Source organism: Mycobacterium sp. 852002-50816_SCH5313054-b (assembly GCF_001667185.1).
Taxonomy (GTDB): Bacteria; Actinomycetota; Actinomycetes; order Mycobacteriales; family Mycobacteriaceae; genus Mycobacterium.
The window spans coordinates 1-57,671 of record NZ_LZIC01000063.1 but is presented as its reverse complement, the minus strand read 5'-3'; the positions used below and the strand labels follow the sequence as shown (position 1 = coordinate 57,671).

The window sequence follows — 57,671 nt, the reverse complement described above, 5'->3', positions numbered from 1 at the left end:
GTGGGCGTGTTGCTGGGCCAGAAGATGCGCGCCCAGGGCTTCGGCCAGATCATCGCAATGAGCAGCGCGGCCGGCGAGCGGGTGCGGCGGTCCAACTTCGTGTACGGCTCCACCAAGGCCGGCCTGGACGGCTTCTACCTCGGATTGGCCGAGGCGTTGCGCGAGTATGGAGTTCGCGTCCTGGTGATCAGGCCCGGCCAGGTTCGCACGTCAACGACGATCGCGCACTGGCAGGCGACCGGCGCCAAGGAGGCGCCGCTCACCGTCGACAAGGAGTACGTCGCCAACCTCGCGGTGACCGCGGCGGCACAAGGTAAGGAATTGGTTTGGGCGCCAGCAGCATTCCGTTACGTGATGATGGTGTTGCGACACATCCCGCGGCCCATTTTCCGCAAGCTACCAATCTGAGCATGCGCAGCGCACTGGCCACGCTGGGCCAGATGGCCGCGGGGGTGGCGGTCGCCCTGGTCGTGGCGGTGCCGTCGCTGATCGCGATCGCCGGCGTGCAGTGGCCGGCGTTTCCGTCGTCGAACCAGCTGCACGCGCTGACCACCGTCGGGCAGGTCGGCTGCCTGGCCGGCCTCGTCGCGGTCGGCTGGCTGTGGCGCCGGGGACGTCGCGTCCTGGCCCGCCTGGGCGGGCTGGTGTTCCTGTCCGCGTTCACCGTCGTGACGCTGGGCATGCCGCTGGGCGCCACGAAGCTATATCTGTTCGGCATCTCCGTCGACCAGCAGTTCCGCACCGAATACCTGACCCGTCTCGCCGACAGCCCCGCCCTGCACGACATGACCTACCTCGGGCTGCCGACCTTCTACCCGCCGGGCTGGTTCTGGATCGGCGGTCGCGTCGCGGCGCTGACCGGCGTCCCGGCGTGGGAGATGTACAAGCCGTGGGCGATCACGTCGATCACCATCGCGGTCGCCGTCGCGCTGGTGCTGTGGTGGCGGATGATCCGCTTCGAATACGCGCTGATCGTCACCACCGCGACCGCCGCGGTGACGCTGGCCTACGGCTCGCCGGAGCCCTACGCCGCGATGATCACGGTGTTGTTGCCGCCGGCGCTGGTGCTGACGTGGTCGGGCCTACGCGCCGGCGCCCGCGGCGGTTGGGCCGCGGTGATCGGCGCCGGTCTTTTCCTCGGCTGGGCGGCCACCTGGTACTCACTGCTGCTGGCCTTCAGCGCGTTCGCGGTGACGCTGATGGCGCTGCTGCTGGCCGGTACGCGCTGGCGGCGGGGCGGCTTCAGGGCCGCGCTCGACCCCCTGCGCCGGTTGGCCCTCATCGCCGCCATCGCCGCGGCCATCGCGAGCACCACCTGGCTGCCGTTCGTGTTGCGCGCGGCCCGCAGCCCGGTCAGCAACAGCGGCAGCGCCTTTCACTACCTGCCGGCCGACGGCGCCGAACTGACCTTCCCGATGCTGCAGTTCTCGCTGCTGGGGGCGATCTGCATGCTGGGCACGCTGTGGCTGGTGGTGCGGGCGGGCACCTCAGCGCGCGCGGGCGCCCTGGCCATCGGCGTGCTCGCCGTGTACCTGTGGTCGCTGTTGTCGATGCTGACCACGCTGGCGCGCACCACGCTGCTGTCGTTCCGGCTGCAGCCGACGTTGAGCGTGCTGCTGGTCGCCGCCGGGGTGTTCGGCTTCGTGGAGCTCACCCAGGCACTGGCCGCGCGGAGCCGCGCGGTGCTGCCGGTTGCCGCCGCGATCGGGCTGGCCGGGGCGATCGCGTTCAGCCAGGACATCCCCGACGTGCTGCGCCCCGATCTGGCCATCGCCTACACGGACACCGACGGCCACGGCCAACGCGGCGACCGGCGACCCCCGAGTTCCGAGAAGTTCTACCCGGTCATCGACGCCGCGATCCTCAAGGTGACCGGCAAGCCGCGCGACCAGATCGTCGTGATGACGGCCGATTACAGCTTCCTGTCTTACTACCCCTACTGGGGGTTCCAGGGGCTGACGTCGCACTACGCCAACCCGCTGGCACAGTTCGACCTGCGCGCCGCCCAGATCGAGAAGTGGTCCAAGCTCAAGACCGCCGACGAGTTCATCCACGCGCTGGACACCTCGCCGTGGCCCCCGCCGACGGTTTTCCTCATGCGCCGCGGGGCGAACAGCAACTACACATTGCGGCTGGCGCAGGACGTGTACCCCAACCAGCCCAACGTTCGGCGGTACACCGTCGATCTGCCGACGGCGCTGTTCGCCGATCCCCGCTTCGCCGTCGACAGCGTCGGCCCGTTCGTGCTGGCCATCCGCAAGCCGACGGCGTAGCGGCTGGAACTACCATCTACCCCCGTGGACGACGCGGAAGGTAACCACCGGATCGCTCGGGTGGTTGCTACCGTCGCCGGCCTGCTCGGCGCCCTGCTGGCGATCCTCACGCCGCTGCTGCCGGTCAACCAGACCACCGCCCAACTCAACTGGCCGCAGAACGGCACGTTCAACAGCGTCGACGCCCCGCTGATCGGCTACGTCGCCACCGATCTGAACGTCACCGTGCCGTGTCAGGCCGCCGCCGGGCTGGCGGGACCGCAGAACACCGGCAAGACGGTGCTGCTGTCCACGGTGCCCAAGCAGGCCCCCAAGGCCGTCGACCGCGGCCTGCTCATCCAGCGCGCCAACGACTACCTGGTGCTCGTGGTGCGCAACGTCGCGGTGGTCACCGCCCCGTTGAGCGAGGTGCTCAGCCCGGCCTGCCAGCGGCTGACCTTCACCGCCCACGCCGAGAAGATCACCGCCGAATTCGTCGGCCTGACGCAGGGGCCCAACGCCGAACATCCCGGCGCGCCGCTGCGCGGGGAGAAGAGCGGCTACGACTTCCGGCCGCAGATCGTCGGCGTCTTCACCGACCTGAGCGGGCCGGCGCCGCCGGGCCTGAGCTTTTCGGCGACCGTCGACACCCGCTACAGCAGTAGCCCCACCACGCTGAAGATGGCGGCAATGATCCTCGGGGTGGTGCTGACCGCCCTCGCCCTGGTCGCCCTGCACGTGCTCGACACCGCAGACGGGACCCGGCACCGCCGTTTCCTGCCCGCCCGCTGGTGGTCCGTCGGCGGTCTGGACGCCCTCGTCATCGCCGTGCTGACATGGTGGCATTTCGTCGGTGCCAACACCTCCGACGACGGCTACATCCTGACCATGGCCCGGGTCTCCGAGCACGCCGGCTACATGGCCAACTACTACCGCTGGTTCGGCACCCCCGAGGCCCCGTTCGGGTGGTACTACGACCTGCTGGCGGTGTGGGCCCACGTCAGCACCACCAGCATCTGGATGCGCCTGCCCACCCTGGCGATGGCCCTGACGTGCTGGTGGGTGATCAGCCGCGAAGTGATGCCCCGGCTGGGCGACGCCGTCAAGCGAAACCGGGCCGCGGCGTGGACGGCGGCGGGCATGTTCCTCGCGGTCTGGCTGCCGCTCGACAACGGCCTGCGCCCCGAGCCGATCATCGCCCTGGGCATCCTGCTGACCTGGTGCTCGGTCGAACGCGCGGTGGCCACCAGCCGGCTGCTGCCCGTGGCCATCGCCTGCATCATCGGCGCGCTGACCCTGTTCTCCGGGCCGACGGGCATCGCCTCGATCGGCGCTCTGCTGGTCGCGATCGGCCCGCTGCGGACGATCCTGCACCGCAGATCCAAACTGTTCGGCGCGCTACCACTGGTGGCGCCCCTGCTGGCCGCCGTCACGGTCACCGCGATCCTGATCTTCCGCGACCAGACGCTGGCCGGCGAGATCCAGGCCACCGCTCTCAAGCGCGCCGTCGGGCCCAGCCTGAGCTGGTTCGACGAGCACCTCCGCTACGAGCGCCTGTTCATGGCCAGCCCCGACGGGTCAGTCGCCCGCCGCTTCGCGGTGCTGGCGCTGGTGCTCGCGCTCGGGATAACCGTCGCAATGTCGTTGCGCAAGGGCAAGATTCCGGGCACCGCCGCCGGGCCGAGCCGGCGCATCGTCGGCATCACCATCATCTCGTTCGTCGCGATGATGTTCACGCCGACCAAATGGACCCACCACTTCGGGGTGTTCGCCGGCCTCGCGGGGCCACTGGGCGCGCTCGCCGCGGTCGCGGTGACGGCCTTGGCGATGCGGTCCCGGCGCAACCGCACCGTGTTCGCCGCCGTGGTGCTGTTCTTGGTGGCGTTGTCGTTCGCCAGCGTCAACGGCTGGTGGTACGTCTCCAATTTCGGTGTGCCCTGGTCGAATTCGTTCCCGGCCTGGCATTACGCCTTCGCCACCGTGCTGCTCGGGCTGACCCTGCTGGTGCTGCTGCTGGCGGCGTGGTTCCACTTCGTGGATCCCGACAACGGCGCGCCCAAAACCCGGCTGGGCGCGCGAGTCGCCGGAATTGTCCAGTCCCCGTTGGCAATTGCGACGTGGATACTGGTGGTTTTCGAGGTGGCGTCGCTGACCCTGGCGATGGCCGACCAGTACCCCGCGTGGACGGTGGGCCGCTCCAACCTCGAGGCGCTGACCGGAAAGTCCTGCGGTCTGGCCGAAGACGTGCTGGTGGAGCAGGACCCCAACGCCGGGATGCTGGCACCCGTGAGCGCCACGGTCGCCGACGCCCTGGGCGCGGGCCTGTCGGAAGCGTTCACCCCCAACGGCATTCCCGCCGATGTCCGCGCCGACCCGGTGATGGAACGTCCCGGTGACCGCAGCTTCGTCGGCGACGACAAGCTGATCACCGGCGCCGAGGCCGGCACCGAGGGCGGCACCACCCCGGCGCCGGGAATCAACGGCTCGGCGGCCCAGCTGCCCTACAGCCTCGACCCGGCGCGCACGCCGGTGCTCGGCAGCTGGCGCTCGGGCATCCAGTTGCCCGCCCACCTGCGGTCGGGCTGGTACCGACTGCCGGCCCGCGACAAGGCGGGACCGCTGCTGGTGGTCAGCGCGGCCGGCCGCTTCGACCCCCGCGAGGTCCAGGTGCAGTGGGCCACCGACGACCAGGCGGCCACCGGACACCCCGGCGGGTCGTTCCAACTGGCCGACGTCGGGGCGTCCCCCGCCTGGCGCAACCTGCGACTGGCGCTGTCCGCCATCCCCGGCAACGCCACCCAAATCCGCTTGGTCGCCGACGACGAAGACCTGGCGCCGCAACACTGGATCGCGCTGACGCCCCCGCGGATTCCGCAGCTGCGCACGCTGCAGGACGTGGTGGGGTCCCGGGACCCGGTGTTCCTGGACTGGCTCGTCGGCCTGGCCTTCCCCTGCCAGCGACCGTTCGGCCATCAAAACGGGGTCGACGAGACACCGAAGTGGCGCATCCTGCCGGACCGATTCGGCGCCGAGGCGAACTCGCCGGTGATGGACAACAACGGTGGCGGCCCGTTGGGGGTCACCGAGTTACTGGCGAAGGCGACCACGATCGCCACGTACCTGAAGGACGACTGGTCCCGCGATTGGGGCTCGCTGCAACGGTTGACGCCGTACTACCCCAACGCCCAGCCCGCCGAGCTGCAGCTGGGGATCGCGACCCGCAGCGGCCTGTGGAACCCGGGCCCGCTGCGCCGCACCTAGCGTCAAAGGCCGGGTAAACACAGCCCGGGGATGCAGCCCAGGTCCGGCGGCGGGGTATCGCCCTCGTACACAAAGTGACCGCGATTGGCCTGGAATCCGTAGTCGACCCAGTACCAGGTGTGGCAGACGGTCATATCCCACACCACGTCGGTCTCCGGGAGGTGTTGCCCCGGGCACCATTGATACGGGCCCCGGGGCTTGGCCTGGGCGGTGCCCGCCGCCAACCCCAAGGCGGCAACCGCGAAACTGACCGATATGAGGGCCCCGGCGGCGATTCGCCTCAGGCTGCGAGGGACGGTCATCCTCTTCCTCCTCTGCCTCGGCGGCTGAAGACAGCGAAAGTGTCGCGCGGGCCGGTTGCGAAATTCTTGCGGCGCCTCGCCCCTTGATCCGACCCATTCGTAAGCCTAGACTTACGGTTCGTGGCCACTTACCAAATGGTCGGTGACGCATGGCAGGCGCTGGCCGACGGGACGCGGCGCTCGATCGTGGAGCGTCTGGCGCAGGGCCCGGCGGCGGTCGGTGAGCTGGCCCGCGACCTGCCCGTCAGCAGGCCAGCGGTCTCGCAGCACCTCAAGGTCCTCAAGTCCGCCCGCCTGGTCAGCGACCGCGCCGCCGGCACGCGGCGCGTCTATCAGCTCGACCCGACCGGCCTCGAGGCGTTGCGTGCCGAGCTCGACCGCTTCTGGGCCCAGGCGCTGGCCGCCTATGCGAAAACCGTCGAGGAGATGGAGGGAGAACCGTCATGACGCGAACACCGAACGTCACCCACCACGTCGTCGTCAACGCCCCGATCGAGCGCGCGTTCGCCGTCTTCACCGAGCGCTTCGGCGACTTCAAGCCGCGCGAGCACAACCTGCTCGCCGTCCCCATCGCCGAGACCGTGTTCGAGCCGCGGGTGGGCGGGCACATCTACGACCGAGGCGTCGACGGCAGCGAATGCCGGTGGGCGCGCGTGTTGGTCTATGAGCCGCCCCACCGCGTGATGTTCACGTGGGACATCGGCCCGACCTGGCAGGTGGAAGCGGATCCGGCCAAGGCAAGCGAGGTCGACGTGCGCTTCACCGCCGAGTCCGCCGACCGCACCCGCGTCGAGCTCGAACACCGCCATCTGGACCGGCACGGCCCGGGCTGGGAGTCGGTCGCCGACGGCGTCGACGGGGACGCCGGCTGGCCGCTGTATCTCGACCGCTACGCGCGCCTGCTCAGCGCCGAGGCGCGCCCATGACCGCGACCCTGATGACGATGGCGCGCGCCGAGCGGACTGACCTCGCCGACTTCCTGGCCACGCTGAGCCCGCAGGACTGGGCGACACCCACCCTGTGCGAGAAGTGGACCATCAAAGACGTTGTGGCGCATGTGATCAGCTACGAGGAACTGGGCGCCGCGGGGCTGCTGAGGCGGTTCGCAAAGGGCTGGGTGGTGCGGGCCAACCAGGTGGGAGTCGACGAGTTCGCCGCGCTGAGCCCGCAACAGCTGCTGGATTTTCTGCGGGACCACCTCACGCCGAAGGGGCTGACCGCGGGCTTCGGCGGCATGATCGCGCTCGTCGACGGCACCATCCACCACCAGGACATCCGGCGTTCGCTCGGCCGGCCGCGCGCCGTCCCCGAGGACCGGCTGCTGCGGGTGCTGGGCCTGGTGCCGGGCAACCCGAGGCTCGGCGCCGGGCGCCGGATCAGGGGACTTCGCCTGCGCGCCAACGACATCGACTGGACGCACGGCCGGGGGCCCGAGGTCACCGGCCCGGGCGAGGCGCTGCTGATGGCGATGTCGGGCCGGCCGGTGGCGCTGGCGGACCTCGACGGGCCGGGGCTGCCCACGCTGGCCCAGCGGATTTCGAAATAGCCTCAGCCCGGGCGGATTTCGAAGGTGAACTCGTGGCCGCCGATGCGGATGCGGTCGCCGTCGGCCAGGGCGGCGCTGCCGCGAATGCGCTGGCCTCCCACCTCCACCCCGTTGGTGGACCGCAGGTCGGTCATCATGAACCCGGTTCCGGTGTCGGTGATGACGGCGTGGTGGCGGCTGACGTCGGTGTCGTCCAGAACGACGTCGTTGTCGGTGAAGCGCCCGATCCGGGTGATCGCCCCCGTGAGCGGGTGGAGCCGCCCGGTCTGGTCGCGCAGCCCGGCGAGCACCGACTCGGCCAGCCGGATCCCAGCGGTGGACGGCTCCTGCCGATAGACGTCGCGCTTGTGCGTGGTCAGGTCGGCCCGTTTCAGACCCAACGGTTCCTGGCGCAGGATTCGCTCGTGCAGGGCGCTGACGGTGCGGCCCGGGTCGATGCCGAGCCCCTCGGCCAGGGCCGTCTTGAGCCGCCGATAGGCGCCGAGCGCGTCGGACTGACGCTCGGTGACGTAATAGGCGGTGATGAGTTGCGCCCACAGCGGTTCGCGGTACGGATGCTCGGCGGTGAGCGCCTCGAGCTCGCCGATCACCTCGCCGGCGCGCCCGCACGCGATCTCGGCCTCGGCACGCGCGGTGTGGGCGGCCACCTTTTCTTCCATGAGCGCGGTGGCGAAGGCGTCGACGAAGGCGAAGTCGCGCAGGTCGTCGAGCACCGGCCCGCGCCATTCGCCCAGCGCTGCCGAGAACTGCCGGCTGGCCTCGTCGAAGCGTCCCGCGGCGGCGGCCTGGTTTCCCGCGACCTTCGCGGCGGTGAAGCGACCCAGGTCGCAGTCGGCGTCGGCCACGCTGAGTTGGTATCCGGGCGGCGCGCTCGCCAGCACCTCGTAGGGGTCGACGCCGGCGCTGCGCAGCAGCCGACGCAGGTTGGAGACGTGGGCCTGGATGCTGGTGCGCGCGGCGGGCACCGGGTCCTCGTCCCACACCGCATTGATCAACGAGTCGACGGATACCGGCCGGTTGCGGTTGATCAGGAGCATGGCGAGCACCGCCCGCTGCTTCGGCGCGCCGACCGGGACCCGGACCCCATGGCTGGTCATCAGCAACGGCCCCAAGGCACCGAACCCGAGACCTGCACTCGTCATCGCGCCGCCAGCCTCCTGGGTGATCGGGGCCGTTCTTGACACGAGAGTTTATTTCGTGGAAGGGGCGCGGCAAATCACCGGGCCGTGACGGCGGCCCCGCGTCCTCCAGAGACAAAGCCGCGTCCCTTACCATCGAGCCTCGTGCCCCACGACCGTAATGAGCGATCGCCGCGCATCCCACGGTCGATCGCCGTCGTCGCGGGACTCATCGGCTTGCTGTTGTGCGTCATCGTTCCCGTGCTCCCGGTGAAGCAGACGACCGCGACCGTCCTGTGGCCCCAGGGCAGCACGGACGGGCACGTCACCCAGGTCACCGCCCCGCTGGTGTCCGGGGCGCCGCGCGCGTTGGACATCTCGATTCCGTGCCCGGCGATGGCCACCTTGCCCCCGGCCGGCGGCCTCGTGGTGTCGACCCTGCCGACAGGCGGGGTGGACACCGGCAAGAACGGGCTGTTCGTGCGGGCCGACAAGGACGTGATCGTCGTCGCGTTCCGCGACACCGTGGCCGCGGTGGCGCAGCGCTCGGCGGTCGCGGCCGGCGCCTGCAGCGTCCTGCACCTCTGGGCCGACGCCGGTGCGGCGGGCGCGGACTTCGTCGGCATCCCCGGAGCCTCCGGCACCTTGCCGTCGGAGAAGAAGCCACAGGTCGGCGGGATCTTCACCGACCTGAAAGTGCCCGCGCAGTCGGGACTCTCGGCCCGCGTGGACGTCGACACCCGGTTCATCACGGCGCCCACCGCGCTGAAGACGCTCGTGATGGCCGTGGGCACCCTGGCGGTCCTCGTCGCCATCGCCGCGATGGCGGCGCTGGATCGGCGCAGCCGCGGCGGCAACCTCCTGCTCGACTGGCGTTCCCTGCTCACGCGGCTGCGGCGCGTCGGCGCCGCGACGTGGCTCGCCGACGGCGGCGTGATCGGAACGCTGCTGCTCTGGCACGTCATCGGCGCCACCTCATCGGACGACGGCTACAACCTGACCATCGCCCGGGTCGCCCCCAAAGCCGGCTACGTGGCCGACTACTACCGCTACTTCGGGACAACCGACGCGCCGTTCGACTGGTACCTCGCGGTCCTGGCCAAGCTGGCGTCGGTCAGCACCGCCGGCGTGTGGATGCGGCTGCCGGCGACGCTCGCCGGGATCGCCTGCTGGCTGATCATCGGCCATTGGGTGCTGCGGCGGTTGGGACCCGGCAGGGGCGGCCTGGCGGCCAACCGGGTGGCGGTGTTGACCGCGGGCGCGGTGTTCCTGGCCGCGTGGCTGCCGTTCAACAACGGGCTGCGGCCCGAGCCGCTGATCGCGCTGGGCGTGATGCTGACCTGGATGCTGGTGGAACGCGCGATCGCGCTGGGGCGGCTGGCCCCGGCGGCCGTCGCGATCATCGTCGCGATGCTGACCGCGACGCTGGCGCCGCAGGGCCTGATCGCCGTCGCCGCGCTGCTGACGGGGTCGCGGGCCATCGCACGGGCGATCCGGCGGCGCCGGGACACCGACGGGCTGCTCGCCCCGCTGCTCGTGCTGGCCGCCGCCCTGTCGCTGATCACTGTCGTGGTGTTCCGCAGCGAGACGCTGGCCACCGTCGCCGAGTCGGCGCGCATCAAGTACAAGGTCGGCCCGACGATCGCCTGGTATCAGGATTGGCTGCGCTACTACTTCCTCACGGTGGAGTCCAACCCGGACGGATCCATGTCGCGGCGGTTCGCGGTGCTGGTGCTGTTCCTGTGCATGTTCGGCATGCTGGTGGTGCTGCTGCGGCGCGGCGGGGTCCCCGGGCTGGCCAGCGGGCCGGCGTGGCGGTTGATCGGCACCACCGCGGTCGGCCTGCTGCTGCTGACGTTCACCCCGACGAAGTGGGCCGTGCAGTTCGGCGCATTCGCCGGGCTGGCCGGTGCCCTCGGCGCGGTCACCGCGTTCGCCTTCGCCCGGATCGGCCTGCACAGCCGCCGCAACCTCACGCTGTACGTGACCGCGCTGCTGTTCGTGCTGGCGTGGGCGACTTCCGGGGTCAACGGCTGGTTCTACGTCGGCAACTACGGGGTGCCCTGGTACGACATCCAGCCGGTCATCGCCAGCCACCCGGTGACGTCGATGTTCCTGACGTTGTCGATCCTGACCGGGCTGCTGGCCGCCTGGCAGCACTTCCGGATGGACTACGCCGGGCACACCGAGGTCAAGGACAACCGGCGCAACCGCGTGCTGGCGTCCACCCCGTTGCTGGTGGTCGCCTCGATCATGGTCCTCGGCGAGGTGGGCTCGCTGGCCAAGGGCGCGGTCGTCCGCTATCCGCTGTACACGACGGCCAAGGCCAACGTCGCGGCGCTCGCATCGGGACTGTCGCCCGCCAGCTGCGCCATGGCGGACGACGTGCTGGCCGAGCCCGACCCCAATGCCGGTCTGCTGCAACCGGTTCCGGGGCAGCCGTTCGGGCCCGCCGGCCCGCTGGGGGGAACCAACCCCGTCGGCTTCAAACCCGAGGGGGTGGGCGACGACCTCAGGTCCAACCCGGTGGTCACCAAACCGGGGGTGGTGAATTCCGACGCGTCACCCAACAAGCCCAATGCCGCCATGAGTGACTCCGCGGGCACGGCGGGCGGGAAGGGCCCCGTCGGCGTGAACGGCTCGCACGCGGCGCTGCCGTTCGGCCTGGATCCCGCGCGCACGCCGGTGATGGGCAGCTACGGCGAGAACTCCCTGGCCGCCACCGCCACCTCGGCCTGGTACCAATTGCCGCCCCGTACCGGCGACCGGCCGCTGGTCGTGGTGTCCGCCGCCGGTGCGATCTGGTCGTACAAAGAGGACGGCACCTTCACCTACGGGCAGTCGCTGAAACTGCAGTGGGGGGTCGCGCGCCCCGACGGCACCACCCAGCCGCTCGCGGAGGTGCAGCCGATCGACATCGGGCCGGAGCCGGCGTGGCGCAACCTGCGGTTCCCGCTGGCCTGGGCGCCGCCGGAGGCTAACGTGGCACGCATCGTCGCCTACGACCCGAATCTGAGTTCCGAGCAGTGGTTCGCGTTCACCCCGCCGCGCGTCCCCGTGCTGCAGACCCTGCAGCGGCTGATCGGGCCGCAGACCCCGGTGCTGATGGACATCGCGACCGCCGCGAACTTCCCCTGCCAGCGGCCCTTCTCCGAACACCTTGGCGTCGCCGAACTTCCGCAATACCGCCTCCTGCCCGATCACAAGCAGACGGCGTCGTCGTCGAACGGGTGGGAGGCCAGCGAGACCGGCGGCCCGTTCCTGATCACCCAGGCGATGCTGCGCACCTCGACGGTCGCGACCTATCTGAGCGGGGACTGGTATCGGGACTGGGGATCGGTCGAGCGGTACTACCCGCTGGTGCCGCCCGATCAGGCGCCGGATGCCGCCGTCGAGCAGGGTGTGACCACGGTGCGCGGCTGGGCCCGGCCGGGACCGATCAGGGCGCTGCCATGAGCGTCATCGACGAACCCCGCGCGGCCACCGCGCAGCCGAACGCCCGTCGCGATGTGCGGGTGACGCGCTGGGTCGCGACGATCGCCGGGCTGATCGGTTTCGTCCTGTCGGTCGCCACGCCGCTGCTGCCGGTCGTGCAGACCACCGCGACGCTGAACTGGCCGCAGAACGGTCAGTTGAACAGCGTTACGGCGCCGTTGATTTCGCTGACGCCGGTCGACGTGACGGCGACGGTGCCGTGCTCGGTGGTGCGCGGCCTGCCGCCCAACGGCGGGGTGGTGCTGAGCACGGCACCCAAGAAGGGCAAGGACGCCGCGCTCAACGCGTTGTTCGTCGTGGCCAGCAGCCAGCGCGTCGACGTCACCGACCGCAACGTGGTCATCGCCAGCGTCCCCCGGGAGCAGGCGGCCTCGCCGCAATGCCAGCGCATCGAGATCACCTCCACGAGCGCCGGGACCTTCGCGACCTTCGTCGGATTGACCGATCCCGCGGGCAAACCCCAGCGCGGCGGTTTCCCCGATCCCAACCTGCGCCCGCAGATCGTCGGGGTGTTCACGGACCTGACGGGTCCGGCGCCGGACGGCCTACGGCTTTCGGCGACCATCGACACCCGGTTCTCCACCACCCCGACGACGCTGAAGCTGGCGGCGATGGTGCTGGCGATCGTGTCGACCATCGTCGCGCTGGTCGCCCTGTGGCGCCTCGACCAGCTCGACGGCCGCCGGATGCACCGGTTGATTCCGACGCGCTGGCGCAAGTTCACCCTCGTCGACGCCACGGTGATATTCGGCTTCCTGCTGTGGCACCTGATCGGCGCGAACTCCTCCGACGACGGCTACATCCTCGGCATGGCCCGGGTCGCAGACCACGCCGGCTACATGTCCAACTACTTCCGCTGGTTCGGCAGCCCCGAGGACCCGTTCGGCTGGTACTACAACCTGCTGGCGCTGATGACCCACGTCAGCGACGGCAGCCTGTGGATGCGGCTGCCCGACCTGGTCGCCGGGCTGGTCTGCTGGCTGCTGCTGTCGCGTGAGGTGTTGCCGCGGCTGGGGCCCGCGGTCACCGGCAGCACCGCCGCCAACTGGGCGGCCGGCATGGTCCTGCTCACCGCGTGGATGCCGTTCAACAACGGCCTGCGTCCCGAGCCGATCATCGCGGTGGGCGCGCTGATCACCTACGTGCTGATCGAGCGTTCCATGTGCGCCTCCCGCCTGACGCCCGCGGCGCTGGCGGTGATCACGGCGGCATTCACCCTGGGGGTGCAGCCCACCGGCCTGATCGCGGTGGCCGCCCTGATCGCCGGTGGCCGCCCCATCCTGCGGATCCTGGTGCGCAGGCATCGCCTGGTCGGCACCTGGCCGCTGGTGGCCCCCATGCTGGCGGCCGGGACCGTCATCCTCACCGTGGTGTTCGCCGACCAGACGCTGTCAACGGTGTTGGAGGCCACCAGGATTCGCACCGCGATCGGCCCCAGCCAGGCCTGGTACACCGAGAACCTGCGTTACTACTACCTCATCTTGCCCACCGTCGACGGTTCGCTGTCGCGCCGCTTCGGCTTCCTGATCACCGCGCTGTGCCTGTTCACCGCGGTGTTCATCATGTTGCGGCGCAAGCGAATCCCCGGCGTGGCACGCGGCCCGGCGTGGCGGCTGATGGGCGTCATCTTCGGCACCATGTTCTTCCTGATGTTCACCCCCACCAAGTGGGTGCACCACTTCGGGCTGTTCGCCGCGGTGGGCGCGGCGATGGCCGCGCTGACCACCGTGCTGGTGTCGCATGAGGTGCTGCGCTGGTCGCGAAACCGGATGGCGTTCGCGGCGGCGGTGCTGTTCGTGCTGGCGCTGTGCTTCGCCACCACCAACGGCTGGTGGTATGTCTCCAGTTACGGCATCCCGTTCAACAACGTCATGCCTCGGTTTGCCGGAATCAGCGTCAGCACAGTGTTTTTCGTGCTCTTCGCGATCGCGGCGGTCTGGGCGTTCTGGTTGCATTTCGCATCGCGCGGGCACGGCGAGGGCCGGCTGGCGCGCGCCGTCACCGCCGCGCCGGTACCCATCGCGGCCGGATTCATGGCGGTCGTGTTCGTCGCGTCGATGGTCGCCGGAGTCGTGCGTCAGTACCCGACCTACTCCAACGGCTGGGACAACTTGCGTGAATTCACCGGGGGCTGCGCACTGGCCGACGACGTGCTCGTCGAACCCGACAGCAACGCCGGCTTCATGGCGCCCCTGCCCGGCAATTACGGTCCGTTGGGTCCGTTGGGGGGAGACAACCCGGTCGGGTTCACCCCCAACGGCGTACCGGACCACACCGTTGCGGAGGCGGTTCAGGAGACGTCGGTGCCACAGCCCGGCACCGACTACGACTGGTACGCCTACGACTGGCGCGCACCGACCAAGCTCAAGGCGCCGGGCATCAACGGATCCCTCGTGCCGCTGCCCTACGGCCTCAACCCGGACCAGGTTCCGCTGGCCGGCAGCTACACCACCGGAGCCCAACAGCAGAGCCGGCTCACCTCGGCCTGGTATCAGCTGCCGAAGCCCGACGACGGGCATCCCCTGCTGGTGGTGACCGCCGCGGGCACGATCGCCGGCAACAGCGTGCTGCACGGGCACACCAGCGGACAGACCGTCGTGCTCGAGTACGCCCGGCCCGGCCCCGGCGGCGACGTGCAGCCCGCCGGGCGGCTGGTGCCCTACGACCTGAACGGGGAACAGCCGAAGGCGTGGCGCAACCTGCGCTTCGCCCGCGACAAGATGCCCGCGGACGCGGTCGCGGTCCGGGTGGTGGCCGAGGACCTGTCCCTGACGCCGGACGACTGGATCGCGGTGACCCCGCCGCGGGTGCCGGAGCTGCGCTCGCTGCAGGAGTACGTCGGCTCGTCACAGCCGGTGTTGCTGGACTGGGCGGTCGGGCTGGCGTTCCCGTGCCAGAAGCCGATGCTGCACGCCAACGGCGTCACCGAGATCCCGAAGTTCCGCATCACGCCGGATTACAACGCCAAGAAGCAGGACACCGACACCTGGGAGGACGGCGTCAACGGCGGCCTGCTGGGCATCACCGACCTGCTGCTGCGCGCGCACGTGATGTCCACCTACCTGTCCCGCGACTGGGGCCGCGACTGGGGCTCACTGCGCAAGTTCGAGACGATCGCCGATGCCCATCCCGCCCAGCTCGATCTGGGCACCGCCACCCGCAGCGGGTTGTGGTCACCCGGCGAGATTCGAATCAAGCCCTAGCTAACGCGGAAACACTTGTATTGCAACGGGTTTTAAATCCGTACGCCATTAATTTTTCATTCGTCGAATAACTCCTGAAATTAACGCTCGAGTAATTGCGCGCCGAATGTTTAATTTCTCCGATTGCGGGTCACTACCTATTTCCCTCGTGGGGTAACTAACACACGCGTTAAAAGGTGGCCCGATGCACATGCTGACCCGTTTAGGTACCTCCGCCGCGGCCATCGCCGTGGTGATCTCCCCGGCGGCAACCTTGGAAATCGCCGTCGCGGCCGCCCAAGGAGGCACCACCGTCGTGATGGACAGTGACGAGCGGCGCTGCGATTTCAGCAAGGTCACCGAGGCGGCGTGGATCCCCCGGCCGCCCGAGGGCACCGGTTCGGCGCTCATCAGCACCTCCGGATCGAGAGCGGTCGCGCAGGTGCACGTGGCGATCCCCAACGAGCCGGGCACCCATTACGACGTCGGTCTTATCCAGGAACCCCGTCCGTCGTCGGCGACATGTGGCCCCGGGGCGCCCGGCACCGCCTTTACCGGAATGGACACCGACGGGGCCGGCAATGCAACGGTGACCGTCCAAGACAGCATTCGCCAAGGTACGACGGGCGTCTGGGTGATTATCGAGCGCGCAAACCCAAGCTCACAAAACCCCGCCGAGTTCTACACGTCCGAATTCTTGGTGCCGGTATAACCCGTTCGGGCAAGGTCACTGCGCGGCCGCGGGGACGACGAGCGCGTCCGATCCCGGAAACACCGTGGCGACATGGCCGCTGGCGAGCCAGCGCACCACATATGGCGGCGCGCCGTCGGCGCCGCGAACCTCGGTGATCAACCCGCGCTGATCGGCTAACTCGGTCGTGGTCCCCTTGATCACGAGCCAGTCACCTACGTCGGCCTTCATCATCGACTCCCTCGTTGACTGATAAGCCGATCATGCGCCGTGGCGGACCGGATGAGCGAGGGCCATAGGTCACCGTTGGCCTGCGAGGACGAACGCCCCCGGACGTACGGGACTTCGGTCCCTATCTCGACCGTTCGGTCAAATGGTCCGATACAGGTGTCGGGTAACGACGGGCGTCGGATGAAAGGCACGCCGATGAACGCTTCAGCAGAGTCTTTGGCAAGAACGCGCTTTTTCGCGCGCGTCCTCGGTCCTTTCCTCGTCATTGTCGACGTCACGGCGGTGGCCCGCGCTTCGGACATGCAGGCACTGCTGTCGCAGTTCGAAGCGAATTCGATGTCGGCGTTTGTCAGCGGCGCCTTCATCCTGTTGTTCGGGCTGATCATGATCGCCGCGCATCAGTACTGGAACGGCGCCGCGGCGATTGTGGTGTCTTCGCTGGGCTGGCTCATCGTGCTGCGCGGGCTGCTCCTGGTGGCCTTTCCCAAGGCCTTCGTCGCCGTGGCCAACAGCATGATCGGCGCGCAGGGCTGGTGGATTTCGCTCTGCATCGTCTTCGCCCTCGTCGGGCTGTATCTGACCTACATCGGCTGGGCCCCGGCGCCCGGCCGGCCGGCATCGCACGCGGCGACCGCAGCGCCGGATCTTCCCCGGGCGGCGTGACCACGACGGTGTCCACGCCAGCGCCCGACCAAAGCACCGCCGACATCGGCCCCGCCCTGCGCGTGAACCTGCGCGACGAGTTCGACACGGCAACTGCCGTCGCCGACGCAGCGGTCGAGGATATGGCAACGATGGGAAAGGGCTCGGGCATGCTCATCGTGAAACAGGGCCCCAATGCCGGGTCGCAGTTTCTCTTGCTGCAGCCCATCATGTCGGCCGGACGGCATCCGGCCAGCGACATCTTCCTCGACGACATCACAGTCAGCCGCAGGCACGCCGAGTTCCGCAGGGAGAACGGCCAATTCCGCCTCGTTGACCTCGGCAGCCTGAACAGCACCTATCTCAACCGCGAAGCCGTCGATTCGGCGGTGCTGGCCAACGGCGACGAGATCCAGATCGGCAATTTCCGCCTGGTTTTCCTCACCGGGCCGGCGACCGGTGGACACCGACGAGGAGGGCTTGCGTGAGCGATGTGGACCGGATCCTGACGCAGCTTCTCAGCGAGGCCGGAATATTACGCCACGTCGAACCCGAGACCGCGTCGGCGATGATCAAGCAACTGCATACCATCGAATTCCCGGCGGGACAGGTGATTTTCTCGCAGGGGGACCCGGGTGATCGGGTGTACATCGTCGTCACTGGCAAGGTCAAAATCGGCCTGAGGGGCCCCGGCGGCCGCGAGAATCTCCGAGCGATCATGGGTCCGACCGACGTCTTCGGCGAGCTGGCGGTGTTCGATCCCGGTCCGCGATCCTGCACCGCGACGGCGATCACCGACGTTCGCGCGGTGTGGGTGGATCGTGCCACGTTGCGCGCCTGGATAGCCCACCGGCCGGTGATCGCCGAGCAACTGCTGCAGGCACTGAACCAGCGGCTGCAACACACCGAGGACCAACTCGTCGAACTGATCTCCAGCGATGTAGCCACCCGCGTGGCGCGCCAACTGTTGCTCTTGGCCGGGCGCTTCGGAACCCGCGAGCGCGATGGGCTGCGGGTCGCGCACGAGCTGAGCCAGGACGAGATGGCTCAACTTGTCGGCGCCGACCGCGTGTCGGTCAACAAGGCAATGCGCGATTTCGCTTCCAGTGGCTGGATCACGTTGCAGGGCAAGGGTGTTCTGCTCACCGACGCCGATGCGCTCGCCCGCCGTGCGGCGGCCGGTGCGGCCTTGGGCGTCTATCGAAGGCGGCCGCTGCGCGCCACCGCGTGAGAATTGGCCCAGCTTCCTTCACTGGGCGTCGCGCCTGTAATACCGTCGCGACATGAGCGACTACACCTCAGAAGCGGTGGACAGGCTGCCGTTCTCCACGGAAGAAAAGTCGCAGCGATACCAGACCGACAACTACCGCGGTGCGGTGGGTCTCAACTGGTACCTGACCGATCCCACCCTGCAGTTCACCATGGCCTACTACCTGCAGCCCGACGAATTGGCCGTGCTGGGGCCCCAGCTGGCCCGCATCGGTGACCTGATGGGCGGCCCGGTGGCGCGCTGGGCCGAGGAGACCGACCGCAACCCGCCCCGGCTGGAACGCTACGACCGGTGGGGACACGACGTCGGCCGCGTCGTCATGCCGGCGTCGTTCACGCAGTCCAAGCGCGCGGTGCTCGACGCGCAGCAGGCCCTGCGCGACGCGGCGCGGGAGGCCAAGGTGAGCTCGGGCCTGGCGCTGTTCGCGTCGAACTATCTGCTCAACCAGGCCGACATCGGAATGGGCTGCGCGCTGGGCACGGGCGGCGGGATGGTGCAGTCGCTGGTGTCCGCCTACGCGCCGCCCGACGTGGCCGAGTACGTGCTGGCGAAGTTCGCCTCCGGCGAATGGGCGGGCGAGACGGCGCAGTTGCTCACCGAGCGCACCGGGGGCTCGGATTTGGGCGCGCTCGAGACGACGGCGACCCGCTCCGGGGACGCTTGGCTGCTCAACGGGTTCAAGTGGTTCGCCTCCAACTGCGCGGGTGAGGCGTTCGTGGTGCTGGCCAAGCCGGAAGGGGCGCCGGACTCGTCCCGCGGCGTCGCGAACTTCCTCGTGCTGCGCAACCGGCGCGACGGTTCGCGCAACGGGGTGCGGGTGCGCCGGCTCAAGGACAAGCTCGGCACCCGCTCGGTGGCCTCCGGCGAGATCGAGTTCGTCGACGCCGAGGCGTTCCTGCTGTCCGGCGAACCCGGCGCGGACACCGGCCCGTCCGACGGCAAGGGGCTCGGCCGCATGATGGAGCTGACCAACGCCGCGCGGCTGGGCATCGCCCAGTTCGGCCTCGCCAACGCCCGCCGCGCGCTGGTCGAGTCGCTGTGCTACGCCCGGCAGCGCCACGCGTTCGGCGGGGCACTCATCGACAAGCCGCTGATGCGGCGCAAGCTCGCCGAGATGATCGTCGACGTCGAGGCGGCCCTCGCGCTGGTCTTCGACGGCACCGGCGCCGCCAACCACCGCCAGCCCCGCGTCGTCCGGCAGCGCATCGCGGTCCCCGTGACCAAGCTGAAGGTGTGCCGGCTCGGGATCACGGCCGCCTCCGATGCGATCGAAATCCACGGCGGCAACGGCTATATCGAGACATGGCCGGTGGCCCGGCTGCTGCGCGACGCGCAGGTCAACACCATCTGGGAGGGACCGGACAACATCCTGTGCCTGGATGTGCGGCGCGGCATCGAGCGGGCCGGCGCGCACGAGGCGCTGCTGGCGCGGCTGCGCGACGCGGTATCGGTCTCCGACGACGACGCGACCACCCGGCTGGTCGCGAGCCGCGTCGAGGACCTCGAGGCGGCGATCACCGCGTGGGGCAAGCTCGATGGCGGCGTGGCCGAGGCGCGGCTGTTCCCGCTGGCGCAGTTCATGGGCGACGTCTACGCGGGCGCACTGCTCACCGAGCAGGCCGCGTGGGAGCGGGAAACCCGCGGCGGGGAGCGCAAGGCGCTCGTCGCGCGGCTGCACGCGCAGCGCTATCTCGCCGATCCGGGCCCGCTGCGCGGGATCGACGCCGACACCGACGAGGCGCTGGAGCGGTTCGAGGAGTTGGCGGGCGGCGCGCTGGCGGTCTGATCCCTGGCGGATTTCAGGAGTTCGGCCGTGGCATCCCACAGCCGCCCTTCCCGCAGCGGGTCCTGCGCGAACGGCTTCACCTCGCGCTCTTGGTCTTTGACGACGAACGCGCCGGATCGCAGGTGGGCCCAGCGGCCGTCGAGCACGATGGAGGCCAGCGCGGGCCCGGATCGGCTTGGCGACGAGACGCCGGGGATTCGCTCGATGATGCGCCCGATTCGTTGCACCGCGGCGCCGTGCGCCCTACTCAGCCCGGTGCCGGGCATGAACCCCGGCTCGAAGACGGTCACGTTGACCCCGGCGGGTGCTCGGCGCTGCAGTTCGTGCGCGTAGTACAGGATGGCGAGTTTGGAATTGGAGTAGGCGATCCCGCACCGCTCGAAGGTCGACGGCACGTCGGGTGCGGGTGGCCGGGCAAGGTCGATCGGATCGGCCCAGCGCGCCGACGGAACGCGCATGATTCGCCGAAATATGTTTTGCCAGTACGTATTTGATCCGATTAACACGACGCGCGCCGGAGGGACGAACGCGTCGAGGAGGTCGCCGATGAGCTGCGCGTGCGCGAGGTAGTTGACGGCGAAGGTCAGTTCGTATCCGTCCGCGGAGGCGCTGTGGGTATCGGCTACGCCCAGGCCGGCGTTGGCCACCAAGGCGCGCAGCGGTCGGACCGTACCCGCGTCCAGCAGATCCCTGACCGTGCGCGCCGCGGCGCGCACGTCGGACAGCCGGGCGAGGTCGCAGCGGATCTCGTGCACGGTCGCTCCCGCGCGGCGGGCGTTTTTGGCCACCTCGGTCAGCGCGCGGCCGGGCCTGCCGACCAGCAGCAAGTCTGGGCGTTCGGACGCCGGGCGACCGGCGATCGCCAGCGTCGCGGCCCTTCCGAGTCCGCCGGTCGGGCCGGTGATGAGCACGGTGCCGGATGCGATCGAGTTCATGGTTGCCAGTCTCGGCTCGAATCGGAGCGTCGGGGAGTCGTCGGGTTTTCGTAGGACTGGCAGTGCCAGGACAATGCCTTTCCCGGGCGACCCGCGTCGCGCAAAGTAAGGGGATGGCCTCGTGGGATTTCGGGCGGACGGTGCGTAGCTGGCGCGACCGCGTCGCCCCCACGGCGGTCGGAGTTTCCGTCGGCGGACGCCGCCGCGCGGCGGGGCTGCGCCGCGAAGAGCTCGCAGCGCTGGCCGGCATCTCCGTGGATTACCTGACCAGGCTTGAGCAGGGCCGAGCCACCTCGCCGTCGATCCAGGTGGTGGAGGCGCTTGCCCGGGCGTTGCGGGTCTCCGACGCCGAGCGCAACCTGCTCTTCCGATTGGCCGGACATGCCGCGCCCGGGTCCGAGGTGGTGTCGTCGCGCGTTACCCCGAGCGTGCAGCGCATCCTCGATCGCCTGGCCCACACGCCCGTCGCCGTGTACGACGCCACCTGGACCCTGCTCATCGCCAACGCCCCGTACGACGCGCTGATGGGCCCGACGACGACCTGGCGCGGAAACGAACGAAACAGCTTGTGGCGCAATCTTGTTGGTCCCGGCACTCGCGCCGTCCACACGCGCGAGGAGAAGGCCCAATTCGAGGCGGGTTTGGTTGCCGACCTGCGGCTCACCGCCGCCCGGTATCCCGCCGATGAGCGGTTGAAGCAGCTGATCCACGGACTGTCCGCGCACAGCCCGCGCTTCGTCGAGCTGTGGGAATCCGGCGCCCCGGTGCCGCACCAAGACTTCGGCCGGCACAAGGTCATCGCGCACCCCAACGTCGGCCACATCGCGCTGGACTGCGACACACTCGTCGTGGCCGCCGATGACATTCGCATCATGATCTACACCGCCGAACCCGAGACCGAGGACGCCGAGCGCCTTGCCCTCGCGGTAGTCCTCGGCACGCAGTCGCTGATCGACTAGCGGGCGCCCGCGGCTAGACCGGGATCAAACCGTGCTTGCGGGCGACGCGGAACCACAGTTGCTTGTCGCGCAACAGGCGCATCGACTTGCGTAGCAGCAGCCGGGTCTCGTGCGGATCGATGACCGCGTCGATGAAGCCGCGCTCGGCGGCGGTCCACGGAATCGCCATATTGAGGTTGTAGCCCTCGATGAAGTCCTTCTTGATCTGCTGCGCCTCGGGCGTGGTCGGGTCGGGGAACCGCTTCATCAGCAGCTGGGCGGCGCCCTCGGCGCCGATCACGGCGATCCGCGCGGTAGGCCAGGCGAAGTTGAAGTCGGCGGTCAACTGCCGGGACCCCATCACGGCGTAGGCGCCGCCGTAGGACTTGCGCACCGTGATCGTCACCTTCGGCACGTCGGCCTCCACGACGGAGTAGAGGAAGCGGCCGCCGCGCTTGATGATGCCCCTCTTCTCCTCCTCGGCACCCGGCAGGAAGCCGGGCGTGTCCACGACGAAGACCAGCGGGATGTTGAACGCGTCGCAGAACCGGATGAACCGCGCAGCCTTGTCGGATGCCTCGTTGTCGATCGCCCCCGACATGTGCATGGGCTGGTTGGCGATCACCCCCACCGGCTGGCCGTCGATGCGCGCGTATCCGGTGATGATGGCGGGCCCGTGCTGCGCGGCGACGTCGAGGAAGTCTCCGTCGTCGAAGATCCGCAACAGGATTTCGTGCATGTCGTAGGCCGCGTTGTCCGAGTCCGGCACGATCGCGTCGAGCTCCAGGTCACTCGGGGTGATCTCCGGCTCCAACCCGGGGTTGACGATCGGCGGCTTGTCGAAGCAGTTCGACGGGAGGAACGACAGGTAGTCGCGGACGTACTGAAACGCCTCCGCCTCGGAGTCGACCACCTGATGGATGTTGCCGTAGCGGGCCTGGGCGTCGGAGCCACCGAGTTCGTCGAGGGTGACCTCCTCGCCCGTGACTTCCCGGATCACGTCGGGCCCGGTGACAAAGAAGTAGCCCTGGTCGCGCACCGAGACGAGGAGATCGTCCTGGATCGGCGAATACACCGCTCCCCCGGCGCATTTCCCGAAGATGAGCGAGATCTGGGGCACCAGCCCGGACAGCGCCTCGTGACGGCGGCCCAATTCGGCGTACCACGCCAGCGAGGTCACCGCGTCCTGGATCCGGGCACCACCCGAGTCCTGGATGCCGATGATCGGGCACCCGGCCATCGCGCACCACTCCATCAACCGCGCGACCTTGCGGCCGAACATCTCACCGACGGTGCCCTGGAACACCGTCTGGTCGTGGGAGAACACCCCGACCGGCCGGCCGTCGATCATGGCGTGACCCGTGACGCAGCCGTCGCCGTAGAGGGCGTTCGGGTCGTTCGGCGTCTTGGCCAGCGCCCCGATCTCGAAGAAGGTGCCCGGATCGACCAGCGCGTGCACGCGGGCGCGGGCGCTCGGGATGCCCTTCTTGTCCCGCTTGGCCGCGGCCTTCTCGCCGCCGGGCTCCTTAGCCTGCTCGAGACGAGCGTGCAGCTCGGCCAGCTTTTCCGCGGTGGTGTGCTGAACGGGAGCTTGCCCTGAAGCGGGGAGAGTCTCCGTCACTACTTGCCTACCTCACTTTTTCGGACGAGTCCGCCTGGTGCCTTGCCGCGATCCCGTTCAGCGCCTGGGTCATGTGCGCGCCCACCTTCGCGATGATCGGCTCGTCGATGACCTGGATGTGCTCGCCACCGACCGGCACGACCTCGAGGTCGGTCACGTGCTCGCCCCACCCGCCGTCCGGCTTGCGGGTGGCGTAGCGCGGTTCGAACATGATCGCGTCGTCATGGTAGCGATCAGCCATGTAGAGCGTGACGTGCCCGTCGTACGGCTGGATCTCGGCGGTGTCGATGGCCCGCTGGTCCAGGTACGACGTGCGCTGGTGTTCGATGATCCCGCCCGGGATCTGCACACCGCTCGCCTTGACCGCCTCGAGCACAAGCTGGACCTGGCCCGCGTCGTCGAGCTCCTCGAGCTGCTCGTAAGGGATCTCGTCGATGGTGACGTTGAAGGTCTTCTCCGCGAACCGCGCGTAGCGATCCCAGCGCTTGCGGATCTCCTCCTTGGTCTGCGGGATCTCCTCGCCCGGCCGCACCGCGTCGATGAGGCCGACGAACTCGACGTCCTTGCCCATCTGCTGGAGGCCGATCGCGCAGGCATAGGCCAGCGCGCCGCCCAGCGACCAGCCGGCGAGAATGTACGGCCCGTCACCCTGCATTTCGATCAGCTTCGGAACGTATTGCGCCGCACGCTCTTCGATCGACCCCTCGACCCGCTCGAGGCCGTACATCGGGGTGTCGGACGGCAACCGGTTGAGCAGCGGCTCGTAGACCACCGTGGAGCCGCCGGCCGGGTGGAACACGAAAACCGGTGGCTTCGTGCTGCCCTCCGGCCGCGCCCGCAGCGTGCGCACGAACCCGTCTACCACCCCGGCCTCCAGGTACTCGCGCACCTTCTCGGCCAGCGCCTCGATGGTCTCCGACGTCAGCACGTCCTCGGCGGAGATCGGACCCCCGGCGCGCTCCGACAGCCGCTCCGCCATCTTGGCGGCGGCGTCGGCGTCCAGCTTGGGCAGCGGGTTGAAGATGCCGCCCGGCGACTTGCCGGTCACGATCGCCCACGTGGCGAAGGTGACCCGCTCGGCGGCGTCGCGCGGCGGCACGTCGGAGTTGAGCGCCTTGGCGACCGCCTCCTGGTTGAGCGCTTCGGCCACCCCGGACACCTTCGGCTGTCCCCCGTTGACACCCGGCCCCGACGGGTTCGTCGGCGGCGGCGGGATCGGAATGTCGGAGGCCGGCGGCGGCTGCGTCTCCGGCTCGGCTTGCGGGTCGGGAGCCGGCGCCACCACCGAGGCGGGCGTCGCGCCGCTGATCAACTCGGCCTGCGCCCGGGCGATTTCCTCGGCCGTCTGCGTCTTCTGGTGCTCGTGCAGCTGCTCGACCTCGTCGCGGTGCTCGACCGCATACTCGATCAGTTTCTCGACGGCGAAGAGGTTGGCGTCGCGCACGGCCGTCAGCTGGATGGGCGGCAGGTCGAAGTCGTACTCGACACGGTTCTTGATCCGCACCGCCATCAGCGAGTCCAGGCCCAGCTCGATCAGCGGCACCTCCCACGGCAGGTCCTCGGGCTCGTAGCCCATGGCCGCGCCGACGATGGCGCCGAGCCGCTCGGCGATGGTCTCACCCGAGTCCGGTGTCCACTTGGTGAAACCGGCCGGCATGTACCGGTTGGTCAGGCTGTCGCCGAGCGCCTCCTCCTCCGAACGCGCGGCGGGAGCCTCCGGCGCCGCCACCGCCCCGTTGGCCGGAGCCGCGATCGCCGTCCCCGCGCCAACCGCCGCCGGCAGCACCGATTCCGAGCCGCCCCGGGTCACCAGCGCGTCGTACACCAGCGTGAAGGACTCGTCGATGCGCGCATGCACCTGGACCGATGCGCCACCCGGGTGCCGGGTCAGCGTCGTCACCAGCCGGGCACCCTCGCTCGGCTTCGCGCGCTCCTCGGCCGCCGCCAGCTGCGCGTCCGGAAGCACCTCGGCCGCAGCGATTTTCACCAGCGCCGCCAGGTCCGTCAGGCCGCGGGGTGCGTATTCCCAGACGTGGCGGCCGTCCGGCAGCGCGACGTGGCTGCCCGGCATGAGCACCGAGCCGGTGCCGTGCGAGAAGTGCACATCCAGCCAGTGCTCTTTGCGCTTGAAGCGGGTCGGCGGGATGTTCGCAAAATCTTCGGGGCCTGCCAGCCCCGAGCCGGCGCGGGTGAACAGCGTCCGCATGTCCAGGTCGTGGCCGTAGACGTACAGCTGCGCCATGGTCGAGACCATCGACTCGACCTCGTCCTGCTTGCGGGCCAGCGTCGGGATCAGTTGGGCGTCATGCAAACCCGCCGAGGCCGTGGTCAGACCCACCTGCATCAGCGCGACGGGGTTGGGCGCCAGCTCCAGGAACGTGGTGTGCCCGCTGTCGACGGCGTTGCGGATCCCGTGGGTGAAGTAGACGCTGTGCCGCAGGCCCTTCTTCCAGTAGTCCACGTCGTGGATCGGCTCGCCGCCGGGCTTGATGTAGCTGCCCTCATGCACGGTCGAGTAGATCCCGCAGGTGGGGCTCATCGGCTTGATGCCCTGCAGCTCCGCCGCGAGCTCGCCGAGCAGCGGGTCCATCTGCGAGGTGTGGCTGGCGCCCTTGGTCTGGAACTTGCGGGCGAACTTGCCCTCGGATTCCGCGCGGGCGATGATCGCGTCCACCTGCTCGGGCGGGCCGCCGATGACCGTCTGAGTGGGCGCGGCGTAGACGCACACCTCCAGGTCGGGGAAGTCGGAGAACACCGTCTTGATCTCCTCGGCGGAGTACTCCACCAAAGCCATCAGTCGGATGTACTCGCCGAACAGCATCGCCTCGCCCTCGCCCATCAGATGCGAGCGCGAGCAGATGGCCCGGGTGGCGTCGCGCAGCGACAGGCCGCCGGCGAAGTAGGCCGACGCGGCCTCGCCCAGCGACTGGCCGACCACCGCGGCGGGCTTGGCGCCGTGATGCTTGAGCAGCTCGCCCAGCGCGATCTGGATGGCGAAGATGGTGACCTGGGTGGTCTCGATGCCGTAGTCCTGCGAATCGTCGAGGATCAGTTCGAGCACCGAATAGCCCAGCTCGTCCTGGACCAGCGCGTCGACCTTCTCGATCCACTGGGCGAAGACCGCGTCACGCAGGTACAGGCTCTTGCCCATCTTGCGGTGCTGCGCGCCGAATCCGGCCAGCACCCACACCGGGCCGCTGCTCACCGGCCCGTCGGCGCTGAACACGTTCGGCCGCTGCTTGCCCTCGGCGACGGCCCGCAGCCCCTTGATCGCCTCGTCGTGGTCGTGCGCCAGCACCACCGCGCGGGAGCGCCCGTGGTTGCGGCGCGACAGCGACCGGCCGATCGATTCCAGCGACGACGCCTGCCCCTCGGGGCTTTCCATCCAGTCCGCGAGCTCGGCGGCCGCGGCCTTCTTGCGGGACGTCAGGAACGCCGACACCGCCAACGGGATCAGTGGCTTAGCGGGACCTTCGGCTTCCTCTTGCGCCGCAAGCTCTGCCAGCGCGGCCTCTTTGAGGCTCAGCGCCTCTTCCGTCACCTCCGGCAGGTCGGGCTCGTCCTCTTCGGCCTCGGGCGTGTCGCTGAGGATGTTGCCGAAGTCGTCGAACCGCAGCGAGTGGCCCTCGAAGGTGGGCGCCTCGGCCGCCTCGGCCGCTTCGGCGGCGACCTTCACCTCGGGTTTGGGCTCGGGCTCCTTTTCGACGACGTCGCGCGGCAGGACCTCGCGCACCACCACGTGTGCGTTGGCGCCGCCGAAGCCGAAGCTCGACACCCCGGCCAGGGCGTAGCCGCCGTAGCGCGGCCAGTCGGAGGCCTGGTCGACGACCTTCAACCGCATCCCGTCGAAGTCGATGTACGGGCTCGGTCCGGCGTAGTTGATCGACGGCGGCAGCTTGTCGTGCTGCAACGCCAGCACCACCTTGGCCAGGCTGGCCGCGCCGGCCGCCGACTCCATGTGGCCCACATTGGTTTTCACCGCGCCCAGCAGCGCCGGCCGATCGGCGGGACGTCCCCGGCCGATCACGCGGCCCAGCGCCTCGGCCTCGATCGGGTCGCCCAGGACCGTCCCGGTGCCGTGCGCCTCGATGTAGTCGACGGTGCGCGGATCGATCCCGGCGTCCTTGTACGCCCGGCGCAGCACGTCGGCCTGCGCGTCCTGGTTGGGCGCGATCAGGCCGTTGGACCGGCCGTCGTGATTGACCGCGCTACCGGCGATCACGGCGAGGATCTGGTCCCCGTCGCGGCGGGCGTCGTCGACCCGCTTGAGCACCACCATGCCGCCGCCCTCGGAGCGGGTGTAGCCGTCGGCGTCCGAGGAGAACGACTTGATCCGGCCGTCGGGGGCCAGCACCGCGCCGATCTCGTCGAAACCGAGCGTCACCGCGGGCGTGAGCAACGCGTTGACACCGCCGGCAACGGCGACGTCGGCTTCCCGGTTGCGCAGCGCCTGCACGGCCTGGTGGACCGCCACCAGCGAACTCGAGCACGCGGTGTCGACCGCGACCGAGGGTCCGCGGAAGTCGTAGAAGTACGACACCCGGTTGGCGATGACCGACATCGCGTTGCCGGTGATCGCGTAGGGGTGCGCGACGGTCGGGTCCGAGATCGCCAGGAATCCGTAGTCGTGGTTGGAGACGCCGACGTACACGCCGACGGACCCGCCGCGCAGGCTGGACGCCGGGATGCGGGCGTGCTCCAGCGCCTCCCAGGTCAACTCCAGCGCCATCCGCTGCTGCGGGTCGATGTTGTCGGCCTCGGTCTTCGCGACGGCGAAGAACTCGGAGTCGAAGCCCTTGATGTCCTTCAGATACCCGCCGCGGGTGCGGGCCTTCGCGACCCGCTCGGCCAGCCGCGGCTCCTCGAGGAATTCCGACCAGCGGCCCTCGGGCAGGTCGGTGATGGCGTCGCGGCCCGCGATCAGGGCCTGCCAGGTTTCGTCGGGGGTGTTCATGTCGCCGGGCAGCCGGGTGGACAGGCCCACGATCGCGATGTCGACGCGCTCCGCGGGCCCGTTGCGCGACCAGTCGACGATGTCGACGTCGTCGTCGGGCCTTTCGGGTTCGCCCTCGATGATCCGGGTCGCCAGCGATTCGATGGTCGGATGCTGGAAAGCCACCGCGACCGACAGGGTGACACCGGTCAAGTCCTCGATGTCGGCGGCCATCGCCACGGCGTCGCGCGAAGACAGCCCCAGCTCGACCATCGGCACCGACTCGTCGATCGAATCCGGCGATTGCCCGGTCGCCTTGGCCACGTAGTTGCGCAGCCACTGGCGCATCTCGGGGACCGTCACGTCGGTCTTCTTGGCGGGCAGGTTCTCCTGCTGGTCCTGGGGGTCTTCTATATCAGCCATGGTTCCTGGTTCAGTCGTTAGCGCCGGCGAAGGCGGTCGGGGAACCGATGCCGCTGCGCAGGCTTCCATCGAGGTAGGCGGCGCGGCAGGCGCGCCGCCCGATCTTGCCGCTGGACGTACGCGGGATGGTGCCGGCCTGCACCAGCAGAACGTCGCGCACCGTCACCCCGTGCCCCACGGCGATGGCCGCCCGGATGTCGTCGGTGATGGGCTGGTGGTCGAGCTTGTGCGTACCGGCCGCGCGTTCCCCGACGATCACCAATTGCTCGGAGGTGTCCTCCAGATCGAACTTGAGCCCCACGTGCGGGTTGTCGAACACCACCTGCGGCAGCTGGTTGGCCGGAACGGAGAAGGCCGCCACGTAGCCGACCCGCAACGCCTTGGTGGATTCCTGCGCCGTGTACTCCAGGTCTTGGGGGTAGTGGTTACGGCCGTCGATGATGACCAGGTCCTTGATCCGGCCCGCTATATAGAGGTGGCCATTGTGGTAGGTGCCGTAGTCGCCGGTGCGCACCCACAACCCGTCATCGGGGGCCCCCTCGGCGTGCGACTCCGGGACCCTGGACTTGAGGATGTTTTTGAAGACTTCGGAGGTCTCTTCCTCCTTGCCCCAGTAGCCGACCCCGAGGTTGTTGCCATGCAACCAGATCTCGCCGATCTGCCCGTCCGGCAGCTCGCTGGCCGAGTCGGCATCGACGATCACCGCCCATTCGTCGACCCCGATCTTGCCGGCGGAAACCTGCGCGACGGCGTTCGGCGCGTCGGGGGCCACCTCGACGAAGCGTTGGTTGTTCAGCTCGTCCCGGTCGACGTGGATGACCGTCGGCGGCTCGTCGCCCGGGGTGGTCGAGACGAACAGCGTGGCCTCGGCCAGACCGTAGGACGGCTTGATCGCGGTGTCCTTCAAACCGTAGGGCTTGAAGGCTTCGTAGAACTTGCGCATCGACGCCGGTGAGACCGGCTCGCTGCCGTTGAGGATGCCCTTGACGTTGCTCAGGTCCAGCGGTGGCTCGTCGTCGCGGGGCACGCCGCGCACCGCGGCGTGCTCGAACGCAAAGTTCGGGGCCGCGGAGAAGACGCCGCCCGTTTCACCGGGCTTCCGCGCGAGTTCGCGGATCCAGCGACCGGGCCGGCGCACGAACGCGGCGGGCGTCATGAAGGTGAAGCTCTGGCCGAGCACCGGGGCGCACAGCGCGGTGATCAGGCCCATGTCATGGAAGAACGGAAGCCAGGACAGGCCGCGGTCGCCTTCGGCGCCCTCCAGGGCGACCAGCGTCTGCAGCACGTTGGTGGGCAGGTTCAGGTGAGTGATCTGCACGCCCGTCGGTGTTCGGGTGGAGCCGGAGGTGTACTGCAGGTAGGCGATGGTGCTCTCATCGGCCTCGGGCTCCTGCCAGGTGGAGGCGACCTCGGTGGGCACCGCGTCGACGGCGATGACGCGGGGCCGCTCCTTGGCCGTCCGTGACCGGATGAACTTGCGGACGCCTTCGGCGGCGTCGGTCGTGGTCAGGATGGTCGAGGGCGTGCAGTCGTCGAGCACGGCGTGCAAACGGCCGACGTGACCCGGCTCGGCCGGGTCGAACAGCGGCACCGCGATGCGGCCGGAGTAGAGCGTGCCGAAGAAGGCGACGAGGTAGTCCAGGTTCTGCGGGCACAGGATGGCGATGCGGTCGCCGGGCTGGGTGACCTGCTGCAGGCGGGCCCCTATGGCGCGGTTGCGGGCGCTGAAGTCGGACCACGAGATGTCGCGCTCGACACCGTCTCGCTCGGTGGAGTAGTCCAGGAATCGATAGGCCAGCTTGTCACCGCGAACCTTCGCCCACTTCTCAACGTGACGAACCAGGTTCGTGTTCTCCGGGAACTTGATTCTTCCGTTGACGATAAACGGGTTGTGGTACGCCATGCCGCCCTCTCCTGTCACAACCTGTGTCGGTCGGCGTGGCCGACCGCTCTGCTGCCGGCTGCGCCGACGGGTCCTCTATACACGAGCCGGCTTTGAACGGCCCGCGCTCGGGAGCGCCGGTCCTTGCGGCCGCAACGAAGTTCTAATTGCTCTTAATTTTCTCTTAATGTTAAGTGCCGCCTCCCGGCAGACCAAATCACAAGGTACCGCCGATCGCGTCACGGATTCGCCTAGGTCGCGGGGGTGTCACCCATGTTTGGGGTGCGGCGCGTTCTCGATCACGCCGCGGGCCCAATTCAGCGTCCAGTCGGTCGCGGCCGCCCCGTCCAGGTTCCAGAACTCGGTCGTGGCGTACAGCGCGTGGACGGGTTGGCCCGCGCCGCCGGCCAGGGTGTTCAAGGTCTCCGGCAGCTTGGCCACGCTAAACGCCTCATTCGGCGCGGCGCAGATGAGGTCACCGGGCGCACAGATCTCGTTCGTTTTGCTGTTCAGCGCGCCGAAACCGCCCGGCCGGGCACCGGTCATGGTCAGGCCGAGGCCGGATAACACCGGCACCTCGTGCAGGGTGATCTCGGCGCCCTCGCCGGGCGGGTTGGGCCCGATGTCGTTGCCGACCCCGTCCTGGCGGCGGCCGTCGGCGATCAACGTCACACCGAGCACCAGGTCGTCGTCGACGGGCCCCCGGCCGTTGCCGATGTCGCTGGCGATGTCACCGATGATCACCGCGCCCTGCGAGAACCCCATCAGCACGTAGCTGGTCAGCGGGCACTTGTTGTTCATGTCCGTCATCGCCTGCACGGTCGCGCGGGTGCCTTCGGCCCGGCTGTCGTTGTAGGGCATCTGCGTGTCGCCGCTCAACGGATTGTGGAACTGCGCCGTATAGGGGGTGGTGAACGTCTGCACGCGGGAGGAGGGGAATTGCTGGGAGATTTCCGCGGTCACCTTGTGCAGCAACGCATTCGGGAACTGCGCCGGGTTGAGTGGATCGTCCTGCGGGGCGGACTCCCACGTGCCCGGCACGTTGATCAGTTGCACATCGGGGCACGACGCGTCCTGGGAAGCGGGCCGCGGCTTGTGCGGGTGCGTCGTCGTGGAGGTCGGCGGCAGGATGCCGGGCGGCACCGCGCTGGGCGGTGACTTGGGGCCGCGCAGCAGCATCACCACGGCCACGATGACCAACAACACGACGCCGGCCACCGCAAGGGCGGCGATCCAGGCGAGGGTCCGGTGGCGGTTACGCCGCGCGCTCGTGGTCATGTTCTCCTGCTGGCAGAGTCGGTCGATCGCAGCTCGATACCAGGAAGCGACCGTCCCGCCCTCTGCTGCGCTCCCTACACGGTACCGGCGTTTGGACTAGCGGATCGCCCCGACGATGTCGCCCGACATGGCTCCGAGCTGCCCCGACCACGTGCCCCAGCCGTTGTCACCGCCGCCCGGGAAGTCGAAGTGGCCGTTGTGGCCGCCGTTGCTGCGGTACTGCTGGTAGAACATCCGGCTGTTGCCCATCGCCTCGCCGGCCTGGCCGATCATGGCGGCGGGATCGCTGGCGGCGTCGGTGGTCGGGCTGAAGACCCATACGCGGGTGTTGTTCTGCGCCAGCAGCGCGGCGTGCACCCAGGGGTCGTGCCACTTCCACCGGCCCAGCTGGGGTGCTCCCCACATGCCGTTGCCGTCGACGCCACCGAATTGCTGCAGGCCGGCCAGGATCGCACCGTTCGTCGTGGTGTTCGACGGGTACAGGAACCCGGACAGCGAGCCGGCGAAGCCGTAGCGGTCGGGGTGGAAGGCGGCCAGCGCCATCGCCCCGTAGCCGCCCTGGGAGGCGCCGACGGCGGCGTGGCCGCCGGGCGCCAGGCCCTTGTTGGCGGCCAGCCAGTTGGGCAGCTCGCTGGACAGGAAGGTGTCCCACTGCTTGCTGCCGTCGTTCTCCCAGTTGGTGTACATGCTGTACGCGCCGCCCGCGGGCGCCGCGACCGAAATGCCCTTGCCGGCCAGCGTGTTCATCGCGTTGCCGGCGGTGACCCAGTTGCTGACGTCCGGTGCGGCGTCGAACGCATCCAGCAGCACCACCATGTGCGGACCGCCCGCCAGGAAGGCCACCGGGATGTCACGGCCCATCGCCGCGGACGGAACCATCAGGCTCTCGAACCCCGCCGCGCGGGCCTTCCCGAGGGGACCCCCCATCCCCAGGGCCAGAACCAGGCCCAACAGCAACGTTGACAGACCCCGCACGACCCTCATGTCCACCCTCCATCGTCTAGTCGCTGTCTGCACATTAGCCAGCGACGCAAGCGTCCCGTCCCGCGGGTAGTGAAACAGATCACACAGGCTGCAAACAACTAGCGGCGGGAACCCCGAAAGGCGCCCGCCGCTAATCGCATTGCTGGTGTGTTTAGGTGCCGGTGCCGGTGCCCTGGTTGCCCGCGGCCGCGGCGGTAGCCGGGCCGGCGCCGGGCGTGGCGCCCAACGTGGACTGCAGGTCAGGCAGCATCGCGTGCAGCTGCGCGCCCCAGTACGGCCAGTCGTGGGTGCCGTTGGCGTCGAAGTTGAACACCGCGTTGTGGCCACCGGCCTGGTTGTAGGCGTCCTGGAACTTCAGGTTGCTGGTCCGCACGAAGCCCTCGAGGAACTTGGCGGGCAGGTTGTCGCCACCGAGGTCGGACGGCTTGCCGTTACCGCAGTAGATCCAGATGCGGGTGTTGTTGGCGACGAGCTTGCCAACCTGCAGCGACGGGTCGTTGCGCTGCCAAGCCGGGTCGCTCGACGGGCCCCACATGTCGTCCTTCTTGTAGCCGCCGGCGTCGCCCATGGCCAGGCCGATCAGCGACGGCCCCATGCCCTGCGAGGGGTCCAGCAGCGCCGACAGCGAGCCGGCGTAGACGAACTGGTTGGGGTGGTAGGCGGCCAGGATCAGCGCCGACGAACCGGCCATCGACAGACCGACGGCGGCGCTGCCGGTCGGCTTGACCTGCTTGTTGGCCTGCAGGTAAGCGGGCAGCTCGCTGGTCAGGAAGGTCTCCCACTTGTAGGTGGTGCAACCGGCCTTACCGCAGGCGGGCTTGTACCAGTCGGAGTAGAAGCTGGACTGCCCACCGACCGGCATGACCACGGCGATGCCCGACTGGTTGTACCACTCGAACGCCGGGGTGTTGATGTCCCAGCCGTTGTAGTCGTCCTGCGCGCGCATGCCGTCGAGCAGGTAGAGCGCGGGCGCGTTGGCGCCGCCGCTCTGGAACTGAATCTTGATGTCGCGGCCCATTGCGGCCGAGGGAACCTGCAGGTACTCCACCGGCAGACCCGGGCGCGAGAACGCCCCGGCGGTCGCCGAGCCCCCCACGGCGCCAATCAGACCCGAGAGCAGTGCCGCGCCAACGGCCCCCACCACGAGCCGTCGTGGCGTGCGAGCCACGGCGCCGCGAAACCTGTCGACAAGCGTCATCCTTGCTTCCTCATCCTTCTTTCGGCCTTTCGGCACATTTCTCCGATTGGACGCATCCCCGAATTGGGTCCGACTGCATACGCGTCGGGCGCAGCAGTGCTCGTGTAGTCAACCACACCTCGGGGCGTCCCCTCTCATCGAGCGGCTCGGGCAAACCGCGATTTGGCGCTCCTACCCAACGATTTTGGGGCCAAACGCCGCCGCGGAGAATCGCGTTTCCGCATGTGCTTGGCCCTGGGTGCGCACTGGTGAGGGCGCAAATGTGAGATTGCTGGCAATATCCGGGGACGCACCGGCGGAGCCGAATTCGACACCCGCCGAAAAAAATTTCGGTCCGCCGCCTCTACTCGCGCGGAGGCGGGGGGATCGCCTCCGGCACCGGCAACCCGCACCGCGCGAGCTCGTAGCGCGGAACGCGATCGATTCGGTACTTGGTGAACTCGAAGGAGTGCACGACGTTGGAGACGAAGCGGTGCAAGGTCATTGGGGCACGCACCGAGCTGAGCACCGCCTGGGTCTCGGGACATTTCAGGGCCGCCACGGCCTGGGCAATCCAATTCACGTCCAAGTAGCCCGGAACGCCCGGATAGAGCTTGACCCAGGGACCGTCGGCGATCACCCAGTCCGGGAAGAGGTTCTTGTCGTGCCCGATCCGGCCATGCTTCAACCGCTCGGTGTGCTGGGCCAATGGGTTTGCCAGACCGATCTGGTCGATCACCCTGACGTCGAGGCCGACGTTCATGCCGAGCATGCCCAGGTTGGTGAAAAACACCGTGTGCTGGGGCTTTTGCGGCGCCTTGGCGTCCCCGGGCGGGGGCTGCAGCATGGGCACCAGGTCCCACTGGATGTAGTTGCCGGAAGGCAGCAGCAACGCCCCGTCCGGGGTGTTGTCGAGGGCCGTCAGAACGGCGGCCATCCTCGGGTAGCCCAGGTAGTCCGCGGCGGTCAGCGGATGCGCGCGCCCGGTGGCCTGCGCGTAGAAGCGGCGCTCGTCGACGATTCCCGAGTAGGTGACGTGGGTGGCGTCGTCGCCCATCCCGGGGGAGTTTGCTGCCCACAGCGACCAGCCGGCGATTCCGAGCCACAGCGCGGCGGCGGCCCCGGCCACCCAATTGCCGGTCTCCCGCGAATAGTCCGCGCCGTCGGGAATGGCCACCGGAATGACTGCCACCGGTGCCAGCAAACAAAATAGCGGCGCCAGCAACACTCTCGCGTGCATGAAATCGCCGCCCTGCCGGATCCAGTAGAAGCCCTGCAACAGGCCGCTGACGACCACGAAGGCAACGACCGCCGGCGGGCTCTGCACCGCCCGGGCGACGCGGCCGTAATCGGGCGCGAGCACGGGGCGAAGGAACGACCGGCGGCGCCGCGCGGCCACCAACAGCGCCCCGAGCGCCAACAGCAGCACCACCGGCACCCACACCGCATACGGCGAGTTGAAGTTCGACAGGTAGATCATCCCCTGCGACCACTTGTCGCCGGCCGCGTCCTTGGCCAGGGCCGTCCCGGGGACCAGCAGCCCGTAGTAGCCCATCCGGAAGATCTCGTAGGCCACCGGGAGGAATCCGCCGGCCACTACGACCAGCGCGCGGCGCCGCCAGTTGCGCGCGGCGATGAGCATCATGATCAGCGCCAGCCCGCCCATCAACGCCAGGTCGGGCCGGATGAGAACGCTGAACCCCGCGACGAAGGCCAGCGCGCCGATGAACACCGGCCGTTCCGGACGCCCCCGCACCGGCTGCGCCCAGCACACCATCATCCACCACAGCAGCCCGAGATAGGCCAGCGTCAGGCCGCTCTCCAGGCCGGAGGTGGCAAAGTCACGCGCCGGCGGCAGCGCGATGTAGACCAGGGCCCCGGCGGGCAGCAGGATCGCCTTGCGGCCCCGCAGGCTCGGGGCGTAGAGGCGGCCGGCGCCCAGCATCAACAAGGCCACGCCCAGCACCGAAAGGGTCAGGGCCAGCGCCAGCGCCACGTACTCCATCCGCATCGGCCCGCCGACCCAGCTGCCCGCATACATCAGGTAGGTCCACGCGGTGGAGGTGTTCGCCTCGACCCGCTCGCCGGCGTTGAAGACCGGCCCGTTGCCGGCCAGCAAATTGCGCACGGTGCGCAGCACGATCAGCCCGTCGTCGGCGATCCAGCGTCGCTGCCAGGCGCCCCACGCGAACAGGACGGCAACCACCACCACGCTGAGCCACAGGCTGACCCGCACCATGGTGACGTAGGGGAACAGCGGCCGGCCGGCCCGCCTGATCACCGGGCGGCGGCGCAGCACCCCCGCGCCCAGCGCCTTCAGTTGGGGGCTAGCCGAAGGCAACGGCGGCCCCAACCGTCGCGATCCAGGCCAGCGCCAACAGCTGCAGCACCCGGTCACGCAAGGCGATGTCCTCGGGCTCCCCGGCCAGGCCGCCGTCGACGTCGACCGCGTAGCGCAGGATCGCGATGGTGAACGGGACCATCGACACCACGAACCAGCCCGCCTCGCCGTGTTCGCGCTCGAACGCCCACAGCCCGTAGCAGAGCACCACCGCGGTGGCCGACATCGTCCAGACGAACCGCAGATAGGTGCTGGTGTAGCTCTCCAGCGCCTTGCGGATCGCCGCGCCGGTGCGCTCGGCCAGCTGCAGCTCGGCGTAGCGCTTGCCGGCCACCATGAACAGCGACGCGAACGCCGCCATCAACAGAAACCACTGCGACAGCCGGGTATCGGTGGCCGCACCGCCGGCGATGGCCCGCAGCAGATACGCCGACGACACGATGCAGATGTCCATCACCGCCTGGTGCTTGAGGCCGAAGCAGTACGCCAGCTGCATCGCGATGTAGACCGCCATCACCAGCGCCAGGTTCGGTGTCAGCCACCAGGCCAGGCTCAGCGACACCACCGCGAGCACGACGGCCAGGCTGTAGGCCAGCCACTCGGGCACCACGCCGGCGGCGATCGGGCGGAACCGCTTGGTGGGATGCTCGCGGTCGGCCTCGACGTCGCGCACGTCGTTGACCAGGTACACCGCGGAGGCCGCCAGGCTGAAGACCACGAAGGCCACCGCCACCTGAATTCCGAGTTGGCCGTAGTCGTAGCGGTGCCCGCGGCCGGCCGCACTCAGCGGCGCGGCCAGGACCAGCACGTTCTTCATCCATTGTCGCGGGCGGATCGCCTTGATCACCCCGACGATCAGGTTCGACGGCGGTCCGATCACCACGTCTTCGCTCATTCGGCACACACCTCTCGCGCTCGGCCCGCGATCCCCGCGACGACGGCACCCAGGGCGACGCCGAACGCGACGTCGCTGGGATAGTGCACGCCCAGCAGTATCCGCGACAGCGCCATCGGCGGTACCAGGACTACCGGTAGCGGCAGCCCCGTGACCCGCCCCAGCAGGATGGCCGCGGCGGTGGTGGAGGTGGCGTGCGCGGAGGGGAAGCTCAGCTGGCTCGGTGTGCCGACGTTGACCGTGACGGCCGGATCATGCGGCCGTTGGCGCCGCACCAACCGCTTGACCACCACGGCGGCGGCGTGCGCGGCGAACGCGCCGGCCCCCACCACCAGCCAATCCCGGCGACGACTCGGCATCAGCACCGCGCCGAGCACCGCGACGGCCAGCCAGCCTATGCTGTGCTCCCCGAAATGCGACAGTCCCCGCGCCACGGTCAGCACGCCGGGGCGATCGGCCAGTGCCGACTGGACGGCCACCAGCGCGGCCACTTCGCCGCGCGGAGCGGCCGTTTCAGCCATGTTTGGGCTCGTTATGCGGCGGCAACAACGCCGCTTCCCACTTCTGCTTGCTCGACAGCACGGGCAGCGCCTCCCGGTACACCCGGCGCATCTCGTCGAACCGGCTCAGCAGCAGGCGCTGCCGCCGCAGCGACTTGAGCAGCAGCGAGACCATCTTGCCGCGGTCGCGCTGCCGGTAGACCACGCCGCACCCGTCGGCGGTCGTCACGGTCACGCCGTCGACGGTGCACAGCCGGAACCAGCGCGCGTCCTGCGTGGGCACGTTGTACTCCGGGCGCTGGTGGGCCGCCGGGTCGGCCTTCGTCATGTTGTGAAAAATCCCGCGGGACAACCGATAACCGATGGAGACGGGGTTCACCGGCGGCTTCATCGCCTTGCTTCGGTGCGTCGGCTGCGGCAGTTCGCTCGCCGCCGGCAAAACCACCGCGTCCGGGTACTCCTTGCGGAGCCGGTGCACTTCCGGCAGGGCGCTTTCCAGGATGGAGAAGATGTGCTCGGGGCCGGCCAGGAAGTCGTCGATCGCCTTGTTCTGGATCGCGACGGTCGAATACTCAAGGCAGGCAAGGTGTTTCAGCGTCGCCTTGAGGTGGCTGCGGACCAACCCGGTCACGTCGCCGTCCCAGTGCATCGCCGCGACGACCAGCCGGTTGCGCAGATGGAAGTAGGCCTGCCAGTCGATCGCGTCGTCCTTGTCGCTCCAGGCCATGTGCCAGATCGCCGCTCCGGGCAGCGTGACGGTCGGATAGCCGCGTTCGGCGGCCCGCAGGCCGTAGTCGGCGTCGTCCCATTTGATGAACAGCGGCAGCGGCTGCCCGAGTTCCTCGGCGACCTGCCGCGGGATCATGCACGTCCACCAGCCGTTGTAGTCGACGTCGATGCGGCGGTGCAGCAGCTTGCTTCGATCGTTGTTGTCGTTCAACGGATATTCGGCGAAGTCGTGGTCGTACTCGGCGTGCGGAGCGGAGGTCCACATGAAGTTCGACCGGTCCACGATCTCGCCCATGATGTGCAGGTGCGACGGCTCCTGCAGGTTGAGCATCTGACCGCCCACCAGCATCGGGCTCTTGGCGAAGCGGTGCATCGCCAACACCCGCAGGACCGAGTCCGGCTCGATGCGGATGTCGTCGTCCATGAACAGGATCTGTTGGCAATCGGTATTTTTCAGCGCCTCGTACATCACCCGGCTGTAGCCGCCGGAACCACCGAGGTTGGGCTGGTCGTGGATGGACAGCCGATTGCCCAGCCGGGCCGCCGCGGCGGGGAAGTCGGGGTGATCGCGCACCTTGCGGACGCCTTGGTCGGGGACGATGACCGCCCCAATCACCTCGTCCACCAACGGATCTGCGGTGAGCGTGCTCAGCGCGTTGGCACAGTCGGCGGGACGGTTGAAGGTGGGAATCCCCACGGCGATGTTGGCCGTGCCCGGGGCGGGTTCGGTCGCGTACCAGCCGCCGCCGACGAGGGTGACCTTGCTGTCGGTGGTGATGTCGAACCAGATCCAGCCGCCGTCTTCGAACGGCTTGAGCGCCACCTCGATCTCGACCACGTCGGGTTGGTCCTCGGTGCCGGCGAATTCGCGGCCCTCGACGAAGATGCGGGCCCCGGTGGCCTTGGTCCGGTAGACGTCGACGCGGCCCGACCCGATCACCTCGGCGCGGAGCACCACCGACTGGCAGATCGACCACCGCCGCCAGTAGCTGGCCGGGAACGCGTTGAAGTATGTGGCGAACGACACCTCGGACTCGGCGCCGATCTGCAGCGAGGTCCGCGAGGTCGCGTGCGCGCGCCGGGCGTTGGTCGTCGACTCCTCGAGGTACAGCTTGCGGACGTCGAGCGGTTCACCCGGACGCGGCAAGATGATTCGGGAAAGCAGGCTCACAGCGGTCATCCCCCCGCACCTTCCTCCACTAGGTCCTTGCCCTCGCGCAGGTGCGGCGCGAGGACGTTGTCGTACATGTTCAGTGCGCTGGCAATGGCCATGTGCATATCCAGATATTGGTAGGTGCCCAGCCGCCCGCCGAACAACACCTTCGACGACGCGGTCTCCGACTTCGCCCGGGCGCGGTACGCGGCCACCAGGGCGCGGTCGGCCTCGGTGTTGATCGGGTAGTAGGGCTCGTCCTCGTCCTCGGCGAACCGGGAGTACTCGCGCATGATCACGGTCTTGTCGGTCGGATAGTCCCGCTCGGTGTGGAAGTGCCGGAACTCGTGGATCCGGGTGAAAGGCACCTCGGGATCGTTGTAGTTCATCACCGGTGTGCCCTGGAAATCCCCGATGGGCAGCACTTCCACCTCGAAGTCCAGGGTGCGCCACCCGAGCCGGCCATCGGCGTAGTCGAAGTAACGGTCCAGCGGGCCGGTGTACACCACGGGCGCGTCCGGGCTGTCCGCGCGCAGTTGATCGCGCACGTCGAACCAGTCGGTGTCGAGCCTGACCTCGATGCGGTCGTCGGCGGCCATCCTTTTCAGCCAGGCCGTGTAGCCGTCCACCGGCAGGCCCTCGTAGGTGTCGCTGAAGTATCGGTTGTCGAACGTGTAGCGCACCGGCAACCGCGTGATGTTGGAGGCGGGCAGTTCCTTGGGATCGGTCTGCCACTGCTTGGCGGTGTAGCCCTTGACGAACGCCTCGTAGAGCGGCCGGCCGATCAGCGAGATCGCCTTTTCCTCCAGGTTTTGCGCGTCGGCGGTGTTGATCTCGGCGGCCTGCTCGGCGATGAGCTGCCGCGCTTCGTCCGGGGTGAAGTACCTGCCGAAGAACTGCGACACCAGGCCCAGCCCCATCGGGAACTGGTAGGCCTGGCCGTTGTGCATCGCGAACACGCGGTGGCGGTAGTCGGTGAACTCGGTGAACTGGCGGACGTAATCCCAGACCCTCTTATTAGAGGTGTGGAACAGGTGCGCGCCGTACTTGTGCACTTCGATGCCGGTCTGGGGCTCGGCCTCCGAGTACGCGTTGCCCCCGAGGTGCGGGCGGCGTTCGACGACGAGCACGCGCTTTCCGAGTTGGGTAGCCACGCGCTCGGCGATGGTCAGGCCGAAGAATCCGGAACCGACGACAAAAAGATCGAAACGAGCGGTCATCGGTTGCTTAGGGTATCCGACCGCGCGGGCCTAACCCATTTGGCGAGGCCATGCGGTCCGGGTTAAGCCAAATGACAACGACTTTGGGGGGCCCGCCGCCCCGGTCACGGTCGGAGTCGCAATTACCTCACGATTCAATATCAGCACTCTAGTCACACCAATCCCACTCGTACCATCGACTCTGTGTGCTTCATGCCGGATGCGACCGGCGGGGCACGCCGACACAACACAGTTCCAATAGTTGTCCAGATTTGAGGAGACTTCCGTGCCGAACCGACGCCGACGCAAGCTTTCGACAGCCATGAGCGCGGTCGCCGCCGTGGCAGTGGCGAGTCCTTGCGCATACTTCCTTGTCTACGAATCGACCGCCGACAGCAAGCCGGCCGAGCACCACGAGTTCAAGAAGGCCGCGGTGATGTCCGACCTGCCCGGCGAGCTGATGGGCGCGCTGTCGCAGGGCCTGTCGCAGTTCGGGATCAACCTGCCGCCCGTGCCCGCCTTGAGCGGGGCCGGGGCCACCGGGGCCGCCACCCCGGGTCTGGCCAGTCCGGGCCTGGGCACTTCCGGTCTCACGAGCCCGGGTCTCACGAGCCCGGGTCTCACCAGCCCCGGCCTCACCAGCCCTGGGTTGACCAGCCCGGGGTTGACCAGCCCGGGCCTGACGAGCCCGGCTCTGTCGAACCCGGGATTGCCGCCCACCACCCCCGGGGTCACCACGCCCGGTGCGGTGCCCACGACGCCTGCCGCCGGACTCAACCCGGCGCTGACCAGCCCGGCTGGGCTCACACCCGGCGTCGGCAGTCCCACCCTGTCGCCCAGTGAGGTGCCGATCGACTCGACGACCGGGCTGGACCCGGGCGCCGGGGGCACCTACCCGATCCTCGGTGACCCGTCCACGCTGGGCGGCGCCTCGCCGATCGCGTCCGGGGGAACCGGGGGCAGCTCGGGCGGTGGCGGCCTGGTCAACGACCTGATGCAAGCGGCGAACCAGTTGGGCGCCGGCCAGGCGATCGACCTGCTCAAGGGCCTGGTGATGCCGGCCATCACGCAGGGTCTCCAGCAGGGTGCCGCGGGTGGTGCGCCGGGTGCTGCGTTGCCGGCCGCCGCCGGTGCGCTGCCGGGCGCGGCCAAGGCCCTGCCGGGCGCTGCCGCCGGTGCGCTGCCGGCTGCCGCGGGTGCCCTGCCGGGCGCCGCGGGTGCGCTGCCGGGTGCCGCGGGTGCCCTGCCGGGTGCCGCGGGTGCCCTGCCGGGCGCTGCCGCCGGTGCGCTGCCGGCCGCTGCGGGCGCCCTGCCCGCCGCCGCGGGTGCCGTACCGGGCGCTACCGGCGCCCTGACCGGTGTCGCCGCACCGGCGCTGCCCCACTAGAGCCCCACGAGAACCGGGAGCAACCTGTCCCTTGACGGCACCGCAGAGCCCCCTCTGCGGTGCCGTCGAACAGGTTTTCGTGGACTTTTCGGCGTGCTGATCGTGTCGCCTCATAAATAACACCAGAAACACAAGTAACATCACCTGGTGTCGTCCCGCAGTCGTGCGCCAACGATGATGCTCACCGCCATCGCGGCGACCGTTGTCATCGTCTCCTGGGTGGGCGACGCGACACACGACCGCGGCGCGCCGGAGCCGCCGGCGCGAGCCCAGGACACCCAACTCGCCGAGCAGCCGCTGACCGGACTCGGCGGCGGGGTCACGGTTCGGGAACTCACGCAGGGCACGCCGTTTTCGTTGGTCGCGCTCACCGGCGACCTCGCGGGCACGTCCACCCGGGTGCGGGCGAAGCGCCCCGACGGTTCGTGGGGGCCGTGGTATCAGACCGAATACGAGACCGCCGCTCCCGACGCCGCGCCACTGGGCGACGACGCGGCGGCCGGGCCGGGGCGCCCCGCCGAGCCGTCCGAGGGGCCGCGCAGCACCGACCCGGTGTTCGTGGGGACCACCACGACGGTCCAGATCGCGGTCACCCGCCCCATCGATGCGCCGGTGACGCCGGGGGCACCACCCGCTGGCGGGGGACCTGGCATCGGTGCGGTGCCCGACGGGCTGGGGTACAAGCCGGTCAGCAGGGAACAGCCGTTCGGGCAGAACATCTCCGCGATCCTCATCTCCCCGCCGCAAACGCCGGCCAGGACGCACTGGACGCCGCCGACCGGCGTCATGATGCCGGGGCAGCCGCCCGCGATCATCAGCCGGGCGGAGTGGGGCGCCGACGAATCGCTGCGATGCGGTAGCCCGCAGTACGACAACGGGATTCGCGCCGCGGTCATCCACCACACCGCGGGCAGCAACGACTACTCCCCGCTGGAATCGGCGGGCATCGTCAAGGCGATCTACACCTACCACAGCAAGACGCTGGGCTGGTGCGACATCGCTTACAACGCGCTGGTCGACAAGTACGGTCAAGTGTTCGAGGGCAGCGCCGGCGGCCTCACCAAGGCCGTCGAGGCCTTTCACACGGGCGGGTTCAACCGCAACACCTGGGGTGTTGCGATGATCGGGAACTTCGACGACGTGCCGCCCACGCCCATCCAACTGCGGACCGTGGGCCGACTGCTCGGGTGGCGGTTGGGCATGGACGGCGTCGACCCCAAGGGCACGGTGGCGTTGGAGTCGGCCGGTAGCCACTACACCACTTTCGCGGCCGGCACCATCGCCAACCTGCCCACCATCTTCACCCACCGCGACGTCGGCAACACCGACTGCCCGGGCAACGCCGCCTACGCCCTGATGGACGAAATCCGCGACATCGCATCGCATTTCAACGATCCGCCCGAGGAGCTGATCAATGCGCTGAAAGGCGGGGCGATCTACGACCATTGGCTGGCGATGGGCGCGATGAACAGCGTCCTGGGCGCACCCACCTCTCCGGAAGACGACGCGGAGGGTGACGGCCGCTTCGCCACTTTCGCCAGGGGAGCGATGTACTGGTCACCCGAGATCGGCCCGCAGCCGGTGACCGGTGCCATCTACGACGCGTGGGCCTCGCTGAGCTATGAGCGCGGTCCGCTCGGGCTGCCGACCAGCGCGGAAATACAAGAGCCCCTGCAGATCACGCAGAATTTCCAGCACGGCACCCTCAACTACGAGCGGCTCACCGGGAACGTCACCTCGGTTGTCGACGGCATCACGACGCCGCTGTCGATGCAATCCCCGAGCGGCCCCGAGGTGCCGCCCGAACACTTCTCGCTGCCGAGCCACCCCTCCGCCACCTAGGACCTATCGGGTCGTTTCGGGCCCGGTGTGGGCTTCGTCACAGTAGGCTCGGATCGCCCGGCAAGCACGGGGTTGGACCGAGGCGAGGGGAGACGGCCGTGTCGTTCGTAATCACAGAACCGGAGATAGTGACGGCCGCGGCCGAGCGCCTGTCGGGCATCGGCTCGAACCTGGGTGAGGCGGCCGCCGCCGCCGCGGCCCCCACGACCGGGGTCGCCGCCGCGGCCTCCGACGAGGTGTCGATCGCGGTCTCGGAGGTGTTCGGCAGGTTCGGCCGCGAATTCCAGGTCCTCGGCGCCCAAGCGGTGGCGTTTCAGGACGAGTTCGTCAGCCTGCTCAATGGCGGCGCGGCGGCCTACCTCGGCACCGAGCTCGCCAACGCCGAGCAGAGCCTGCTGTCGACCGGCCTGCCCACCGGGGCTGCCGCGTCCGGCCTGGCCGCCGCTGCCGCCCCGGGCGGCGCGTACGGGCAGCTGATCGTCAATACGTCCGCGAACCTGCAAAACCTCTTCAGCACCTGGTCTGCCGACCCGTTCCCGTTGCTGCGCCAGGTCCTGGTCAACCAGCTGGGTTATTGGCAGCAGATCGCGACGGCGCTCACCAACACCATCGAGAACTTCCCCGCGTTCCTGGCCAACCTGCCGGCGGCCATCCAGGCCGGCATCCAGCAACTCCTGACCTTCCCCGCCGCGTCTTACGTGCAGCAGTTCATCACCACGCAGATCGGCTTCGCCCAGGAATTCGCCACCAACCTCTATGCCGCGGCCACCGGAATCTGGGCCGGCCTGCCGGCTTTTGGCGCGCAGCTCCAGGTGGCCCTGCAGGCCGTCCTGGCGGGCGATTACTTCGGCGCGGTGCAAGACGTCGCGCAGGCCTTCGCGAATCTCTTTGTCACGGGCGTCAATCCGGGTACGCCGGTGATTACCCTTACTGGAGGAAGTCTCTTTCCCCCGGTCCTTCCCACCCTGACTGCCGTGGTGAACCCCACCTTGCTCGGCCCACTGGGAAATCTGTTCACCCTCGCGAATATCCCGGGACAAGAGGCGCAGTACTTCACCAACCTGATGCCCCCGTCGATCCTTCGGCAGATGTCGCAGAACCTGACGAACGCGCTCAATGTGCTCACCATTCCCAGCATTTCGGCAACCGCGACGGTGCCGCTGGGAAGCCCGCAAACCGGATCGCTCAGCGCCTTCTTCGGGCTGCCGCTGGTCATCACGTACGCCGTGGCGGGTGCGCCGCTCGCGACGCTGGGCGGGATGGCGGACGCCGCGACGGCGGTTCAGTCGGCGCTGTTGGCCGGCGATGGCGTGGGGGCGCTCGGTGCGCTCTTCAACAGCCCGGCCATCGTGGCCAACGGCTTCCTCAACGGCGAAACCATTGTGAATATGACGGTTCCGGTGCCCGTCAACGTCACCATTCCGATTATTGGCCCCGTCAGCGCCACCGTGCCGATCGTGTTGCACCTGCCCTTCGACGGCATTCTCGTTCCGCCCCACCCCGTTACGGCGACGATAGATCTCAGTGGCATCATCCCGAATACGCAAATCCCCGTGACCATCTTCGGCACGCCGTTCATGGGACTCGCCCCCCTGATGCTCAACTTCCTGCCCCAGCAGCTCGCCGGAGTGATCGCGCCGACGGGTTAACGCCTCACAGCCACCAGCGCTCCAGCACCCGCGCCACCCCGTCGTCGGTGTTGGGCGCGGTGACCTCGTCGGCGGCGGCCACGACGTCGGGATGCGCGTTGCCCATCGCCACTCCGTGGCCGGCCCACCGCAGCATGGGGATGTCATTGGGCATGTCGCCGAAAGCCACCACCTCGTCGCTGGTGATCCCGCGCGGTTTGGCGATCTCCTCGATGCCGCTGGCCTTGCTGATCCCCAGCGGCACGATCTCCACCAACCCGTTGTTGGTCGAATACGTGATATCGCCCTCGATGCCAACATGTTTGGCCAGGGCCGCGGCCATGTCCGCGCTGCGGGCACCGGCCTTGCGGATCAGCAGCTTGATCGCGGGGGCGCTCAGCAGGTCGTCGATCGACACCTCGGTGTTGTCCGGATTGAGCCACGCGTGCTCGTAGCCGGGCGAGCTGATGAATTGCGGGGTGGCCGTGTCATGGGCGCGTTCGCCGATCCGCTCCACGGCCAGCCCCGCGCCCGGGATGACGCGCGCCGCGAGCTCGGCCAGTTCGGCCAGGGTGTCGACGGCCAGCGTTCGCGACGACAGCACCCGGTCGGTCGCGGGGTCATAGAGCACGGCCCCGTTGGCGCACACCGCGATCGGCGCGAAGCCGAGCGCCTCCACGACGGGGCGTATCCAGCGTGGCGGCCGGCCGGTCGCCACGACGAACTGCGCCCCGGCGGCGACCGCGGCGCTCACGGCGTCGCGGGTGCGCGGGGTAATGGTTTCGTTTTCGTCGAACAGGGTGCCGTCGACGTCGCAGGCGATCAGCGCCGGCAAGGTCATTGAGAGGGTCCGCCTTCGCCTCTCAGTGGATTCCGCTTTGGGTCTGCCCCGGTCGCGTCACACCGTCGCTACCGGACCGCTGAATCCGCTCCTGCAATTCGGCCAGGCGGATCGCGCGGGAATCGTCCTGGGTCGGCGCCGCGCCACCCAGGCGCCGCGGCACCCAGAACTCGCCCTCGGGGTGGGGATACTCCTCCTGCACCCGGTACAGCAACTCATTCATCGCCTGGCGCACGGCGGCGATGAGCTGCTCGGCGTCACCCTCCGGCGGCAGCGGGCGACCGGCGGCCACGGTGATCGGAACCTTGTTGCGGAACACCTTCTTTGGATGATCCTTGGGCCAAATCCGATGCGCACCCCAGACGACCATCGGAATGATCGGCACCCGGGCCTCCAGCGCCAGGCGAGCCGCGCCCGACTTGAACTCGCGGAGTTCGAAGCTGCGGCTGATGGTGGCCTCGGGATGGAGCCCGACGAGTTCTCCCTCCCGCAGCTTCTGCACGGCCACCGCGTAGGCGTCCTGCCCCATCCGGCGGTCCACCGGAATGAGCTGGCAGTGCTTGATCACGAAGTTGACGGCCTTCACGTCCGCCATCTCGGCTTTGATCATGAAGCGCAGCCGTCGCTTGCGTTCGTGGGCGGCGAGACACGCGGGCATCCAGTCCAGGTAGCTGGTGTGGTTGAGGGCGATCAGGGCGCCGCCCCGCGCCGGAATGTTCTCGAGCCCTTCGAACGTGAGCTTTGTTCCGTTCATCGCGACGACCGCCGGAACAACCACCTCCGCGAAGCGGAAAAATGGCTCTGCCATGTTCCTCTCCTTCCCCTACCGCGACTGATGCTGCGTACGGTGGGCGGCCCTCTTGGCCGACCTTGCCGCCGCCTCGTCGGCCTCTATCTGCGCCGCCTCCGCCAACGTCGGCGCGCCACCACCCAGCCGGCGCGGCACCCAGTAGGCGCCGGCGGGGTGCGGATACCGCTGCTGCGCCCGGTGCAACAGCGCGGTCATCGATTCTCGCAGAGCCGCCGTGGTGGAGGCGACGTCCCCGGCCGCGCGCAGCGGCTCGCCCACCTGCACGGTGACCGGCAGCTTCCTGCGGCCGACCTGTCGGGGATGGTCCTTGGTCCAAATGCGGTGGGCCCCCCAGACGATCACCGGGACGATCGGCACGTCCGCCTCGACGGCCATCCGGGCAGCGCCGGTCTTGAAGTCCTTGAGCTCGAAACTCCGGCTGATCGTGGCCTCCGGATAGACACCGACCAGCTCGCCCTCACGCAGACGCCGAACGGCGACCGCGTAGGCGTCCGCCCCGGCGCCGCGGTCCACCGGAATGGTGCGCGTGTGCTTGATCAAAAAATTGACCACCTTCACTTGCTGCATCTCGGCTTTGATCATGAATCTAAGCCGACGGCGCCGTCGATGCACAGCTAATGCGGCGGGCAAAAAATCGACGTAGCTGGTGTGGTTGATCGCGATCACGGCCCCGCCCCTGGCGGGGATGTTCTCCTCGCCGCGATAGGTGATGCGTGTGCCGGTGGCCAGCACCACGAGCCGGGCCAGGATCTCGAGAGTGCGAAAGGTCGGCTCCGCCATCGGCTACTGCTCCGGCGGCCCGGTGGCTCGGGCGCGGCGGGCCGCCCGCGCGGCGGCATCCTCGGCATCCATGCGGGCCGCCTCCGCGAGCGACGGAGCGCTGCCGCCGAGCCGGCGCGGCACCCAGAACTCCCCGGCGGGATGGGGCCCATACAGTTCTTGCGCCCGCTCCAGCAAATGCTGCATCCGCGAATGCAACAGGCCTTTCAACTCCTCGATCGCCAACGTCGGTTCTATCGGCTCGCCCACCAGCACGACGATCGGCACCTTGGGACGCAGCAGCTTCTTGGGGTAGCCCTTGGTCCAGATTCGCTGCGCGCCCCAGACGATGTGCGGCACGATCGGCACCCCGGCCTCGACCGCCATCCGGGCGGCCCCGGACTTGAACTCCTTGATCTCGAAACTGCGGCTGATCGTGGCTTCGGGGTAGACGCCGACCAGCTCGCCATCCTTGAGGTTCCGGACGGCCGCCTCGTAGGACGCGGCGCCGTCCAGCCGGTCCACCGGGATGTGCCGCAGGTTGCGCATGATCGGCCCGGTGATCTTGTCGTCGAACACCTCTTGTTTGGCCATGAAACGCACCTTGCGTCCGAGGCCCTGCTTGTATGCGGGCAGACCCGCGAAAGTGAAGTCCAGGTAGCCGGTGTGGTTGATGGCGATGACGGCGCCGCCGCTCTTGGGCATGTTCTCTTCGCCCGAGACAGTGATCTTCAGGCCCTGAATGCGCCAGATCATGCGAGCAAGCTGAATGATCGTCCCGTATACCGGTTCCACAGCACTTCAGCCTAGTGCTCCCGACTGTGAGCCGCCCGAAGTGCCTGAAGCGTGGATGCGGGATCGCGCTAAGCTCGGGGGCTGACGAAGCCGTCAGCCGTCGGCACGCCCCCCACGTCCCCGGAAAGGTATCAGTGCAGGTCACCAGCGTCGGCCACGCCGGATTCCTGATCGAGACCCACGCGGGCACCATCCTTTGCGACCCCTGGGTCAACCCGGCCTACTTCGCGTCCTGGTTTCCCTTCCCGGACAACAGCGCGCTGGACTGGGACCGGTTGGGCGACTGCGACTACCTCTACGTCTCCCACCTGCACAAGGATCACTTCGACGCCAAGAATCTGCGCGAGCACGTCAACAAGGACGCCGTGGTGCTGCTGCCCGACTTCCCGGTGCCCGACCTGCGAAACGCGTTGCAAACGCTGGGGTTTCATCGGTTCTTCGAGACCACCGACTCGACCAAACACCTGGTCAGCGGCCCCAAGGGCGACCTCGACATCATGATCATCGCGCTGCGCGCCCCGGCCGACGGCCCGATCGGCGACTCGGCGCTGGTGGTTTCCGACGGCGCCACAACGGTTTTCAACATGAACGACGCCCGGCCGCTGGACCTGGACGTGCTGGAAACCGAGTTCGGCGGCGTGGACGTGCACCTGCTGCAGTACTCCGGGGCGATCTGGTACCCGATGGTCTACGACATGCCGGTCCGCGCCAAGGAGTCGTTCGGCACCCAGAAGAGGCAACGCGGGATGGACCGGGCCCGCCAGTACATCGCCCAGGTGGGGGCGAGGTGGGTGGTGCCGTCGGCGGGCCCACCGTGCTTCTTGGACCCCGAGTTGCGCCACCTCAACGACGACCGCGGCGACCCGGCCAACATCTTCCCCGACCAAGTCGTCTTCCTGGACCAGATGCGCGCGCACGGGCACGAGGGCGGCCTGCTGATGATCCCGGGGTCGACCGCGGACTTCACCGGCGCGGCGCTGAACTCGCTGCGGCATCCGCTGCCGGCCGATGTGGGGGCACCTCCCGCTTGCGGGGGAGTGGAGGCCATCTTCACCACGGGCAAGTCGGCCTACATCGCCGACTATGCCGACCGCATGGCGACGGTGCTGGCCGCGGAGCGCGCCGGCTGGGCCCCCGCCACCGGCGAGCCCTTGCTGGACCCACTGCGCGCGCTGTTCGAGCCAATCATGCTGCAAAGCGACGAGATCTGCGACGGCATCGGCTACCCCGTCGAACTCGTCATCGGTCCCGAGACCGTGATTCTGGACTTCCCTAAAAGATCTGTGCGCGAACGGATTCCAGACGAGAAGGTTCGCTACGGTTTCGCCATTGCGCCGGAGCTGGTGCGCACCGTGCTGCGCGACCACGAACCCGACTGGGTCAACACCATCTTCCTGTCCACCCGTTTCACGGCATGGCGCGTCGGCGGCTACAACGAATACCTGTACACGTTCTTCAAGTGCCTGACCGACGAGCGGATCGCCTACGCCGACGGGTGGTTCGCCGAGACCCACGACGACTCCGCGTCGATCACCCTGGACGGCTGGGAGATTCAGCGTCGCTGCCCCCACCTCAAAGCCGACCTGTCGAGATTCGGTGTCGTCGAGGGCAACACCTTGACCTGCAACCTGCACGGCTGGCAGTGGCGGTTGGACGACGGCCACTGCCTGACCGCCCGGGGCCACCAATTGCGGAGCGCGAAGAAATGAACTCCAGTTACGACGACGGCCTGGTCCAGCTGGACCGCGCGGCGATCACGTTGCGCCGCTACCACTTTCCCTCCGGCACGTCCAAGGTGATAGCGCTGGACAGCGTCCGCGGGTACAAGACCGAGGCGTTGGGCATGTTCATGCAGCGGTTCCGCATCTGGGGCAGCTCCGACTTCCGCCGCTGGCTGCCCCTGGACATCCAACGGCCGTTCAAGTCGACGCTGATCACCCTCGACGTACCGGGGACCTGGCCCAGCCCCGCGTTGACGCCGCAGCGCCCGGAGGAATTCACGGCGTTGCTGGACGAACTGCTGAGCGAGCGCGGCTAGCGCCCCAGATCCTCCAGCGCCGCTCGGGCGGCGTTGTAGCCGGGAATGAAGGTGATGCCCGGCCCGCCGTGGCACCCGGCGCCGCCGAGGTACAGCCCCTTGATCGGGATCGGCTGGCCGAGAAAGCCTTTCGGGCCGGGCCGATTCGGGCCGATCTGGTCCGAGCTCAACAGACCGTGGCAGTAGTCGCCCCCGGGGGCGCCGAACATCACTCCCATGTGCCTGGGCGTGAACGTCGTATGCCGGATGATGCTGGCCTCGAAGTTGGGCGCCAGCCGGGTGATCTTGTCGATCACGCGCTGGCCCATCTCGACCTTCGTGTGACCATAGTCCGCGCCGCCCTCGATCGGGAACCACAGCGCGAACGCCGACGCGGCGTGTTTCCCCTCGGGCGCCAGGTCCGGGTCGTTCTGCGACGGGATCTGCAAGACCAACGTCGGGTCGGCCGGCACGATGCCGCGCCGGGCGTCCTCCCACTGCTGCTGGACTTCCTCCGGCGTGCAGAACAGGCCGATGGACGCCTGCATGGCCGGCTCGTTGAGCACCTCGTAGGGCGCGGCGAACTTGGGGGCCTCCTCCAGCGCGAAGTGCATCTGCAGGTAGCTGCCCCTGTGGTCGATCCCCGCGTACCGCTCGCGGATGCCGGCGGGCAGGGCGGCGGGATCGATCATCTCGTTGAGCGTGGTGTCGGGCGCCAGGTTGGAGATGACGATCGGAGCGGCCAGCGTCTCTCCCGCCTCCGTGCGCACTCCGGTGACCCGGCCGTCGGCGACCAGGATGTCGGTGACCTTGGTGCGCAGCCGCACTTCCCCGCCCAGGCTTTCCAACAGCTTGGCCAGGTGGGCGGTCAGCGCGCCGATGCCGCCGCGCAGCTTCTTCATCTGCATGGTGTCCCCGTCGGGCACACCCAGCCCGAAGGCCAGCGCCGCGGCGCTGCCCGGGGTGGCCGGCCCGCGGTACAGGGTGTTGACGGCCAGCACGGTCATCGAGCCGCGCAGCGCCCCGTGTTTCTCGCGGTCCGGCAGGTAGCGGTCCAGCACGTCGGTGACCGAACCGAACAGCATGTCGTCGATGGACGAGCGTTCGAATTCGTTGGTGGCGCAGGCGTACATCTCGTCGAAGGTTTTGGGTGGGGTCCCCGCCTCGAACCGGCCCAGCGCCCGCGTCGGCGCCTGGCTCCAGGCCATCAGCCCCGCCATCCCGTTGACGGCGTCCGCCCCGTGCACCTCGTTGAGGTGGGTGAACAGCTTGATGGGGTCGCTGTACTGGATCAGCGGATCGTCGCCGACGCCGCGTACCGCGACCGACATCACCTCGAGGTCGAGGGTCTCGAGGGTGTCCAGGCCCAATTCCTCGACCACCACCGACGCGGTGGGGAACTGCACCGAGCCGGCGATCTCGAATTGGTACCCGTCGAAAAGCTCGACCGTGGAGGCCATCCCGCCGGCATAGAGCTTGGCGTCCAGGCACAGCGTCCGCAGCCCGGCCTTTTGCAGCAACACCGCCGCGGCCAGCCCGTTGTGGCCCGCGCCGATGACGATCGCGTCGTATTCAGTCATGTCCCTGCCCTCCGGAATGGAGGCTGGCATGGCCGCCAAGTTTTGTCAATTATGACGAAACCGGATTCAGGCGCGGGCCGGCCCAGGCGTCGGTGATGCCGGCCCGGAGCGACTCGAGGGCGGTGTGACACATCCGCGCCAGCTCGCCCAGCGAGCGATCCTCGCCGAGCATCCAGAGTTCCATCGCGCCGAAAACCGCGGCCGCGACGCAGCGCGCGGTCACCGCGGCGCGCAACCGGGCGTCGGGCGTGGGCACCGCCGCACGGCTACGCCGTTGCAGTTGCTCCTGGATGGCGTCGGCGAAGTCGGCCTGGACTTCCTGGATATGGCGCACGATGCGGCCGGGGTCGAGCTCGCCGCCCCGCAACGCCGCGATTTTCGTTACGGCCTCAACGTCATACGGGAACGAGAAGACGGCGGACTGCACCGAATCGATGATCGGCTCGTCGGTGGGCCTGGCGTCCAGCGCGGCGCGAAACCAGTTCAGCCCGGTGTAGTCGGCAAACAGCAGATCGTGCTTGGACCGGAAGTGGCGGTAGAAGGTCCGCAGCGACACCCCCGCGTCCGAGGCGATCTGCTCGGCCGATGTGTCCTCGACGCCCTGGGCCAAGAAGCGCACCAGCGCGGCCTGGATCAGCGCCTCCCGGGTGCGCTCGCTGCGCGCCGTCTGCGCGGGTCGGACCATGGAAGTAAGGTACCTCAGCAATCGTTATGTCAATCTTGACAAAACTTCCGGCCAGGGGTGAAACTGCGCCCATGGTCTCGCTCCTCGTGCATGCGGTTCTCGGGCTCACTGTCATCGGCTGGATCGTCGCGTCCAATTCGAAGGTTTTCGCCCGCCCGGCCGACGGCCCGTTGTTCTCACCGTTGGAAGTCGTGTACTACGTCGTCGGCATCGCCTCGGTCGCGCTGGGCTGGTGGTTCAACATCCACTTCGTGCAGGAGTACGCGAAGGGGTCGACCAACCCGATCTGGGGCCACGGCAGTTGGGCGGAGTACATCCAGCTGATGTTCACCAACCCGGCCGCCAGCTCGGCCAGTCAGGACTACACGATCGCGAACGTGATCCTGCTGCCCCTGTTCACCATCGTCGACGGCTACCGTCGCGGGTTGCGTCACCCATGGCTGTACTTCGTGTCCAGCCTGTTCACCAGCTTCGCGTTCGCGTTCGCCTTCTACTTCGCCACCATGGAGCGGCAGCGCCGGCACGAGAAGGCCCGCGAGACGGTGAACGCCTAACCCATCGGTTTGGTGGCGCGCCACCGCTGACGGCCGCCCGACACGTCGATCCTGACGTCGGCGAATCCGGTGTCTGTCAGCCGCCTGCCCAGATCCTCCGGCGCCACGGGGTGGTAGGTGTCGGCGATGTGGAGCAGCCGGAAGGTCAGCGACGGCACACCGTCACTGCCGGCAAAGGCGCCGCCGGGCCGCAACACCCGGAACGCTTCGGCGAACAACCGATCCTGCAGCTGCGCGTTGGGGACGTGATGCAGCATCGTGAAGCACACCACCGAGCTGAAGTGACCATCGGGCAGCCCTGTGTCGGTGCCGTCGCCGTGCATGATGCGGGCCCGATCGCCATAGCGCCGATTCAACCGATCGGCCATCGCGGCATCGACCTCAACGGCGGTGAGCGATTCGGCCCGATCCAGCAGAGCGCGCGTCGTCGCACCGTATCCCGGGCCGATTTCCAGTGTCCGAGAACCCAATTCGACATCGCCCAGCACCCAGGGCAGCAAGCGGTCGGCCACCATGTCTTGCCAGCCCGTCGAGCTGCAACGCCACCGGTGTAGAAGGTTCATCGCCATACCGCCAACGCTAAGCGTTCCCCCGCTTGCGGGCTTCCGATAGTCTGCCGTGATATGTCGGAAATCGGCCAGCACGGGCTGGCGACGTCCTCCCAGTCGCTGCCGCCGGGCGCGCGGATCCAGCGGCACCGGCATCACCTGCATCAGATCGTCTACCCCTCCTCCGGTGCGGTCTCGGTGACCACCCCCGCGGGCACGTGGATCACCCCGACGAACCGCGCCATCTGGATACCGGCGGGCGTGTGGCACGAACACCGGTTCCACGGCCACACCCAATTCCACGGCGTCGCACTCGATCCGCAGCGCTACCGTCGGGGACCCACGACACCGGCGGTGCTTGCCGTCAATCCCTTGATGCGAGAACTGATCATCGTGTGCTCGCGATCCGACGCGGTCGACGCCGACGAACACCACCACATGCTGGCGGTGCTCCACGACCAGTTGCAGACGACGAACATCCGTGAGCCGCTTTGGGTTCCGACGCCCACCGACAGCCGCCTGCGCCAGGCGTGCGCGCTGATCACCGACGACCTGGCGAACCCGCTGACGTTGCGGCAACTCAGCAGCCGGGTCGGCGTCAGCCAGCGCACCCTGAGCCGCTTGTTCGCCGACGAGCTGGGCATGACCTACCCGCAGTGGCGCACCCAGGTCCGCCTCCAGCACGCGCTGATGCTGCTCGCCGAGAACCAGGGCGTCACCGCGGTGGCGCTGACGTGTGGCTGGGCCACGGCCAGCGCCTTCATCGACACCTACCGGCGCGCCTTCGGCCACACCCCGGGAACACGGCGTCTCTAGCCGGCCGGCTCCAACAGCTCGGTACCCACGAACGGCACCAGCGCGGCGGGCACCCGCACGCTGCCGTCGGGCTGCTGGTGGTTCTCCAGGATCGCCACCAGCCACCGCGTGGTGCCCAACGTGCCGTTGAGCGTGGCCGCCACCTGCGGCTTGCCGTTCGCGTCCCGGTAGCGCGTGGCCAGCCGGCGCGCCTGGAAGGTGGTGCAATTCGACGTCGACGTCAGCTCGCGGTAGGTGCCCTGCGTGGGAACCCATGCCTCGCAATCGAATTTGCGCGCGGCCGACGAGCCGAGATCGCCCGCGGCGACGTCGATCACCCGATACGGCACCTCGATGCGGCCCAGCATCTCGCGCTGCCAGCCCAGCAGCCGTTGGTGTTCGGCCTCGGCGTCGGCGGGCCGGCAGTAAACGAACCCCTCCACCTTGTCGAACTGATGCACGCGGATGATGCCGCGGGTGTCCTTGCCGTAGCTGCCGGCCTCCCGCCGGAAGCATGTCGACCAGCCCGCGTAGCGCAGCGGGCCGCCGGACAGGTCGAGGATCTCGTCGGCGTGGTAGCCGGCCAGCGGCACCTCGGACGTTCCCACCAGGTACAGGTCGTCGGCCTCGACCCGGTACACCTCGTCGGCGTGGGCGCCCAGAAATCCGGTGCCGGCCATCACCTCCGGGCGTACCAGCACCGGCGGAATCATCGGGACAAAGCCGTTGTCGACGGCCAGCCGCAGGGCCAGCTGCAGCAGGCCCAGCTGCAACAGCGCGCCCCGGCCGGTCAAAAAGTAGAACCGCGATCCTGACACCTTGGCGCCGCGCTGCATGTCGATCAGGCCCAACGACTCACCCAATTCCAAGTGGTCCCTGGGGTTTTCGATCGCCGCGGGCTCGCCGACCACGTCGAGGACGGCGTAGTCGTCCGCCCCGCCCGCGGGCACCCCGTCGATGACGACGTTGGAGATCGCCATGTGCGCCGCGGCGAACGCCGCCTCGGCCTCGGCCTGGGCGGCTTCGGCCGCCTTCACCTGCTCGGCGAGCTCCTTGGCGCGCGCCAGCCTGGCCGGGCGTTCGTCGGGCGACGCCGCGCCGACGCTCTTGCTGGCGGCCTTCTGCTCGGCGCGCAGATCGTCGGCGGCCGAAATCGCCGAGCGGCGGTTGGCGTCGGCGGTCACCAACGCGTCCACCAGGGTCGGGTCCTCGCCCCGGCTGACTTGGGAGCGGCGCACGGCGTCGGGGTCTTCCCGGAGCAGCTTCAGGTCGATCACGCGCCTGAGACTACTTTCGCCGCGCCGCCCCGACGGCAGAGCACCCCCACCAGGCCAATCCCAGGAGTTCACATCCGCAACTTTTGTCACGCCACTTAGCCGGCCCTGTCAGAATGGAGCCGATGTCGCAAGCGCCCGAGAAGGAAGCCTCGGAAGCCGGGACCCCCGCCGGCTCCCCCGGCGACCCCGCGAAACGGCCGGCGGCCGGCTTCGCCTGGCCACGCGGGTTGCAGGCGACGGCGACCCGGCGAGCGCTGTTACTCACCGCGCTGGGCGGGCTGTTGATCGCGGGACTGGTCACCGCGATCCCGGTCGGCAGCGGGCCGGGACGGCTGGCCGGCTACATCAACAGCGAGCCGGTGCCCAGCACCGGAACCAAGAGCGACGCGGCCTTCAACCGCGCCAAGGGCGGCGATTGCCTGACCTGGCCGGATGCCACCCCGGAGTCGGCCAGCATCGTCAGCTGCGCCGACGATCACAAGTTCGAAGTCGCCGAGTCCGTCGACATGCGGACATTTCCGGGCGCCGAGTACGGACCGGGCGCCTCTCCCCCGTCGCCGGCCCGGATCCAGCAGATGACGCAGGAGCAGTGCGAGCCCGCGGTCCACAGCTACCTGGGAACCAAGTTCGACCCCGCCAGCAAGTTCATGGTCAGCCTGCTGTGGGCCGGTGACCGGGCCTGGCGCCAGTCGGGCGACCGCCGGATGCTGTGCGGCCTGCAGCTCCCGGGGGCCAACAACCAGCAGGAGGTCTTCAAGGGCAAGGTCGCCGACGTCGACCAGTCCAAGGTCTGGCCGGCGGGCACCTGCCTGGGCATCGACTCGGCGACCAACCAGCCGACCGACGTCCCGGTCGATTGCGCGGCGCCGCATGCGATGGAGGTCACCGGCACGGTGAACCTGGCCGAAAAGTTTCCGGGCGCCATGCCCGCCGAGCCCGACCAGGACGGCTTCATCAAGGACTTGTGCACCAAGATGACCGACGCCTACCTCGCGCCGACCAAGCTGCGGACCACCACCCTGACGCTGATCTACCCGACCGTCTCGCTGCCGAGTTGGTCGGCGGGCAGCCGCCAGGTCGCGTGCAGCATCGGCGCGACACTGGGCAACGGGGGCTGGGCCACGCTCGTCAACAGCGCCAAGGGCCAGCTGCTCATCAACGGCCAGGCTCCGGTCCCCCCGCCGGACATCCCCGAGGAGCGGCTAACGATGCCGCCGATACCGGTTCAGGCGCCCAGCCAGCCCACCCAGGCCAGCACCGCACCGGACGCCATCCCGCCGAACAACCAGCACCTGCCCGGGCAGCAGCCGGTCGTGACGCAGCCGCAAGCGCCGGCCACTCAAGCGCCGGCACCGCAGGCGCCGCCAGCCCCGCAAGACGCCCCGCCC

At 68.8% G+C, this 57,671-nt stretch carries 44 protein-coding genes and 1 pseudogene (1 of these 45 running past the window's edge); 22 read left to right on the top strand and 23 right to left on the bottom strand.

Going from position 1 to position 57,671, the window contains the following annotated elements; translation table 11 throughout:
* The 3 genes in view from A5787_RS13320 to A5787_RS13310 are tightly spaced (at most 3 nt apart) and all read left to right on the top strand, a layout consistent with a single transcriptional unit that may run on beyond the window.
* On the top strand, positions 1–408 hold the 3' portion of the coding sequence (locus tag A5787_RS13320) for a decaprenylphospho-beta-D-erythro-pentofuranosid-2-ulose 2-reductase (RefSeq protein ID WP_066967258.1). Its footprint begins 375 nt before the window's first position; the window shows 408 of its 783 coding nt (coding positions 376–783); its start codon lies beyond the left edge, outside the window; its stop codon occupies positions 406–408.
* Positions 409–410: 2 nt separating this feature from the next.
* The gene (locus A5787_RS13315) at positions 411–2,273 is read left to right on the top strand and encodes a galactan 5-O-arabinofuranosyltransferase (protein WP_066967255.1); all 1,863 of its coding nucleotides are present in this window, start codon (positions 411–413) and stop codon (positions 2,271–2,273) included.
* Positions 2,274–2,276: 3 nt separating this feature from the next.
* Positions 2,277–5,513: an arabinosyltransferase domain-containing protein gene (locus tag A5787_RS13310; RefSeq protein ID WP_156763923.1), complete on the top strand. Its 3,237-nt coding sequence runs from the start codon at positions 2,277–2,279 to the stop codon at positions 5,511–5,513.
* A gap of 2 nt (positions 5,514–5,515) precedes the next feature.
* Here A5787_RS13310 and A5787_RS13305 read toward each other — a convergent pair whose 3' ends face one another.
* A complete protein-coding gene (locus A5787_RS13305; protein WP_066967249.1) occupies positions 5,516–5,815 on the bottom strand; it encodes a hypothetical protein in 300 nt (99 codons plus the stop codon).
* 135 nt (positions 5,816–5,950) lie between these two features.
* Between A5787_RS13305 and A5787_RS13300 the strand changes: the two genes are divergently transcribed.
* The 3 genes from A5787_RS13300 to A5787_RS13290 are packed head-to-tail and all read left to right on the top strand — an operon-like array spanning position 5,951 to position 7,361.
* Positions 5,951–6,262 carry an ArsR/SmtB family transcription factor gene (locus A5787_RS13300; RefSeq protein ID WP_369829114.1) on the top strand — a complete coding sequence of 104 codons (312 nt, stop codon included), beginning with the start codon at positions 5,951–5,953 and terminating at the stop codon, positions 6,260–6,262.
* Positions 6,259–6,741, top strand: coding sequence for an SRPBCC family protein (locus A5787_RS13295; RefSeq protein ID WP_066967243.1), 483 nt, complete (start codon positions 6,259–6,261; stop codon positions 6,739–6,741). The genes A5787_RS13300 and A5787_RS13295 overlap by 4 nt, the downstream gene beginning before the upstream one ends.
* Entirely contained in the window at positions 6,738–7,361 is a 624-nt protein-coding gene (locus A5787_RS13290; RefSeq protein WP_066967240.1) for a maleylpyruvate isomerase family mycothiol-dependent enzyme, read from the top strand. The genes A5787_RS13295 and A5787_RS13290 overlap by 4 nt, the downstream gene beginning before the upstream one ends.
* A 2-nt stretch (positions 7,362–7,363) precedes the next feature.
* Here the strand turns inward: A5787_RS13290 and A5787_RS13285 are convergent, their stop codons facing one another.
* Positions 7,364–8,503 (bottom strand): BTAD domain-containing putative transcriptional regulator, encoded by a 1,140-nt coding sequence (locus A5787_RS13285; protein ID WP_066967238.1) that lies wholly within the window; start codon positions 8,501–8,503, stop codon positions 7,364–7,366.
* A gap of 141 nt (positions 8,504–8,644) precedes the next feature.
* Between A5787_RS13285 and A5787_RS13280 the strand changes: the two genes are divergently transcribed.
* From A5787_RS13280 to A5787_RS13270, 3 genes are all read left to right on the top strand, one after another.
* Positions 8,645–11,935, top strand: coding sequence for an arabinosyltransferase domain-containing protein (locus A5787_RS13280; RefSeq protein WP_066967234.1), 3,291 nt, complete (start codon positions 8,645–8,647; stop codon positions 11,933–11,935).
* Positions 11,932–15,177 (top strand): arabinosyltransferase EmbB, encoded by a 3,246-nt coding sequence (gene embB / locus A5787_RS13275; RefSeq protein WP_066967232.1) that lies wholly within the window; start codon positions 11,932–11,934, stop codon positions 15,175–15,177. The genes A5787_RS13280 and embB overlap by 4 nt, the downstream gene beginning before the upstream one ends.
* 184 nt (positions 15,178–15,361) lie before the next feature.
* Positions 15,362–15,868, top strand: coding sequence for a hypothetical protein (locus A5787_RS13270; protein ID WP_066967230.1), 507 nt, complete (start codon positions 15,362–15,364; stop codon positions 15,866–15,868).
* 15 nt (positions 15,869–15,883) lie between these two features.
* Here the strand turns inward: A5787_RS13270 and A5787_RS13265 are convergent, their stop codons facing one another.
* Positions 15,884–16,078: a DUF1918 domain-containing protein gene (locus A5787_RS13265; RefSeq protein WP_066967227.1), complete on the bottom strand. Its 195-nt coding sequence runs from the start codon at positions 16,076–16,078 to the stop codon at positions 15,884–15,886.
* A gap of 195 nt (positions 16,079–16,273) precedes the next feature.
* Here A5787_RS13265 and A5787_RS13260 point away from each other — a divergent pair, with 195 nt between their 5' ends.
* Genes A5787_RS13260 through A5787_RS13245 form a run of 4 tightly spaced genes read left to right on the top strand, consistent with a single transcriptional unit; the run spans position 16,274 to position 19,776 of the window.
* Positions 16,274–16,741: a hypothetical protein gene (locus A5787_RS13260; RefSeq protein WP_066967400.1), complete on the top strand. Its 468-nt coding sequence runs from the start codon at positions 16,274–16,276 to the stop codon at positions 16,739–16,741.
* Positions 16,738–17,208 carry an FHA domain-containing protein gene (locus tag A5787_RS13255; protein ID WP_066967224.1) on the top strand — a complete coding sequence of 157 codons (471 nt, stop codon included), beginning with the start codon at positions 16,738–16,740 and terminating at the stop codon, positions 17,206–17,208. The genes A5787_RS13260 and A5787_RS13255 overlap by 4 nt, the downstream gene beginning before the upstream one ends.
* 17 nt (positions 17,209–17,225) lie before the next feature.
* Positions 17,226–17,951, top strand: coding sequence for a Crp/Fnr family transcriptional regulator (locus tag A5787_RS13250; protein WP_066967397.1), 726 nt, complete (start codon positions 17,226–17,228; stop codon positions 17,949–17,951).
* A gap of 52 nt (positions 17,952–18,003) precedes the next feature.
* Positions 18,004–19,776, top strand: a complete 1,773-nt coding sequence (locus A5787_RS13245; RefSeq protein WP_066967221.1) for an acyl-CoA dehydrogenase family protein — start codon at positions 18,004–18,006, stop codon at positions 19,774–19,776.
* On the opposite strand, the gene A5787_RS13240 is transcribed toward A5787_RS13245, so the two are convergent.
* Complete coding sequence (locus tag A5787_RS13240; protein WP_066967218.1) at positions 19,677–20,711, bottom strand: SDR family NAD(P)-dependent oxidoreductase; 1,035 nt, start codon at positions 20,709–20,711, stop codon at positions 19,677–19,679. The genes A5787_RS13245 and A5787_RS13240 overlap by 100 nt on opposite strands.
* 113 nt (positions 20,712–20,824) lie before the next feature.
* On the opposite strand from A5787_RS13240, the gene A5787_RS13235 reads away from it, so the two are divergent.
* Positions 20,825–21,670, top strand: a complete 846-nt coding sequence (locus A5787_RS13235) for a helix-turn-helix transcriptional regulator (protein ID WP_066967215.1) — start codon at positions 20,825–20,827, stop codon at positions 21,668–21,670.
* Between the two features lie 13 nt (positions 21,671–21,683).
* On the opposite strand, the gene A5787_RS13230 is transcribed toward A5787_RS13235, so the two are convergent.
* The 11 genes from A5787_RS13230 to glf all read right to left on the bottom strand — a co-directional run bounded on the left by A5787_RS13230 (position 21,684) and on the right by glf (position 40,785).
* Positions 21,684–23,270 (bottom strand): acyl-CoA carboxylase subunit beta, encoded by a 1,587-nt coding sequence (locus A5787_RS13230; protein ID WP_066967212.1) that lies wholly within the window; start codon positions 23,268–23,270, stop codon positions 21,684–21,686.
* 7 nt (positions 23,271–23,277) lie between these two features.
* A complete protein-coding gene (gene pks13, locus A5787_RS13225; protein WP_066967209.1) occupies positions 23,278–28,626 on the bottom strand; it encodes a polyketide synthase Pks13 in 5,349 nt (1,782 codons plus the stop codon).
* A 10-nt stretch (positions 28,627–28,636) separates the two neighbouring features.
* Positions 28,637–30,529: a long-chain-fatty-acid--AMP ligase FadD32 gene (gene fadD32 / locus A5787_RS13220; RefSeq protein WP_066967206.1), complete on the bottom strand. Its 1,893-nt coding sequence runs from the start codon at positions 30,527–30,529 to the stop codon at positions 28,637–28,639.
* Positions 30,530–30,775: 246 nt separating this feature from the next.
* The gene (locus A5787_RS13215; RefSeq protein ID WP_066967202.1) at positions 30,776–31,786 is read right to left on the bottom strand and encodes a cutinase family protein; all 1,011 of its coding nucleotides are present in this window, start codon (positions 31,784–31,786) and stop codon (positions 30,776–30,778) included.
* A gap of 96 nt (positions 31,787–31,882) precedes the next feature.
* The gene (locus A5787_RS13210) at positions 31,883–32,761 is read right to left on the bottom strand and encodes an alpha/beta hydrolase-fold protein (RefSeq protein ID WP_369829113.1); all 879 of its coding nucleotides are present in this window, start codon (positions 32,759–32,761) and stop codon (positions 31,883–31,885) included.
* A 160-nt stretch (positions 32,762–32,921) separates the two neighbouring features.
* Positions 32,922–33,968 (bottom strand): diacylglycerol acyltransferase/mycolyltransferase Ag85A, encoded by a 1,047-nt coding sequence (ag85A, locus tag A5787_RS13205; RefSeq protein ID WP_066967197.1) that lies wholly within the window; start codon positions 33,966–33,968, stop codon positions 32,922–32,924.
* Between the two features lie 343 nt (positions 33,969–34,311).
* Complete coding sequence (gene aftB, locus A5787_RS13200; RefSeq protein ID WP_304441153.1) at positions 34,312–36,288, bottom strand: terminal beta-(1->2)-arabinofuranosyltransferase; 1,977 nt, start codon at positions 36,286–36,288, stop codon at positions 34,312–34,314.
* Positions 36,275–37,183: a decaprenyl-phosphate phosphoribosyltransferase gene (locus A5787_RS13195; RefSeq protein ID WP_066967189.1), complete on the bottom strand. Its 909-nt coding sequence runs from the start codon at positions 37,181–37,183 to the stop codon at positions 36,275–36,277. The genes aftB and A5787_RS13195 overlap by 14 nt, the downstream gene beginning before the upstream one ends.
* On the bottom strand, positions 37,180–37,704 hold the full coding sequence (locus A5787_RS13190) for a phosphatase PAP2 family protein (RefSeq protein ID WP_066967186.1): 525 nt from the start codon (positions 37,702–37,704) through the stop codon (positions 37,180–37,182). The genes A5787_RS13195 and A5787_RS13190 overlap by 4 nt, the downstream gene beginning before the upstream one ends.
* Positions 37,697–39,592, bottom strand: coding sequence for a glycosyltransferase (locus tag A5787_RS13185; protein WP_066967183.1), 1,896 nt, complete (start codon positions 39,590–39,592; stop codon positions 37,697–37,699). Before A5787_RS13185 ends, A5787_RS13190 begins: the two co-directional genes overlap by 8 nt.
* Complete coding sequence (glf, locus tag A5787_RS13180) at positions 39,589–40,785, bottom strand: UDP-galactopyranose mutase (RefSeq protein WP_066967179.1); 1,197 nt, start codon at positions 40,783–40,785, stop codon at positions 39,589–39,591. Before glf ends, A5787_RS13185 begins: the two co-directional genes overlap by 4 nt.
* 265 nt (positions 40,786–41,050) lie before the next feature.
* Here glf and A5787_RS27345 point away from each other — a divergent pair.
* The 3 genes and pseudogenes from A5787_RS27345 to A5787_RS13165 all read left to right on the top strand — a co-directional run.
* A pseudogene (locus A5787_RS27345) lies at positions 41,051–41,956 on the top strand (PirG); the annotation flags it as partial.
* Between the two features lie 342 nt (positions 41,957–42,298).
* On the top strand, positions 42,299–43,993 hold the full coding sequence (locus A5787_RS13170; protein WP_231993964.1) for an LGFP repeat-containing protein: 1,695 nt from the start codon (positions 42,299–42,301) through the stop codon (positions 43,991–43,993).
* 98 nt (positions 43,994–44,091) lie between these two features.
* Entirely contained in the window at positions 44,092–45,642 is a 1,551-nt protein-coding gene (locus A5787_RS13165; RefSeq protein WP_066967173.1) for a PE family protein, read from the top strand.
* 4 nt (positions 45,643–45,646) lie between these two features.
* Here the strand turns inward: A5787_RS13165 and A5787_RS13160 are convergent, their stop codons facing one another.
* From A5787_RS13160 to A5787_RS13145, 4 genes are read right to left on the bottom strand one after another with little or no spacing between them, the layout of a single operon-like run.
* Positions 45,647–46,462: a Cof-type HAD-IIB family hydrolase gene (locus A5787_RS13160; RefSeq protein WP_066967170.1), complete on the bottom strand. Its 816-nt coding sequence runs from the start codon at positions 46,460–46,462 to the stop codon at positions 45,647–45,649.
* Positions 46,463–46,484: 22 nt separating this feature from the next.
* Positions 46,485–47,270: a 1-acyl-sn-glycerol-3-phosphate acyltransferase gene (locus A5787_RS13155; RefSeq protein ID WP_066967165.1), complete on the bottom strand. Its 786-nt coding sequence runs from the start codon at positions 47,268–47,270 to the stop codon at positions 46,485–46,487.
* Positions 47,271–47,285: 15 nt separating this feature from the next.
* The gene (locus A5787_RS13150; protein ID WP_066967162.1) at positions 47,286–48,053 is read right to left on the bottom strand and encodes a 1-acyl-sn-glycerol-3-phosphate acyltransferase; all 768 of its coding nucleotides are present in this window, start codon (positions 48,051–48,053) and stop codon (positions 47,286–47,288) included.
* A gap of 3 nt (positions 48,054–48,056) precedes the next feature.
* The gene (locus A5787_RS13145; RefSeq protein WP_156763921.1) at positions 48,057–48,827 is read right to left on the bottom strand and encodes a 1-acyl-sn-glycerol-3-phosphate acyltransferase; all 771 of its coding nucleotides are present in this window, start codon (positions 48,825–48,827) and stop codon (positions 48,057–48,059) included.
* A 134-nt stretch (positions 48,828–48,961) separates the two neighbouring features.
* On the opposite strand from A5787_RS13145, the gene A5787_RS13140 reads away from it, so the two are divergent.
* A complete protein-coding gene (locus A5787_RS13140) occupies positions 48,962–50,536 on the top strand; it encodes an MBL fold metallo-hydrolase (RefSeq protein WP_066967155.1) in 1,575 nt (524 codons plus the stop codon).
* Entirely contained in the window at positions 50,533–50,865 is a 333-nt protein-coding gene (locus A5787_RS13135; RefSeq protein ID WP_066967151.1) for a hypothetical protein, read from the top strand. The genes A5787_RS13140 and A5787_RS13135 overlap by 4 nt, the downstream gene beginning before the upstream one ends.
* Here the strand turns inward: A5787_RS13135 and A5787_RS13130 are convergent.
* Positions 50,862–52,424 carry an NAD(P)/FAD-dependent oxidoreductase gene (locus tag A5787_RS13130; protein WP_066967393.1) on the bottom strand — a complete coding sequence of 521 codons (1,563 nt, stop codon included), beginning with the start codon at positions 52,422–52,424 and terminating at the stop codon, positions 50,862–50,864. The genes A5787_RS13135 and A5787_RS13130 overlap by 4 nt on opposite strands.
* 49 nt (positions 52,425–52,473) lie before the next feature.
* Positions 52,474–53,109 (bottom strand): TetR/AcrR family transcriptional regulator, encoded by a 636-nt coding sequence (locus A5787_RS13125; protein ID WP_066967149.1) that lies wholly within the window; start codon positions 53,107–53,109, stop codon positions 52,474–52,476.
* A gap of 71 nt (positions 53,110–53,180) precedes the next feature.
* Between A5787_RS13125 and A5787_RS13120 the strand changes: the two genes are divergently transcribed.
* Complete coding sequence (locus A5787_RS13120; protein WP_066967145.1) at positions 53,181–53,663, top strand: DUF2834 domain-containing protein; 483 nt, start codon at positions 53,181–53,183, stop codon at positions 53,661–53,663.
* On the opposite strand, the gene A5787_RS13115 is transcribed toward A5787_RS13120, so the two are convergent.
* Positions 53,660–54,232: a class I SAM-dependent methyltransferase gene (locus A5787_RS13115; protein ID WP_066967142.1), complete on the bottom strand. Its 573-nt coding sequence runs from the start codon at positions 54,230–54,232 to the stop codon at positions 53,660–53,662. The two genes, A5787_RS13120 and A5787_RS13115, sit on opposite strands and share 4 nt — an antisense overlap.
* 54 nt (positions 54,233–54,286) lie before the next feature.
* Here A5787_RS13115 and A5787_RS13110 point away from each other — a divergent pair, with 54 nt between their 5' ends.
* Positions 54,287–55,027, top strand: coding sequence for a helix-turn-helix transcriptional regulator (locus A5787_RS13110; protein WP_066967139.1), 741 nt, complete (start codon positions 54,287–54,289; stop codon positions 55,025–55,027).
* Here the strand turns inward: A5787_RS13110 and serS are convergent.
* Positions 55,024–56,283, bottom strand: coding sequence for a serine--tRNA ligase (gene serS, locus A5787_RS13105; protein ID WP_066967137.1), 1,260 nt, complete (start codon positions 56,281–56,283; stop codon positions 55,024–55,026). The two genes, A5787_RS13110 and serS, sit on opposite strands and share 4 nt — an antisense overlap.
* 113 nt (positions 56,284–56,396) lie before the next feature.
* Here serS and A5787_RS13100 point away from each other — a divergent pair.
* On the top strand, positions 56,397–57,671 hold a 1,275-nt coding region (locus A5787_RS13100; protein ID WP_066967135.1), incomplete at its 3' end, for a septum formation family protein.

Excerpts from the sequence above, each read along its gene's own strand:
- A5787_RS13300 (WP_369829114.1), top strand. The coding sequence starts at position 5,951 with ATGGTCGGTGACGCATGGCAGGCGCTGGCCGACGGGACGCGGCGCTCG.
- A5787_RS13155 (WP_066967165.1), bottom strand. The coding sequence starts at position 47,270 with ATGGCAGAGCCATTTTTCCGCTTCGCGGAGGTGGTTGTTCCGGCGGTC.
- A5787_RS13240 (WP_066967218.1), bottom strand. The coding sequence starts at position 20,711 with ATGAACTCGATCGCATCCGGCACCGTGCTCATCACCGGCCCGACCGGC.
- ag85A (WP_066967197.1), bottom strand. The coding sequence starts at position 33,968 with ATGACGCTTGTCGACAGGTTTCGCGGCGCCGTGGCTCGCACGCCACGA.
- pks13 (WP_066967209.1), bottom strand. The coding sequence starts at position 28,626 with ATGGCTGATATAGAAGACCCCCAGGACCAGCAGGAGAACCTGCCCGCC.
- A5787_RS13305 (WP_066967249.1), bottom strand. The coding sequence starts at position 5,815 with ATGACCGTCCCTCGCAGCCTGAGGCGAATCGCCGCCGGGGCCCTCATA.
- A5787_RS13270 (WP_066967230.1), top strand. The coding sequence starts at position 15,362 with ATGCACATGCTGACCCGTTTAGGTACCTCCGCCGCGGCCATCGCCGTG.
- A5787_RS13135 (WP_066967151.1), top strand. The coding sequence starts at position 50,533 with ATGAACTCCAGTTACGACGACGGCCTGGTCCAGCTGGACCGCGCGGCG.
- A5787_RS13245 (WP_066967221.1), top strand. The coding sequence starts at position 18,004 with ATGAGCGACTACACCTCAGAAGCGGTGGACAGGCTGCCGTTCTCCACG.
- A5787_RS13265 (WP_066967227.1), bottom strand. The coding sequence starts at position 16,078 with ATGAAGGCCGACGTAGGTGACTGGCTCGTGATCAAGGGGACCACGACC.
- A5787_RS13110 (WP_066967139.1), top strand. The coding sequence starts at position 54,287 with ATGTCGGAAATCGGCCAGCACGGGCTGGCGACGTCCTCCCAGTCGCTG.
- A5787_RS13260 (WP_066967400.1), top strand. The coding sequence starts at position 16,274 with ATGAACGCTTCAGCAGAGTCTTTGGCAAGAACGCGCTTTTTCGCGCGC.
- A5787_RS13125 (WP_066967149.1), bottom strand. The coding sequence starts at position 53,109 with ATGGTCCGACCCGCGCAGACGGCGCGCAGCGAGCGCACCCGGGAGGCG.
- A5787_RS13150 (WP_066967162.1), bottom strand. The coding sequence starts at position 48,053 with ATGGCGGAGCCGACCTTTCGCACTCTCGAGATCCTGGCCCGGCTCGTG.
- A5787_RS13295 (WP_066967243.1), top strand. The coding sequence starts at position 6,259 with ATGACGCGAACACCGAACGTCACCCACCACGTCGTCGTCAACGCCCCG.
- A5787_RS13290 (WP_066967240.1), top strand. The coding sequence starts at position 6,738 with ATGACCGCGACCCTGATGACGATGGCGCGCGCCGAGCGGACTGACCTC.
- A5787_RS13235 (WP_066967215.1), top strand. The coding sequence starts at position 20,825 with ATGGCCTCGTGGGATTTCGGGCGGACGGTGCGTAGCTGGCGCGACCGC.
- A5787_RS13160 (WP_066967170.1), bottom strand. The coding sequence starts at position 46,462 with ATGACCTTGCCGGCGCTGATCGCCTGCGACGTCGACGGCACCCTGTTC.
- A5787_RS13185 (WP_066967183.1), bottom strand. The coding sequence starts at position 39,592 with ATGACCGCTGTGAGCCTGCTTTCCCGAATCATCTTGCCGCGTCCGGGT.
- A5787_RS13115 (WP_066967142.1), bottom strand. The coding sequence starts at position 54,232 with ATGGCGATGAACCTTCTACACCGGTGGCGTTGCAGCTCGACGGGCTGG.
- embB (WP_066967232.1), top strand. The coding sequence starts at position 11,932 with ATGAGCGTCATCGACGAACCCCGCGCGGCCACCGCGCAGCCGAACGCC.
- A5787_RS13120 (WP_066967145.1), top strand. The coding sequence starts at position 53,181 with ATGGTCTCGCTCCTCGTGCATGCGGTTCTCGGGCTCACTGTCATCGGC.
- A5787_RS13195 (WP_066967189.1), bottom strand. The coding sequence starts at position 37,183 with ATGAGCGAAGACGTGGTGATCGGACCGCCGTCGAACCTGATCGTCGGG.
- A5787_RS13315 (WP_066967255.1), top strand. The coding sequence starts at position 411 with ATGCGCAGCGCACTGGCCACGCTGGGCCAGATGGCCGCGGGGGTGGCG.
- A5787_RS13285 (WP_066967238.1), bottom strand. The coding sequence starts at position 8,503 with ATGACGAGTGCAGGTCTCGGGTTCGGTGCCTTGGGGCCGTTGCTGATG.
- A5787_RS13190 (WP_066967186.1), bottom strand. The coding sequence starts at position 37,704 with ATGGCTGAAACGGCCGCTCCGCGCGGCGAAGTGGCCGCGCTGGTGGCC.
- glf (WP_066967179.1), bottom strand. The coding sequence starts at position 40,785 with ATGACCGCTCGTTTCGATCTTTTTGTCGTCGGTTCCGGATTCTTCGGC.
- A5787_RS13130 (WP_066967393.1), bottom strand. The coding sequence starts at position 52,424 with ATGACTGAATACGACGCGATCGTCATCGGCGCGGGCCACAACGGGCTG.
- A5787_RS13215 (WP_066967202.1), bottom strand. The coding sequence starts at position 31,786 with ATGACCACGAGCGCGCGGCGTAACCGCCACCGGACCCTCGCCTGGATC.
- fadD32 (WP_066967206.1), bottom strand. The coding sequence starts at position 30,529 with ATGGCGTACCACAACCCGTTTATCGTCAACGGAAGAATCAAGTTCCCG.